This is a genomic window from uncultured Aggregatibacter sp. (genome assembly GCF_938046485.1).
Lineage (GTDB): Bacteria > Pseudomonadota > Gammaproteobacteria > Enterobacterales > Pasteurellaceae > Aggregatibacter.
The window spans coordinates 1-57,671 of record NZ_CALIWN010000009.1; the positions used below are offsets into that span (position 1 = coordinate 1).

The 57,671-nt window shown below is 43.6% G+C and carries 54 protein-coding genes and 1 riboswitch (1 of these 55 running past the window's edge); of the genes, 35 read left to right on the plus strand and 19 right to left on the minus strand.

All coding sequences use genetic code 11. From position 1 onward, the window contains the following. Positions 1-84 precede the first annotated feature (84 nt). From Q0203_RS00560 to pnp, 3 genes are all read right to left on the minus strand, one after another. Positions 85-1,887 carry a DEAD/DEAH box helicase gene (locus Q0203_RS00560; protein WP_297928779.1) on the minus strand — a complete coding sequence of 601 codons (1,803 nt, stop codon included), beginning with the start codon at positions 1,885-1,887 and terminating at the stop codon, positions 85-87. Between the two features lie 108 nt (positions 1,888-1,995). After that, entirely contained in the window at positions 1,996-2,901 is a 906-nt protein-coding gene (gene nlpI, locus Q0203_RS00565) for a lipoprotein NlpI (RefSeq protein ID WP_297928781.1), read from the minus strand. An 89-nt stretch (positions 2,902-2,990) separates the two neighbouring features. Further along, on the minus strand, positions 2,991-5,120 hold the full coding sequence (gene pnp / locus Q0203_RS00570) for a polyribonucleotide nucleotidyltransferase (RefSeq protein WP_297928783.1): 2,130 nt from the start codon (positions 5,118-5,120) through the stop codon (positions 2,991-2,993). Between the two features lie 273 nt (positions 5,121-5,393). Here pnp and nanQ point away from each other — a divergent pair, with 273 nt between their 5' ends. The 4 genes from nanQ to Q0203_RS00590 all read left to right on the plus strand — a co-directional run bounded on the left by nanQ (position 5,394) and on the right by Q0203_RS00590 (position 10,306). Further along, the gene (gene nanQ / locus Q0203_RS00575; protein WP_297928785.1) at positions 5,394-5,864 is read left to right on the plus strand and encodes an N-acetylneuraminate anomerase; all 471 of its coding nucleotides are present in this window, start codon (positions 5,394-5,396) and stop codon (positions 5,862-5,864) included. Positions 5,865-6,070: 206 nt separating this feature from the next. Next, complete coding sequence (locus Q0203_RS00580) at positions 6,071-7,363, plus strand: dicarboxylate/amino acid:cation symporter (RefSeq protein ID WP_290521119.1); 1,293 nt, start codon at positions 6,071-6,073, stop codon at positions 7,361-7,363. A gap of 1 nt (position 7,364) precedes the next feature. After that, the gene (locus Q0203_RS00585) at positions 7,365-10,100 is read left to right on the plus strand and encodes a YdbH family protein (RefSeq protein ID WP_297928787.1); all 2,736 of its coding nucleotides are present in this window, start codon (positions 7,365-7,367) and stop codon (positions 10,098-10,100) included. Further along, a complete protein-coding gene (locus Q0203_RS00590; protein ID WP_297928789.1) occupies positions 10,097-10,306 on the plus strand; it encodes a YnbE family lipoprotein in 210 nt (69 codons plus the stop codon). Before Q0203_RS00585 ends, Q0203_RS00590 begins: the two co-directional genes overlap by 4 nt. A gap of 54 nt (positions 10,307-10,360) precedes the next feature. Here the strand turns inward: Q0203_RS00590 and Q0203_RS00595 are convergent, their stop codons facing one another. The 8 genes from Q0203_RS00595 to Q0203_RS00630 all read right to left on the minus strand — a co-directional run bounded on the left by Q0203_RS00595 (position 10,361) and on the right by Q0203_RS00630 (position 17,042). Continuing rightward, positions 10,361-11,734 carry a sodium:alanine symporter family protein gene (locus tag Q0203_RS00595; protein ID WP_297928790.1) on the minus strand — a complete coding sequence of 458 codons (1,374 nt, stop codon included), beginning with the start codon at positions 11,732-11,734 and terminating at the stop codon, positions 10,361-10,363. 103 nt (positions 11,735-11,837) lie between these two features. Beyond that, a riboswitch (glycine riboswitch) is annotated at positions 11,838-11,953 on the minus strand. A 147-nt stretch (positions 11,954-12,100) separates the two neighbouring features. After that, positions 12,101-12,367, minus strand: coding sequence for a GNAT family N-acetyltransferase (locus Q0203_RS00600; RefSeq protein WP_297928791.1), 267 nt, complete (start codon positions 12,365-12,367; stop codon positions 12,101-12,103). Continuing rightward, positions 12,367-12,579, minus strand: a complete 213-nt coding sequence (gene yacG / locus Q0203_RS00605; RefSeq protein WP_297928792.1) for a DNA gyrase inhibitor YacG — start codon at positions 12,577-12,579, stop codon at positions 12,367-12,369. The genes Q0203_RS00600 and yacG overlap by 1 nt, the downstream gene beginning before the upstream one ends. Beyond that, positions 12,572-13,192: a dephospho-CoA kinase gene (gene coaE, locus Q0203_RS00610; protein WP_297928794.1), complete on the minus strand. Its 621-nt coding sequence runs from the start codon at positions 13,190-13,192 to the stop codon at positions 12,572-12,574. Before coaE ends, yacG begins: the two co-directional genes overlap by 8 nt. Positions 13,193-13,244: 52 nt before the next feature. Continuing rightward, positions 13,245-13,937, minus strand: a complete 693-nt coding sequence (locus Q0203_RS00615) for an A24 family peptidase (RefSeq protein WP_297928796.1) — start codon at positions 13,935-13,937, stop codon at positions 13,245-13,247. Then, the gene (locus Q0203_RS00620; RefSeq protein ID WP_297928798.1) at positions 13,934-15,172 is read right to left on the minus strand and encodes a type II secretion system F family protein; all 1,239 of its coding nucleotides are present in this window, start codon (positions 15,170-15,172) and stop codon (positions 13,934-13,936) included. The genes Q0203_RS00615 and Q0203_RS00620 overlap by 4 nt, the downstream gene beginning before the upstream one ends. Next, a complete protein-coding gene (locus Q0203_RS00625) occupies positions 15,165-16,574 on the minus strand; it encodes a GspE/PulE family protein (RefSeq protein ID WP_297928799.1) in 1,410 nt (469 codons plus the stop codon). The genes Q0203_RS00620 and Q0203_RS00625 overlap by 8 nt, the downstream gene beginning before the upstream one ends. Before the next feature lie 18 nt (positions 16,575-16,592). After that, entirely contained in the window at positions 16,593-17,042 is a 450-nt protein-coding gene (locus Q0203_RS00630) for a prepilin-type N-terminal cleavage/methylation domain-containing protein (protein ID WP_297928800.1), read from the minus strand. A gap of 123 nt (positions 17,043-17,165) precedes the next feature. Between Q0203_RS00630 and ampD the strand changes: the two genes are divergently transcribed. From ampD to putP, 29 genes are all read left to right on the plus strand, one after another. After that, on the plus strand, positions 17,166-17,720 hold the full coding sequence (gene ampD, locus Q0203_RS00635) for a 1,6-anhydro-N-acetylmuramyl-L-alanine amidase AmpD (protein ID WP_297928802.1): 555 nt from the start codon (positions 17,166-17,168) through the stop codon (positions 17,718-17,720). A 141-nt stretch (positions 17,721-17,861) separates the two neighbouring features. Next, positions 17,862-18,062, plus strand: coding sequence for a hypothetical protein (locus Q0203_RS00640; protein ID WP_297928804.1), 201 nt, complete (start codon positions 17,862-17,864; stop codon positions 18,060-18,062). Between the two features lie 259 nt (positions 18,063-18,321). Next, a complete protein-coding gene (locus Q0203_RS00645) occupies positions 18,322-18,867 on the plus strand; it encodes a carboxymuconolactone decarboxylase family protein (protein ID WP_297928806.1) in 546 nt (181 codons plus the stop codon). A 178-nt stretch (positions 18,868-19,045) separates the two neighbouring features. Then, entirely contained in the window at positions 19,046-19,750 is a 705-nt protein-coding gene (gene rsuA, locus Q0203_RS00650; protein ID WP_297928808.1) for a 16S rRNA pseudouridine(516) synthase RsuA, read from the plus strand. Position 19,751: 1 nt separating this feature from the next. Beyond that, entirely contained in the window at positions 19,752-20,948 is a 1,197-nt protein-coding gene (locus Q0203_RS00655; protein ID WP_033002479.1) for a Bcr/CflA family multidrug efflux MFS transporter, read from the plus strand. Positions 20,949-21,140: 192 nt separating this feature from the next. Beyond that, entirely contained in the window at positions 21,141-21,776 is a 636-nt protein-coding gene (ccmA, locus tag Q0203_RS00660) for a cytochrome c biogenesis heme-transporting ATPase CcmA (protein WP_033002511.1), read from the plus strand. Positions 21,777-21,780: 4 nt separating this feature from the next. Next, a complete protein-coding gene (gene ccmB, locus Q0203_RS00665; protein WP_297928811.1) occupies positions 21,781-22,446 on the plus strand; it encodes a heme exporter protein CcmB in 666 nt (221 codons plus the stop codon). 10 nt (positions 22,447-22,456) lie between these two features. Further along, the gene (locus Q0203_RS00670; RefSeq protein ID WP_290521105.1) at positions 22,457-23,194 is read left to right on the plus strand and encodes a heme ABC transporter permease; all 738 of its coding nucleotides are present in this window, start codon (positions 22,457-22,459) and stop codon (positions 23,192-23,194) included. Between the two features lie 18 nt (positions 23,195-23,212). Beyond that, positions 23,213-23,419, plus strand: a complete 207-nt coding sequence (ccmD, locus tag Q0203_RS00675; RefSeq protein WP_209364317.1) for a heme exporter protein CcmD — start codon at positions 23,213-23,215, stop codon at positions 23,417-23,419. After that, complete coding sequence (ccmE, locus tag Q0203_RS00680; protein WP_209364318.1) at positions 23,416-23,934, plus strand: cytochrome c maturation protein CcmE; 519 nt, start codon at positions 23,416-23,418, stop codon at positions 23,932-23,934. Before ccmD ends, ccmE begins: the two co-directional genes overlap by 4 nt. Next, positions 23,934-25,892 (plus strand): heme lyase CcmF/NrfE family subunit, encoded by a 1,959-nt coding sequence (locus Q0203_RS00685; RefSeq protein WP_297928813.1) that lies wholly within the window; start codon positions 23,934-23,936, stop codon positions 25,890-25,892. Before ccmE ends, Q0203_RS00685 begins: the two co-directional genes overlap by 1 nt. A 29-nt stretch (positions 25,893-25,921) precedes the next feature. Continuing rightward, positions 25,922-26,473: a DsbE family thiol:disulfide interchange protein gene (locus Q0203_RS00690; protein ID WP_297928815.1), complete on the plus strand. Its 552-nt coding sequence runs from the start codon at positions 25,922-25,924 to the stop codon at positions 26,471-26,473. Continuing rightward, complete coding sequence (locus Q0203_RS00695) at positions 26,473-26,958, plus strand: cytochrome c-type biogenesis protein (protein ID WP_297928816.1); 486 nt, start codon at positions 26,473-26,475, stop codon at positions 26,956-26,958. The genes Q0203_RS00690 and Q0203_RS00695 overlap by 1 nt, the downstream gene beginning before the upstream one ends. Then, on the plus strand, positions 26,955-27,893 hold the full coding sequence (ccmI, locus tag Q0203_RS00700; RefSeq protein WP_297928818.1) for a c-type cytochrome biogenesis protein CcmI: 939 nt from the start codon (positions 26,955-26,957) through the stop codon (positions 27,891-27,893). The genes Q0203_RS00695 and ccmI overlap by 4 nt, the downstream gene beginning before the upstream one ends. Positions 27,894-27,902: 9 nt before the next feature. After that, the gene (locus Q0203_RS00705; protein ID WP_033002480.1) at positions 27,903-28,184 is read left to right on the plus strand and encodes a hypothetical protein; all 282 of its coding nucleotides are present in this window, start codon (positions 27,903-27,905) and stop codon (positions 28,182-28,184) included. Between the two features lie 395 nt (positions 28,185-28,579). Continuing rightward, the gene (gene nrfA, locus Q0203_RS00710) at positions 28,580-30,103 is read left to right on the plus strand and encodes an ammonia-forming nitrite reductase cytochrome c552 subunit (RefSeq protein ID WP_297928820.1); all 1,524 of its coding nucleotides are present in this window, start codon (positions 28,580-28,582) and stop codon (positions 30,101-30,103) included. Between the two features lie 72 nt (positions 30,104-30,175). Beyond that, positions 30,176-30,841: a cytochrome c nitrite reductase pentaheme subunit gene (gene nrfB / locus Q0203_RS00715; RefSeq protein WP_297928822.1), complete on the plus strand. Its 666-nt coding sequence runs from the start codon at positions 30,176-30,178 to the stop codon at positions 30,839-30,841. Next, positions 30,838-31,515, plus strand: a complete 678-nt coding sequence (gene nrfC, locus Q0203_RS00720) for a cytochrome c nitrite reductase Fe-S protein (RefSeq protein ID WP_295976725.1) — start codon at positions 30,838-30,840, stop codon at positions 31,513-31,515. The genes nrfB and nrfC overlap by 4 nt, the downstream gene beginning before the upstream one ends. Next, positions 31,512-32,477: a cytochrome c nitrite reductase subunit NrfD gene (nrfD, locus tag Q0203_RS00725; protein WP_295976724.1), complete on the plus strand. Its 966-nt coding sequence runs from the start codon at positions 31,512-31,514 to the stop codon at positions 32,475-32,477. The genes nrfC and nrfD overlap by 4 nt, the downstream gene beginning before the upstream one ends. A 366-nt stretch (positions 32,478-32,843) precedes the next feature. Then, positions 32,844-34,754: a heme lyase NrfEFG subunit NrfE gene (nrfE, locus tag Q0203_RS00730; protein WP_297928825.1), complete on the plus strand. Its 1,911-nt coding sequence runs from the start codon at positions 32,844-32,846 to the stop codon at positions 34,752-34,754. Beyond that, a complete protein-coding gene (locus tag Q0203_RS00735; protein ID WP_295976721.1) occupies positions 34,747-35,277 on the plus strand; it encodes a DsbE family thiol:disulfide interchange protein in 531 nt (176 codons plus the stop codon). Before nrfE ends, Q0203_RS00735 begins: the two co-directional genes overlap by 8 nt. Next, the gene (gene nrfF / locus Q0203_RS00740; protein ID WP_297928828.1) at positions 35,274-36,323 is read left to right on the plus strand and encodes a heme lyase NrfEFG subunit NrfF; all 1,050 of its coding nucleotides are present in this window, start codon (positions 35,274-35,276) and stop codon (positions 36,321-36,323) included. Before Q0203_RS00735 ends, nrfF begins: the two co-directional genes overlap by 4 nt. Beyond that, positions 36,320-37,513: an NAD(P)/FAD-dependent oxidoreductase gene (locus Q0203_RS00745; protein ID WP_297928830.1), complete on the plus strand. Its 1,194-nt coding sequence runs from the start codon at positions 36,320-36,322 to the stop codon at positions 37,511-37,513. The genes nrfF and Q0203_RS00745 overlap by 4 nt, the downstream gene beginning before the upstream one ends. A gap of 171 nt (positions 37,514-37,684) precedes the next feature. Further along, on the plus strand, positions 37,685-40,489 hold the full coding sequence (gene sucA / locus Q0203_RS00750; RefSeq protein WP_297928832.1) for a 2-oxoglutarate dehydrogenase E1 component: 2,805 nt from the start codon (positions 37,685-37,687) through the stop codon (positions 40,487-40,489). Positions 40,490-40,605: 116 nt separating this feature from the next. Continuing rightward, on the plus strand, positions 40,606-41,811 hold the full coding sequence (odhB, locus tag Q0203_RS00755) for a 2-oxoglutarate dehydrogenase complex dihydrolipoyllysine-residue succinyltransferase (RefSeq protein WP_111294789.1): 1,206 nt from the start codon (positions 40,606-40,608) through the stop codon (positions 41,809-41,811). Positions 41,812-41,897: 86 nt separating this feature from the next. After that, positions 41,898-43,067 carry an ADP-forming succinate--CoA ligase subunit beta gene (sucC, locus tag Q0203_RS00760; RefSeq protein WP_297928835.1) on the plus strand — a complete coding sequence of 390 codons (1,170 nt, stop codon included), beginning with the start codon at positions 41,898-41,900 and terminating at the stop codon, positions 43,065-43,067. A gap of 11 nt (positions 43,068-43,078) precedes the next feature. Then, on the plus strand, positions 43,079-43,951 hold the full coding sequence (gene sucD / locus Q0203_RS00765) for a succinate--CoA ligase subunit alpha (protein ID WP_297928837.1): 873 nt from the start codon (positions 43,079-43,081) through the stop codon (positions 43,949-43,951). Positions 43,952-44,840: 889 nt separating this feature from the next. Then, positions 44,841-48,293, plus strand: coding sequence for a bifunctional proline dehydrogenase/L-glutamate gamma-semialdehyde dehydrogenase PutA (putA, locus tag Q0203_RS00770; RefSeq protein ID WP_297928840.1), 3,453 nt, complete (start codon positions 44,841-44,843; stop codon positions 48,291-48,293). A 12-nt stretch (positions 48,294-48,305) separates the two neighbouring features. Continuing rightward, positions 48,306-49,796, plus strand: coding sequence for a sodium/proline symporter PutP (gene putP, locus Q0203_RS00775; protein WP_109103596.1), 1,491 nt, complete (start codon positions 48,306-48,308; stop codon positions 49,794-49,796). A 147-nt stretch (positions 49,797-49,943) separates the two neighbouring features. On the opposite strand, the gene Q0203_RS00780 is transcribed toward putP, so the two are convergent. The 8 genes from Q0203_RS00780 to ffh all read right to left on the minus strand — a co-directional run bounded on the left by Q0203_RS00780 (position 49,944) and on the right by ffh (position 55,619). Further along, on the minus strand, positions 49,944-50,738 hold the full coding sequence (locus Q0203_RS00780; protein WP_297928843.1) for a formate/nitrite transporter family protein: 795 nt from the start codon (positions 50,736-50,738) through the stop codon (positions 49,944-49,946). A gap of 242 nt (positions 50,739-50,980) precedes the next feature. Next, positions 50,981-51,202, minus strand: coding sequence for an integrase core domain-containing protein (locus Q0203_RS00785; RefSeq protein WP_005696507.1), 222 nt, complete (start codon positions 51,200-51,202; stop codon positions 50,981-50,983). Continuing rightward, positions 51,199-51,912 (minus strand): DUF2063 domain-containing protein, encoded by a 714-nt coding sequence (locus Q0203_RS00790; protein ID WP_297928846.1) that lies wholly within the window; start codon positions 51,910-51,912, stop codon positions 51,199-51,201. The genes Q0203_RS00785 and Q0203_RS00790 overlap by 4 nt, the downstream gene beginning before the upstream one ends. Next, on the minus strand, positions 51,902-52,822 hold the full coding sequence (locus Q0203_RS00795) for a DUF692 family protein (RefSeq protein ID WP_109427031.1): 921 nt from the start codon (positions 52,820-52,822) through the stop codon (positions 51,902-51,904). Before Q0203_RS00795 ends, Q0203_RS00790 begins: the two co-directional genes overlap by 11 nt. 77 nt (positions 52,823-52,899) lie before the next feature. Further along, a complete protein-coding gene (locus Q0203_RS00800; protein WP_297928848.1) occupies positions 52,900-53,136 on the minus strand; it encodes a hypothetical protein in 237 nt (78 codons plus the stop codon). A gap of 34 nt (positions 53,137-53,170) precedes the next feature. Continuing rightward, a complete protein-coding gene (locus tag Q0203_RS00805; protein ID WP_005699852.1) occupies positions 53,171-53,611 on the minus strand; it encodes a DoxX family protein in 441 nt (146 codons plus the stop codon). Positions 53,612-53,847: 236 nt separating this feature from the next. Continuing rightward, entirely contained in the window at positions 53,848-54,087 is a 240-nt protein-coding gene (locus Q0203_RS00810) for an integrase core domain-containing protein (protein WP_255308532.1), read from the minus strand. A 152-nt stretch (positions 54,088-54,239) separates the two neighbouring features. Further along, the gene (gene ffh / locus Q0203_RS00815; protein ID WP_111295664.1) at positions 54,240-55,619 is read right to left on the minus strand and encodes a signal recognition particle protein; all 1,380 of its coding nucleotides are present in this window, start codon (positions 55,617-55,619) and stop codon (positions 54,240-54,242) included. Positions 55,620-55,771: 152 nt separating this feature from the next. Here ffh and ccsA point away from each other — a divergent pair, with 152 nt between their 5' ends. Together ccsA and Q0203_RS00825 are read left to right on the plus strand one after the other, a co-directional pair. Continuing rightward, entirely contained in the window at positions 55,772-56,566 is a 795-nt protein-coding gene (gene ccsA, locus Q0203_RS00820; protein ID WP_295972887.1) for a cytochrome c biogenesis protein CcsA, read from the plus strand. A 75-nt stretch (positions 56,567-56,641) separates the two neighbouring features. Continuing rightward, positions 56,642-57,671, plus strand: the 5' portion of a protein-coding gene (locus Q0203_RS00825) for an HlyC/CorC family transporter (RefSeq protein WP_033002484.1). The gene runs 233 nt beyond the window's last position; the window shows 1,030 of its 1,263 coding nt (coding positions 1-1,030); its start codon is at positions 56,642-56,644; the stop codon falls past the right edge of the window.

The window sequence follows — 57,671 nt, forward strand, 5'->3', positions numbered from 1 at the left end:
CGTAATCCATAGTAAACGCGCTTTCTTAACATAGACTGTTAATTTATCTAAAAAACGACCGCACTTTAGGTGCGGTCTTCTTTTTTATTTTCTAAACTCACGTTTCTCTTTAAAAGTGCGGTGAGATTTTTCTTTAAATTTACGATCGCCTTTGAAACCTTTTTCTTCAAAACGTCCGCCACGGCGTTTTCCGCCAAAATTATCACCGCCACGGTCGCCTTTGGCTTCGCCGATAAAAGACATACGCATTTGTTTATTTAACACACGCGTTTTCGCAAATTGTTGTAACAATTCTTTCGGCATACCTTGTGGCAATTCAATGGTGGAATAATCATCATACAACTTGATGTGACCGATGTAGCGACTATTAATATCGCCTTCATTCGCAATAGCACCAACAATATGGCGAACTTCCACGCCATCTCCACGCCCCACTTCAATACGATATAAATCCATTGGTTGTGGACTGCCATAGCCTTTACGTTCACCACGACGTTCTGCCGAACGTGGGTTCTCACGACGGTCACCGCGCTCACTACGATCACGACGGGCTTTTTTATCCACCACCGGATCCGGCGGAAGAATCAGTTTTTGTTTGCCTTGTAACAACATCATCATAGCGGCGGCAATATCTTCTTGTGATTGGTCGGCAGTAAACATATCTTCCAACAATTCACGGTAAAGCTCTAAATCATGATGTTCCAACTGTGTGGTAATTTTATCTTTAAATTTTTTACGACGACAAGCTTGTAACACTTCATGGTTCGGCAACTCCACCTCTTCAATATTTTTCTTGATAAGGTGTTCAACATTGCGCAACAAACGGCGTTCACGCGGTTCAACAAACAATAACGCACGACCGGAACGCCCTGCACGGCCGGTACGACCGATACGATGCACATAGGATTCTGCATCAAGCGGAATGTCGTAGTTCACCACAAGGCTAATACGTTCAATATCGATACCACGCGCCGCCACGTCTGTCGCCACAACGATGTCTAAGCTACCACTACGCAAACGATCTAAGGTTTGTTCACGTAATTGTTGTGTCATATCGCCATTCAATGCCGCCGCACGGAAACCGTGTTTTTCTAATAATTCGGTCACGTCTAACGTGCCGGTTTTGGTACGGGTGAAAATAATCGCTGCATCAAAATCTTCCACTTCCAAGAAACGCAACAAGGCATCATTTTTGCGGAAGCCATGAACATACCAACAACTTTGCGCAATATCCGGCGCACTTTGTTGGGTCGCTTTAATTTTGACTTCTTGCGGATCCTTCATAAAGCGTTTGGTGATTCGACGAATTGGCTCCGGCATGGTGGCAGAGAAAAGTGCGGTTTGATGATGTTCCGGTAATTCTGCCATCACGGTTTCCACATCATCAATAAAGCCCATGCGTAACATTTCATCCGCTTCGTCTAACACGATCGCTTTAAGCTCAGCAAGGCTTAAGGTACCACGACGTAGGTGATCCAAAATACGACCTGGTGTGCCCACCACAACTTGCGCCCCTTGTTTTAACGCACGTAATTGGATGTCATAACGTTGACCACCGTACAAAGTCACAATATTGATGCCTTTGGCATATTTCACGAATTGCTCACATGCATCTGCAACTTGAATAGCTAATTCACGGGTCGGCGCCATCACTAATAATTGCGGGTGTTTTTCGGTCGGATCGATTTGCGCCAAAATAGGCAAAGAGAAAGCCGCGGTTTTTCCACTCCCGGTTTGTGCCATGCCCAGTACATCGCGGCCTTCTAATAAGTGCGGTATACAAATTTGTTGAATTGGAGATGGTGTTTCAAAACCAAGATCGGAAACAGCATTAAGGATGAATTCAGGCAAGCCTAAATCCTTGAAAGTCATTTTAGTTTCAGTCATTAAAAATACTCGAATGTATAAAAGGAAAGCTCAATAGACGCTTTCAGGTTAATTACAATGTGTCGTTTTGCGTCTTACAACGCATCGCCGGTTGAGCCATGCTCACCGTTATTCTGCTTGAGCCTGTTGTCCTAATTTCGATAGCTCAAACACCGCAAAACGATACTCCACAAAGTTATACACCTGATTTGCAACAGCCAGTTTGAATAAGGTCTCTGCCTCATCAACCTGTCCCATATTGAGTTTTTGTTTTGCTAGATAAAAGTAGGTTTCAGTCAGAATCTCTGCGTATTGCGTCGCAGTTTTTGTGGCAAACTGCTGCGCTTTAGCCTGTAGTTCCTGAACTGACAATTTGCCCAAATAATACTGGACAATGTAGGTACCCCAATAATCCTGAGAAAGCCCAACGGCACGTTGAGCCAGATTTTTTTGCGCCTCAGCTGGCTTGAATTTTAATTCATTCAAATACAGCCACAAGACGCGGTAAGGATCCGATTTATTACGTTGATAAAATGCCAAGAAATCCTGTTCGGCGAGGTTATACCGTTCCACATAATAGAAGTCTAATGCTCGATTAAGGAAGGTATATTCATAGTCAGGATCGAGGCTGAAAACCGTATTAAAGGCTTCTAATGCGCCGTCATAGTCTTCATCCAGTAATAAATAAAGCCCTAGATAGTTATACACTGCCGCCATTTTTGGTTGCAATGCAAGTGCTTGAGTAAAGTCATAACGCGCTAAAGCCCAAAGCCCCAAACTATCGTAAAGCACGCCCCGTTCAAAATGGAGAGAAGCACGTTCTTCATTACTCATTTTTCCAACGAGCAACACCTGACTAATTCGAACAATCATGACTTCCTGTTCAAAATGCTGGCTTGGATTTTGCTCGGCTAACACGACTTTATTTTTAGACACAAAGGTATTGCTCAAGCCGACACAGCCTGATAATACAAAGACTGAAAATAAAATAGTTAGGAAAATCGCGAAATTAGACAACCCATTACGTTGCGTCATTTCTTTATAAGCCTTAAAGCAGAGTATTGCTTGTTGAAAAACAAATGTTACGGCACATAATGTACCGTAACATTTTGAAAAAATTTAAATTATGCCTGCTCTACAATATCATCGGATACGTGTTGAGCAGTTTCTGCTTTCGGAGCAAGTTCTTTCATGGTTAAACGGATACGACCTTGACGATCGATTTCCACCACTTTAACCATCACTTCTTGTCCTACTTGTAGATAGTCGCTGACTTTTTCCACACGTTCTTCCGCAATTTGAGAAATGTGAACCAAGCCTTCTTTATTACCTACGATAGAAACGAATGCACCGAAATCGGCTAAACGAGTCACTTTACCTTTGTAAATGGCACCCGCTTCTACTTCAGCAGTGATGTCTTCGATACGTGCCATCACATCTTGTACGGCATTCTTATCTACCGCAGCGATTTTCACTGTACCGTCATCATCAATATCAATGGAAGTACCAGTTTCTTCGGTCAATGCACGAATCACCGCACCACCTTTACCGATCACATCTTTGATTTTCTTCGGATCAATTTTCATGGTGTAGATACGTGGTGCGAAATCAGAAATATCTGCACGTGGCGCCGGAATCGCTTGCTCCATTACGCCAAGAATGTGCATACGTGCACTTTTCGCTTGATTTAATGCAATTTGCATGATTTCAGCGGTGATACCTTCAATTTTGATATCCATTTGCAGTGCAGTTACACCTTGACGCGTACCCGCCACTTTAAAGTCCATATCACCTAGGTGGTCTTCATCACCAAGAATATCGGAAAGCACGACAAATTTGTCATCTTCTTTCACCAAGCCCATAGCGATACCTGCGACAGCCGCTTTAATCGGCACACCGGCATCCATTAATGCAAGAGAAGCACCACACACGGAAGCCATGGAAGAAGAACCGTTGGATTCGGTAATTTCAGATACTACACGTACCACATACGGGAATTCCGCTAAGGTTGGCATCACTGCTGCCACGCCACGTTTCGCCAAACGACCATGACCGATTTCACGACGTTTTGGTGAACCGATCATACCGGTTTCACCCACAGAATACGGAGGGAAGTTATAGTGGAACAAGAAGTGATCTTGACGCTCACCGGTTAATTCATCAATGATTTGCGCATCGCGTTCAGTCCCTAACGTAGCGACGGCCAACGCTTGGGTTTCACCACGGGTAAAAATCGCAGAACCGTGAGTACGCGGTAACACACCGGTGCAAATATCTAATGCACGAATGGTATCAACGGTACGTCCGTCAATACGTGGTTCACCGGCAAGAATACGTCCACGCACGATTTGGCTTTCAAGTGCGGTGAAAATATCAATAATTTTCCCTTCGCTGACGTCTTCATCTTCAGCCGTAATTTGTGCAACAACGTCAGCTTTAATCGCATCAATTTGCTCATAACGGGCTTGTTTTTCGGTAATACGATATGCATCGCCTAAACGTGCTTCAGCTAATGCTTTTACTTTATTGATTAAATCAGTGTTTGGTTCAGGTGCAACCCAATCCCAACGTGGTTTACCGGCTTCAGCAACCAATTCTTTAATGGCTTCAATCACCACTTGTTGTTGCTGGTGACCATAAACCACCGCAGCCAACATTTGTTCTTCAGTGAGGATATCTGCTTCAGATTCCACCATTAATACGGCTTTGTCAGTACCTGCAACCACTAAATCCAAACGGCTTTGTTTTTGTTCGTTAATGGTTGGGTTTAATACGAATTGATCGTTGATGAAACCGACACGCGCCGCACCAATCGGGCCATTGAATGGCACACCGGATAAAGACAACGCAGCAGACGCACCGATCATGGCGACTAAATCCGGGCTGATTTGTGGGTTTACAGAAACAACCGTCGCAACTACTTGGATTTCATTAAAGAAACCTTCCGGGAATAACGGACGAATCGGACGGTCGATTAAACGGGCAATTAAGGTTTCACCTTCAGACGGACGCCCCTCGCGTTTGAAGAAACCGCCCGGAATACGACCGGCGGCATAAGTACGCTCTTGATAGTTAACGGTTAATGGAAAGAAATCTTGACCTTCTTTCACATCTTTTTTGGCAACCACAGTAACAAATACCGTCGTATCGTCCATGCTTGCCATGACGGCGGCGGTAGCTTGACGTGCAATAGCGCCGGTTTCTAAGGTTACGGTATGTTGACCGTATTTAAATTGTTTAACAATTGGATTCACAATGTTTTCCTTTTTAAATGAGTAATCACAATGTTTTATTTTCCAATTTGCGACTAGCAAAAATAATCTTAAAACCGACCGCACTTTTCTTGGCGACTTCGCGGAAAATCATTTTTGTTAGCCGCACGCTAATTTAGAAAATAAAACGCAGGCATTATACAGAGCTTTTGCCTTGATGGGTAACTTTATTTACGCAATTCCCATTTATGACTATCTGAAAAATAAGGTTGATGATAAAATCACTCCAGTTTTCAAAGTAAAAAAGGAGGAAACATGTTAATTGGAGATTTAACCCGTACCGATTTTAAACTCGGCTTACCAAAAGTCATTGCCGAAACCTGTGAGTATTTAAAAGGTTTGGATTTAGAAACATTAGAGGTTGGTCGTCATGATATTACTGACCAAATTTATATGAACGTGATGGAACCTGAACTGGCAGAAGCCGCAAGTAAAAAAGCAGAACTTCACCACAAATATTTAGACGTTCAAGTACTTATCCGCGGTGTAGAAAATATTGAAGTCGGCGCAACCTATCCTGACTTAAATAAATACGAAGCCTATCACGAAGATGACGATTACCAACTTACCCAAGAAATCGACAACAAAAGCACGATTACATTAGTGCCAAATATGTTTGCCGTATTCTATCCTTATGAACCCCATAAGCCTTGTTGTAACGTAAACGGTCAATCCGCCAAAATCAAAAAATTGGTAGTAAAAGTACCGGTTGAGTTAATCCAGTAAAGGACGACAATTCATCATTAGAATGCGCTTAATGTTAAGCGCATTTTTTATCGCCGATTTTGACGTTTTTCAATGAAAATCAGCGAAATGCGTAAATCATCGTAACGTAAACAAATAAAGATTGTGTTTAATTTAATTAGCAGATAAATTACCTGCTTTTTTGCGGGCAAAATGCGCCCATCACTTTCACAAAACGAGGATAGACTATGTTAAGCGTTGATACCCCATCTCAGGCGATGCCTCCGCGTAAACCGAAGTTCTATCAAAGCTTATACGTGCAAGTCATTATTGCGATTATTATCGGTATTTTATTAGGGAATTTTTTTCCTGATTTCGGTGCCGGTTTAAAACCGTTAGGTGAAGCATTTATTAAGCTGGTTAAAATGATCATCGCACCGGTGATTTTTCTGACCGTCGTTACCGGTATTGCCGGTATGAACGACATGAAAGCGGTTGGGCGGGTTGCCGGAAAGGCGATGCTGTATTTTGTGACCTTTTCGACGTTGGCGCTTGTGATCGGAATGGTTGTGGCTAATATTATTGAACCCGGAGCAGGATTAAATATTGATCCGGCGTCGTTAACCTCTGAAAAAGTGTCAGAATACGTTGCGAAAGCGCAGGATAGCACGCTAACGGCTTTCTTAATGAACATCATTCCTACCACCGTATTAAGCCCATTAGTAGAAGGTAATATTCTGCAAGTCTTGTTTATTTCCGTGTTGTTTGGGGTGGCATTGGCTTCGGTGGGCGACAAAGCGCAGCCTATTACGGAACTCCTACGACTTGCGACAGCGCCGATGTTTAAGGTGGTGTCAATTTTGATGAAAGTCGCCCCTTTAGGTGCATTAGGCGCGATGGCGTTCACCGTAGGAAAATATGGGTTAAGTTCCATTAGCCATTTGATGCTTTTAATTGTGACGTTTTACATTACATCCTTGTTGTTTATTATTTTTATCTTAGGCGCGGTCGCACGTTATAACGGTTTCTCTATTTTGAAAATGGTGCGCTATATTAAGCAAGAATTGTGGTTAGTCTTAGGAACGTCCTCCTCAGAAGCCGCGTTGCCGACCTTAATGCAAAAAATGGAGGCGGCCGGTTGTAAAAAATCAGTGGTGGGATTAGTGGTGCCGACCGGTTATTCTTTTAATTTGGACGGTACAAATATCTATATGACAATGGCCGCATTATTTATTGCGCAAGCCACCAATACGGATCTTTCCATTAGCGAGCAATTTACCTTGTTGTTTGTTGCGATGTTAAGTTCAAAAGGCGCTGCCGGCGTAACCGGTGCCGGTTTTATTACATTAGCTGCCACACTTTCCGTGGTTCCGGGGCTGCCGGTTGAGGGCATGGCGTTAATTTTGGGAATTGATCGTTTTATGTCCGAATGCCGTGCGTTAACAAATTTGGTGGGTAACGCCTGTGCGACCATTGTTGTGGCGCGCTGGGAAAATGCCTTGGATAAAGAAAAATTAGCGTTAGCGATGAACGGTAAATAGTATGAAGCGATGGTGCGGTTGCTTACTTGGATTGATAGTATTAACGGTGGCGATCATTTGCGCGTTACCGTGGTGGATCACGCCGAAACAAGTCGAAACATGGGTTAACCGCTTCCTCGCACCAGATTATGCCTTGCAACTGCCTGAACGATGGCATTTACACCTCACCGGTTTACAACTGCCCGAACTGGATATTCGAGCAGGGCAATGTACTTTGGCGACATTCAGTGATGTGCGTCTTCATTGGTGGGAGCCTCGTCAACTTGACGTGGCACATGCCGGGTTGGATTATGACTGCCTCAATCAGCTGCCTTCCTCTGATGAGACAAAAACATCGCCAAATTTGACCGCACTTTTTTCCGTTCTCCCGTCTGTAGAGGTAAATGTTCAGCATTTTCGATTGGAGAATAGCCAGGCGCTGGATATACCACCTAGGCTACGTGCGCTGTTGGAGGCTGATATTGCAGCAACCGCAAATTATGACGGTCATCGTTTGCAATTAACTACCAATGCGAAGACTCATGATGATCATGTGATTTTACATCATCAATCGACGCTCGCTCGCCTAAACCATTCGTTCCAATGGCAGGGACAAACCGATTATCAACCGCTTAACGGACAAACCTATCACTTGCATTTTTCTACCCAACTGCAAGAAGATCTGTCTCAATTACCGCAGCAAGGCGAGCTACGCTTGGATTGGCAAAATGCCGATTTTAGTGTGAACAAAGGCGCGCTTCAATTGAGCTGGAACGGTGAGAAAGGACAAATCAACGCACAGGATTTAAGCCGTGATAAACCGTTATTAGATGTGCCTTTTACGTTTACTGCCAATGGTTTAGCCATTAACTGGGGAACATTTTATTGGACGTTTGACGGTTATCAGCCGATCAAAGGCTTCTTCGGTTTAGCCTTGCGTAAACCGCAAGAGGGTTGGTTGCCGCTGGAAACCGATGTGGATGTGATCGTGCAAACCTTTGGTGAATTCGGCAAAGGCGAAATTGTGATATCGGGTAAAAAAGGTGAAATTGGTGGCGGTGCGGATAAAAATCAACTGAACTTTGATCTCAAAACGCGTGGTGACTTGCGTTATAACCACACTGTGGCACAAACCAATTTAGACTATCATATTAGCGGTGTTTTTGAGGCACCTACACTGCTATTCCGCCCCGGTTCCGTGTTCAAAATGGATAACGTACAACCTGATACCAAAATCCATGCACGCCTGCCGTTGGATAACATACAAGTGGGACGCTATGGTTTAGAGGGACGTCTGCAAGCCACTTTACAAGGATTCACCCCACAGTTTAAGCAGTTAAATTTAAAGCTTGATGGACAGGCGCACGAGTTTATTGCCGGAATTAAAACCGTGTTCGATTTGCGCGATGAACACCAAAACCTGCGTGCGGCAGAAATGCGTGCAGCGAACCGTTGGGATTGGACGATTGACGGTGAGGCGCACTGGACCTCTTTGAATACGCCGGTGAACATAAAAGGTGTGGGCTTTTGGGAAGCGGATCATATTGAATTAAATCAACTTTCTGCCCATTCCGGCAATGTGCATACCGGTGGAGTGAAAATGGCGCCTTTGACATTGGAATTGAAAGATCGCCTACGTTGGGATTATGAGGCAGCGCATCTTCGCGGGCTACTCCAGGCCCAAACGGAGTGGATTGAATTTGCGTATGGCGGACGCTTTGTTCGTCCGGTATTTGGTGTGGGGATTGAAGGGAAAAGTATCGATAATTTCAATTTGGCAGGAGATTTAAAAGCTGGTGCGCTTGGTCCGATTGAGGTTACCGCCCGTTATGAAAATCAGGCACTGAATGGCAACATTCGCTGGCAAGGGCAATCGGCGAAAGTGTTCCAATCGTTATTCCCACAACAATGGTCATGGATTATTCGCCAAGGCAGTATTCAAGGGGGCAGTGATTTCGTGATTAACGACGAGGGCGTGGCGTTACAGGGTGAATTTAATCTGCGCAATGTTGGCATCACCTTCCCCGATGGGGAAATTCAAGCTTTAAATATTCGCTTCCCATTAAATTATCAAAAACTTGCCCTACGAACCGCACGCACAAAACCGATTCAGGTCGCGGCAAAAAATATCCGCGTGGGTGCACTTGCCATACGTGAAGCGGCTTTTGATGTGTTTGGGACTTACCCTAACTCCGCCAAGCAACCACTAACCTTACAAAAAGTGAAGGTTGGCGTGTTTGATGGTTTGCTTAGCGTGCCCAGTTTGAGTTTCCCGCAACGCAAAATAGCCGTGCTGCGTTTTGACAACATTGATTTAGCGCAAGTGATGGAATTGGCACAATATAACCAAGTGAGCGTTAGCGGACGGGTTAATGCCTCCTTGCCGTTCTGGTTAGGGCATAATGCTTGTTTAATTTGTAACGGACGTCTTGAACAAGCCGGAAAATTGAAGATTAAGCTTCACGATAATATGGTGAGTAGTTTGAAAAAAGGCGGTTTAACAGAACGTATGTTGGTGGATTTATTAAAAGAAATGGAATTGGAAAAATCTCACGCTAACTTGAATTTGACACCTGACGGAAACATGACATTGCGTGCCACGATTACGGGGCTCAATCCAACCCGACGGCCTCACCATCCGATTACCTTGAATTACACCCATCAAGAGAATATGTTTGAGCTCTGGGATATGGTTGACTACGGCTCGCAATTTGAACAAAATTTACAATATCAACTTTATCGACACTTAGAACAATGAAAAAACATCTGAAAAAATCACCGCACTTTTTTTGTTTGGCTGCCGCATCCCTGATGCTTTTCGGTTGTAATCCGACTATTCAATTAGAAACCCCTAAAGAGGGCATCACCATTAATATGAATGTGGTGGTGGATCATAATATCAGCGTCAAAATGGATGAAAAAACCAAAGCGGCGACAGAGGCGGCTAAACGCAAGTCTAAATAAGACACCGCAAGGTATCATAAAAAACGGGGCTTTTTAGCCCCGCTTTTTTTGTCTTTACGCCATACCGTCAAGATCGGATTTATGGGTATTCAAACGCGCAAAGTAATCTTTGGTTTCTTCAATAATCACGTTTCGCAACCCAATTAAGGCGATTAAATTAGGAATCGCCATTAGGCCGTTCACGATGTCCGCCAAAATCCAAATTAAGTTTAAATGAATAAATGAACCGCAGCCGACCAAAATAATAAAGGCTAAACGATAGAGCTTAATGCCTTTGATGCCAACTAAGTACACGAAACAGCGTTCACCGTAATAACACCAGCCTAGAATCGTGGTAAAGGCGAAGAACAATAAGCCAACGGTAACAATGGTCGCACCGACAGAGGATCCTAACCCTTGTGAGAAAGCGTAGTTTGTCACCGCAGCACCCGCCATGCCTGGTGCTTGCCATGCGCCGGTAAGTACTAATACGATTCCTGTCATGGTGCAGACGATGATGGTATCAAGGAACGTCCCTGTCATGGAAATTAGCCCTTGACGCACCGGCTCTTTAGTTTGCGCGGCGGCGGCAGCGATCGGTGCGCTTCCCAAGCCGGATTCATTGGAGAAAATCCCTCGCGCCACGCCTGACTGAATAGCTTTCATTACCGTGAAACCCAGAGCACCGCCCAATGCGGCCTCAGGGTTAAAGGCACTGTGTAAAATCAGGCCAAGTGCGGTCGGAATTTTATCTAAATTTAATAAAATGATGATGAGGGATGTTGCCACATAAAATACCGCCATAAAGGGTACGATGTAAGAGGATACCAACGCAATGCGCTTCACACCACCAAGAATGATGAGCCCGACAAGCAAGGTAATGATAGCGGCGGTGATTTCGATCGGCACGCTGAAGGTGTCGTTCATGGCTTGAGTAATGGCGTTGACCTGCGGGAAGGTGCCAATGCCGAAAAAAGCCACCAACACACCGAAGATGGCAAATAATTTGGCTAACCAGCCTAAGCCGAGACCGCGTTCGATGTAATACATCGGACCGCCCGCCATAAAGCCGTTTTTGTCACGCACGCGATATTTCACCGCCAGTAAACATTCCGCATATTTGGTTGCCATACCGAGTAATGCGACCAACCACATCCAGAAAATGGCGCCCGGACCACCGGCTTGCACGGCTGTGGCAACCCCCACGATATTCCCCGTGCCGATAGTGGCGGCGAGGGCAGTACACAAGGCGGCGAAAGAGGACACATCTCCTTTTTGCTGAAGACCGGAATCTCGCTTGAATAAATAACGCAATGCGCGCGGTAACTGTGTGATTTGAATGAAACCCAGCCGCAGCGTTAAATATAATCCCGTGCCGGCTAATAAAATAAGGAGGGGTGGCCCCCACACGAAAGTGTTGATTGCAGATAAAACGTCTTCTAATGACATTTGAAATTCCTCGTAAATAACCTGATTACAAGGAGGCGAAAAGAATTTTGCGGATAGATAAAATAGAAAATAACACAATGAAATTGCGTTATACCAACCGAAATCTTCTGCCCCTGTCCTTTTGCCTGAGCGTTTGAAAAGCCTTTTTTATGGCTTCTTTGCGCCTTCGGCGTCCGTGAGTGCTAAATGTTGCACACGGATCTCTCCAAGGGTTCGTCCAGTAACAGTCCCTGCCATCGCGCCTGAAAGATTTTACCTCGTCGGCGTGGGGTCAATTCCCCGCTCTCCAGCTACCTTCATCCGAACACTTTATGTTTGCACATAAAGTGCGGTGAATTTTATCAAGATAATGTCAAAATCTCAATCTTACGGGTTATCCTGCTGCCATTTTTTCGCAATATAACTGCAGCTTGGCACTAATTTCAGTTGATTTTCTTGAATAAAAGCGACCAACGCTTGATATAACTCATCCGCCACACCTTGTCCGCGCAAGGTTTCGGACACATAAGTATGATTGGCATTAATCGTTTTTTCATCGACAAAATAATAGGTTAGCTCCGCAACGCGTTGTTGTTGATCATCTAAAATAAAAAAGGCGCCTTGCGCGTGATTTTCTTCATGTTGAATTTGCATTAGTGTTTCACCCAATCACTGTCTTCATTGAATAAACCGTTTTCGGCAAAATCGGCGGTATCACAAGGAATTGCTTTTTCTTCCGCCGCCCATTCGCCCAAATCAATTAACTGGCAACGTTTGCTGCAAAATGGCCGGTAGAGGCTTTGTTCCGACCATTCAACTTGTTTATGACAAATCGGGCAAGGCACGCTAAAGGTTTCGTTAGTCATTAAATTTCTCCGAAAGTTGTAAATAATGATGGTGCAAGTCTAACACTTTTTGCTTTAACTGCGGCAGGCTTTCGCTTAAATCTGCATCGTTATTGATGACATCATCGGCGTGTTGTAGGCGTTCTGAGCGGCTGACTTGCGATTGCATGATATTTTTGATTAACGCTAATTGATTGTTATCGCGTTGACTTGCCCGTGTCAGTTGGGTTTGTTCGCTCACATCCACTACCAACACCCGTTGGCAAAGTGCGGTCAGTTTATTTTCTATTAATAGAGGCACCATAAAAATGCAATAAGGCGCACGTTGTTGTGCCAGCTGGTTAAGCATTTCGGTGCGAATGGCGGGGTGTAATAATTGATTCAGCCATTGCTTTTCGGTTTCGTGATTAAACACCTTTTCCCGCAAGGCGGCGCGATTGAGTTCGCCGTTTTCTAACAGCATTTCCGTGCCAAAGTGTGCAACGATTTGTTGTAACAAAGGCGAGCCTTTTTCTACTACCTGACGCGCCACGATATCGGCGTCAATAACCGGTACACCAAGTTCGGCGAATAATTTGGCGATGGTGCTTTTGCCGCTACCGATTCCCCCTGTGAGACCTACCACATAAGTCATGTTGATTTCCTGAAAAGCCTATTGAGAATGTGTAGATCATAAGGCCATGGCTTCAATTAAGCAACCGACACAGTACGCCGGACAAGGAAAGAAACGGGCCGAAAGGAATGGTCGTTAAGTGGCGTTTGCTTAGCTTGCTGTAAAGCGCATAAACCAAGCCCGAAAGGCAGGCAAATAATAAAAAGGCGGGTAATTGCTCATAAGAGAAAAACGAGCCTAATCCCAAGGCGAGCCAGCAATCGCCACGCCCGAAAGCTTCTTGTTTGTAATACCCTTTGGCGCCGTAGTAGATAAGAGAAAAAACACCGAAAAAAACGACCGCACTTTGCAGGCTTTGTTCCAGTGTAAGGGGCGTAATTTGCCAATAGGCTGCGCCTAATCCGAGGGCAAACAGGTTTTGGCATAGGGCGGGAGAAATTAAGCGGTAATACCCATCCACCACCGAGATGGCGAATAATAAACTACAAAAACACGCCCAACATATTGCCGTGAAGATATCTTCGTTTAGCCAATAGCAAAGGGCAAATAACAAGGCGAAAAAGAGGCAGTAATAAGGTTGGGAAATCTTGCTTTTCATGGGCGTCAATATGGATTTCTCCGGCGCAAAGTGCGGTGGGTTTTTTGGGTAAATTTCAATATAGACGGCATGAATTTCTTGGCTTAAACGGAAGGCGAAGCGATGCACATAGCCATAAATCAGGCGTCCTATAAACCAACCTGTAAAGACAAATGCAACGCCTATCATTGCACCAACGCGCCCATATTGAAAATCGGCAAATACATTCCGAGCATAATTAAGCCGATAAGCCCACCGATAATGACCATCAACAACGGCTCCAGCATTTGTGACAGCAGATCGATCTGATAGTCCAATTGTTGCTGATGATCGTTGGCGATAAATTGCAACATTTTGGGGAGCTGACCACTTTGTTCGCCCACTTGTAGCATTTGTTGTGCTGCCAACGGAAAAATATGACCGCTCACACTGGCGGAGAAGGCATAACCTTGTTGTAGCCAGTGTAAAATGGATTGCACTTCTTCGATTAACAGCCAATCGCCTTGTACGTTTGGCGATCTTTGCCAACTTGGATTTTGCGGTAAAAACGACTGCAAAGCCTGATTCAGCGGCACGCCCGCCTGTAACATTAAAAATAAACTGCGGCTAAATCCCACCAAACGGGAAAGTTGCACGATGCGATTCAGTACAGGCATGGCATTAATTAATCGAATTTTTTGCCGATTAAACCAAGGGGAGTGTTTCAGGCGGGCGCGGATAAATAGGGTAGTCAATGTCATACAAATCAACAGATGCAGCCAATAATCCTGTAATCCTTGCGACAGTGTGAGTAGCACCTGTGTGAAAGTCGGGAGTTGCGCGCTACTGTTGTCATACATCTCGGCGAATTGCGGCACGATAAAAAGCAGTAAAAGTGCGGTTAAAATCAGCGATATGCCAAGCACTAATACCGGGTAAAGCAGAATTTTTCGAATCTTGCGTTGCAACGCCAATGCCTGCTGTTTGTGTTGCGCGATTTCATGGCATACGGTGGGTAACTTGCCCGTCATTTCACCGACTTTAATTAATTGGCGATCTTGATAGGTCAAATATTGATTTTGTTTTTCTACGCTTTGTTTTTCTAAGGCTTGGGAAAAAGCCAAACCGCTTTCAATATCCTTTAAAAGTTGGCGCAACCACGCGTTTAGCGCAATATTGGTGCAATGTTGTAACAAAATTTGCAGACTATTTTTTAACGGAACCGCCGCTTGTAACAAGGTCGCCAACTGAGAAAGCAACGCGCAGACTTCGGCGTTTTTAGGCTTGCTGTTTAATTGCCAATTTTGTTGCAGTTTAATGTGTTGTAAACCGCGTGACATCAGCTGTTGTTGTGCTATCACGGCGCTTTCCGCCACGATAGTGCCTTTCTGCTTTTGCTGTAAGCGGTTGATTCCACGCCATTTGAATAATTTCAATTTACGCATTCGGTTGACCCAATACTCGTTGCACTTCTGCTAAATCCGTCACTTTCGACGTCACTTTTTCTAAGGCGCTGGCATATAAATTCTGAAAATCTAATTGATAACCTTGGGTTTGTGACACATCAGGCTGAAGGAATTGATAAACACCGATTCGACCTTTATAGCCTTGATGACAATCGCAAAAACGCGTGGCATTTCCACTGCACTTTGGGCATCGTTTACGCACTAAGCGTTGGGCGATCACCAGTAATAAACTGCTGTCGATTTCGTGTTGTTGAATGCCAAGTTGTTGTAAACGTGAGATAGCCGAAGGGGCATCATTGGTATGTAGCGTCGATAATACCAAATGCCCGGTTTGCGCCGCCCGTAAAGCCATGGCGGCACTTTCTTCGTCACGAATTTCACCCAACATAATAATGTCGGGATCTTGACGCAAAAAAGTGCGTAACAACCGACTGAAATCCAAGCCGATTTGAGGATTCACTTGAGTTTGGATAATGCCCGGTAATTGAATTTCAATGGGATCTTCTGCCGTCATAATATGCTTGTCGGGGGTATTGAGCCATTGTAATGCCGTATATAACGAAATACTTTTGCCACTTCCCGTGGGGCCGGTGACTAAAATCAACCCTTGCGGTTGGCTGAGTGCATGGCGAAATGTGTGTTGCTGTTGTTCCGTCATACCCAGTTCGCTAAAGGCCAGTTGCACGGGGCGGTTTTGTTGTAAACGCAAGACGGCTTTTTCGCCAAAATGCGTCGCAAGTGTGGATAAGCGAAAATCCAAAATATCGGAAAATGTCGTTTTAAACTGAAACCGTCCGTCTTGCGGCAGGCGGGTTTCACTGATGTCCAATTTTGCCAGTAATTTCAGACGGGAAATCAGTCGGTTGGCGAGTGTCTGCGTAATGGTGTTTTGTACTTGTAATACGCCGTCAATACGAAAACGGACTTGTAAAACATTCGCTTGCGGTTCTAAATGAATATCGGAGGCCTTTTTTGTTGTGGCGTTTTCAAAAATTTGGTTAAGCAACTGAATCGTCGGTTCATCGGAGAATTGTTCTTGTTGTTCCTGCGGTGTGACAGAATACAAGAGCGGTTGATTTTCATCGAGTTTTTCTTGATGTGGCACTAAATCCTGCAAGGCCTTTTTTAACACGGCAGGTTCAATGAGTACCGGCTCGATATTTTTCCCCGTTAAAAAGGAAAACGCTTCACAAGCGGCAAGGTTGGTTAAGGAATCCAACCCTAGCCATAATTTTTGTGGTTCTTCTTTTAATGGTAGCGCCAAATAACGCAAAAGGACGGTTTGCTGCTGTTGGTTTTGTTGCCATAACTCGGGCGTAATCGTAAATAGCTCGCCTTGTTGGCTACGGATTGTATAGGAAGATTCCACCAAATGCTGCATCAAGCCACCGCCCTGTGATTATGAACAAAAACCTGCCGGGAAGATGTCAGCGTTAGTGCCACAAGAGGCTGTCCATGTAACGCCATTTGAGGTGCCGCCGGATGCCGTTAAGGTATAAGTAACATTGTCTAATGTGCTTTTTCCGGTTACCGTGATGGCGCCGTTTTTAACCGAAGTGGATTGGACATATTTTTGTGTGGCATTCGTTATGTCGGGTTGAATGCCATTTTGCCCACCACTACAACCTTCTGTTTTGCCGGTGTTATAAATGCACAACTCCACTTCAGCACGAAGCGGCGCAGAGGCTTGCAACAGTTCGGAAACTGCCGCTTTTTTGGTGTAATTTTGATAAGATGGAATAGCGATGGTGGCTAAAATAGCCACGATCGCAATGACGATCATTAATTCAATTAATGTAAATCCTTTTTTAACGGATTTCATAGAGAGAAATGCGGACTGACTTTTCATAAAACCTACCTTTGTAAAATAAAACTTGGGATTATTTTGTCTTGGTATTTTGTGATAAAGGAAGAAACACAGCGAAAGTTGACCGCACTTTTGTGGGATCCTGATCGCAGAAATAAGATTCGTATGACAGAAAAAACACTCAAAATTGATAAAGGCTGGTTGACCAATACGCGCAAAGTAATATCCCCCCATTTTGATCTGCGTCCTGATCCGCAAGATATTTCTTTATTGATTATTCATTACATCAGCCTGCCGCCGGAGCAGTTTGGCGGCAGTGATATTGATGATTTTTTTCAAGGCAAATTGGATCCTCATCGTCATCCTTATTTTGCCGAGATCAGCGCACTTCGAGTGTCGGCACATTGCTTGATTAATCGGGCAGGCGAGATAACCCAGTATGTGAATTTTCATGATCGTGCTTGGCACGCGGGCGTTTCCTGTTTTGAGGGACGGGAGAAATGTAATGATTTTGCCATCGGGATTGAATTGGAAGGAAGCAATGAGCAGCCGTTTACCACGCAACAATACGCGTCTTTACAGCGTTTAACACTGGAGATTATGCGGGTTTATCCGTTAATTACCAAAGAACGTATTGTCGGCCATTGTGATGTCTCGCCGGGGCGGAAAATCGATCCCGGTCAGTATTTTGATTGGGCGCGATATTTACAGGCTCTTTAGTCTTACACAAAATTAGTATTGAACAATAAATAGACAGCAAAAAATGGCATTGATGTGGCATTTGTGAATAGAGGTTGGCTTGTTGTTAATTTATTGATAAATAAAGATAAATTTAAAAATTTTTAAAGTGTAACTTCGGTTTTGAAATGTTATTTCGAGTTATTCCTTGGTGAAAACACAATTTTATCCACAGAAATACTGAATAACTCACAGGTGGCTGAATCACTGGCTGAACTTGGTGAAAATATGGGGGAACAGGGGAATTTTTTCGGTAGCATTGACGAAAACAGCAACGTGAATAGCGCCATGAGCGCGTCATCCCATTGGACGCTAAAAATTTAATTCACAGCGACTATGACTAGGCAAAATCTGAGATCAGCAAAATTTAAAAGCAGATTCTTTCCTGTTTTCACCAAGTTATCCACAAGGTTATTCAAGATGCAAAGCGGAATGTCGAACCGAAGTGAAAAAAATCAAGGAATTTTTGACCGCACTTTATAACTTTTGAATCTATGGCATAGCCTTTATTTCTTTTTTAATGCTTGCACTCTCCTGTAGTATGTCAAAGGTGACATTATGTGATTTATGTAAGGAGTTTATTATGTCAGCATTTCCTATCCATACGATTGAAAGCGCACCGGAAGCCGCGAAAGAGGCGTTAAAAGCCGTACAAAATGCCAATGGATTCATTCCGAATTTAATTGGCGTATTAGCCAATGCGCCGACGGCATTAGAAACCTATCGCACAGTGGGTGCGATTAATGGTCGTAATAGTTTAACGGCGGCAGAACGTGAAGTGGTTCAAATCACGGCAGCGGTGGTGAATGGCTGCGGCTTTTGCGTTGCTGGGCACACTAAAATTGCGTTGAAAGTGTTGAAACTTGAAGAGACACTGGTGAACCAAATTCGCGCCACAGCACGCATTGAACAAGACGATAAGCTTGATGCACTGGCGCGTTTTACCTTGGCGGTGATTTTACAAAAAGCAAAACTCACAGACGCGCAACAACAAGCATTTTATGCGGCAGGTTATACGCAAGAAAATGCCATTGATGTCGTGTTAGGGGTAAGTCTGGCAACATTGTGTAACTATGTGAATAACCTTGCGGATACGCCAATTAATCCGGAATTACAAGCCTTTGCGTAATTTTCTCCCTGCTAATGTGAGGGCAATCGGATGATTTGCCGTTAACCTTCCTTCGGTTTATTTTTATTTAAAGACTAAGCACTGTACTGCATTGTGCTTAGTCTTTTTTATTTTGTTTTCTCAGGCACTGAAATGAAATTGAAGCTATAATAGCGGTGAAAATAAACAAGGAATTTTTATGCGTTTAGATAAATTTTTAGCGGAAACAACCGGTTTAACCCGTTCACAGGCAGCAAAAGTATTACGCCAAAGTGCGGTCACCGTTAACGGTAAAATTGAAAAGAGCGGGGCGGCGAAAGTGAGCCCTGATGATGAAGTTTGTTATGATGGTGAGCGTTTAACTTGGGTGGAAAATGGGCAATACATTATGTTGCACAAACCACAAGGTTACATTTGCTCCCATGAAGATGGCGATCATCCGACGATTTATCAATTTTTTGATTATCCGTTATCTACCCGTTTGCACAGTGCCGGGCGGTTGGATGTGGATACCACAGGCTTGGTGTTACTGACGGATGACGGTCAGTGGTCGCACCGAATTACTTCACCCAAATTTCATTGCGAGAAGACGTATTTGGTCACCTTGGCCGATCCTGTTGAAGCAAATTATGTGCGGGCTTGTGCTGATGGCATTTTATTGCGTGGGGAAAAAGCCCTGACGAAGCCGGCTAAACTTGAAATCTTAGATGATTACAACGTGAATTTAACCCTGAGCGAAGGGCGTTATCATCAAGTAAAACGGATGTTTGCTGCATTAGGCAATAAAGTTATCGCATTACATCGTTGGAAGATCGGTGATGTGATGTTAGATGAACATTTGGCAGAAGGCGAATTTCGTCCTCTAACAGAGGAAGAAATCGCATACTTAGGTGGAGAATCCTAGTTTGAGTTCAAATAAAACAGTCAAAACGAATTTTATTTTTGTGGTGGCGTTGGGTATTTTGTCCATGTTGCCGCCATTGGGTGTGGATATGTACCTGCCGGCGTTTTTGAATATTGCGCAGGATTTACAGGTCACAAACGATCAGGTGCAACATACACTAACCGCTTTTGCGTATGGTTTGGCACTGGGGCAATTATTCTGGGGGCCGTTCGGTGACAGTTTCGGACGCAAGCCAATTATTTTGTTAGGCGTAACGGTTTCTGCGATAGCGGCATTGATTTTAACGCAAATCCATTCTATCGGAAATTTCACCGCACTTCGTTTTGTTCAGGGCTTTTTTGGTGCGGCGCCGGTGGTATTGGTGGGCGCATTGTTGCGTGATTTGTTTGACAAGAATGCACTTTCCAAAATGATGTCGACAATTACGCTGGTGTTTATGATTGCGCCGTTGATTGCACCGGTTGTCGGCGGTTATATTGTCTATTTTTTCCATTGGCACGCCATTTTTTATGTGACTGCTTTCATGGGACTATTGAGTATTTTGCTGGTCTTTTTTGTGGTGCCGGAAACGCATCATAAAGAAAATCGGATTCCGTTACGCTTGAATATTATTGCCCGTAATTTTATGGCGTTATGGAAACAAAAACCGGTGTTAGGTTATATGTTCTCAACGTCCTTTGCCTTTGCCGGCTTATTTGCGTTTTTAACGGCAGGATCGATTGTGTATATCGGGATTTACGGCATCAAGCCTGAAAATTTCGGCTATTTCTTTATGTTGAACATTGGCGTGATGACCTTTAGTTCATTCTTAAATGGGCGTTTAGTGGCTAAATGGGGGGCAGAGACCATGTTCCGTTTGGGGCTTGGGATACAAGGTTTGGCGGGCATCTGGTTGTTGCTTGTGGCGTTATTAGATTTAGGTTTTTGGTCAATGGCGCTGGGCGTAGCAGTGTTTGTGGGACAAAATCCATTGATTTCCTCTAATGCGATGGCCTCTATTTTAGAAAAGTTCCCCAATTCGGCAGGATCGGCGAATTCTATGGTCGGGAGCGTACGGTTTGGCATTGGCGCCTGCATGGGATCTTTGGTGTCTTTATTGCCGACCAATTCGGCGGCGCCAATGTTATTCGCCATGGTGCTTTGTTCTGTGATTGCGGTCGTTTGCTACGTTACGTTAACGGTTAAACATCGGGAATAACCCACGAATTAACTCAGTTATATCAAGGGTTTCGCACATTATGAGAGGTATTCGTATTTGTAACAAAGCACGAAATTTGTTCTAAGTCAAAAAGTGGTTAAACTACCTCTAAATGGTTATGTGATTTAACCTGCGATTTTATTTCCTTATGATAGAATGCCCCGCAAAAATAAGTCTGTGAAACAATCTGTTATGGTCAATCAATTAATTCTTGAGAATCTCGCTTGCCAACGGGGAGATAAAGTCCTTTTTCATCGCGTGAATTTACACATTCAGGCAGGTGATTTTGTGCAAATTGAAGGGCACAACGGTATTGGGAAAACCAGTTTGTTACGCATTATTGCCGGGCTTGCCTCTCCTCTAGAAGGTGAAGTGCGGTGGAATTCTGACGCAATTGCTAAACAGCGTGAAGCTTTTCATTCTGATTTGTTGTATTTAGGACATCAGAGTGGCATTAAACCGGAATTGAATGCGTGGGAGAATTTGCGTTTTTATCAACAAATTACCTCTTGTCGCCAAGGTGATGAAATACTGTGGGATGTGTTGCAAACAGTGGGACTACTGGGGCGTGAAGACATTCCTGCGGCACAGCTTTCAGCCGGGCAGCAAAAACGCATTGCATTGGCGCGTTTGTGGTTATCAGAAGCACCGTTATGGATTTTAGATGAGCCATTTAATGCGATCGATAAAAAAGGCGTGGCGGTGTTGACCGCACTTTTTGAACAACACGCGCAAAATGGCGGTATCGTGATCTTAACCAGTCATCAGGAAGTGCCGAGTGCGCATTTGAAAAAAATCAATTTAGAACAGTTTAAGTGTACAGAGTAACGGCATGATCTTTTGGCATATTATTAAACGCGAATTACAAATTGCCATGCGCAAACAGGCGGAGATTCTTAATCCGTTGTGGTTTTTCCTGATTGTAATTACGTTGTTTCCTTTGGTGATCGGACCGGATCCGGAATTATTGTCACGCATCGCACCGGGTGTGGCATGGGTGGCGGCGTTGTTATCCGCGTTGTTGTCCTTTGAACGCCTCTTTCGTGACGATTATATCGACGGTTCTTTAGAGCAGTTAATGCTCACCTCGCAACCTTTGGTTTTAACCGCACTTGCTAAGGTCTTGGCACATTGGTTATTGACAGGTTTGCCGTTAATTTTATTATCGCCTATTGCAGCATTATTGTTGTCATTGGAAAAATCAATTTGGTGGGCGCTAGTTCTGACACTACTATTAGGTACACCGGTATTGAGCTGTCTCGGTGCTATTGGTGTCGCGTTAACAGTCGGTTTGCGTAAAGGCGGTGTGTTACTCAGTTTGTTGGTTGTACCGCTATTTATTCCTGTGCTTATTTTTTCTGCTTCCGTGTTGGATGCCGCAGGATTGAGCCTGCCTTATAACGGACAATTAGCTATTTTAGGTGCCATTTTAGCCGGCGTGATGACATTATCGCCATTCGCTATCGCTGCGGCATTACGCATCAGTTTGGATCAATAGGGGATTATTTATGTGGAAATGGTTACATCCTTATGCAAAACCGGAAACACAATATCATTTATGTGGCAAATTTAGCCCTTTCTTTGCGATTTTAACCGCACTTTTATTAACGGTTGGCATTGTTTGGGGGATTGCATTTGCGCCGGCGGATTATCAACAAGGCAATAGCTTCCGTATTATGTACGTGCATGTACCGATGGCCATTTGGTCTATGGGCGTTTATGGCTCTATGGCGGTGGCGGCATTAGTGGCATTAGTATGGCAGATTAAACAAGCGCAGTTAGCCATGATTGCGATGGCACCGATTGGCGCATTATTTACCCTTTTAGCCTTGATTACCGGTGCAATCTGGGGAAAACCCATGTGGGGAACTTGGTGGGTCTGGGATGCGCGCTTAACTGCCGAATTGATTTTATTTTTCTTATACTTAGGCGTATTAGCGATTTATTCTGCTTTTCAAGATCGTAATGTGGGGGCAAAAGCAGCGAGCGTGTTATGTGTCGTGGGTGTCGTGAATTTGCCAATTATCCATTTCTCGGTGGAATGGTGGAATACCCTGCATCAAGGCGCAAGTATTACGAAATTGGAACGTCCGTCCATTGCGACACCGATGTTGATTCCGCTGATTTTATGTATCTTTGGTTTTTTAACGTTATCTATTTGGCTAACTTTAGTGCGTTATCGTACGGAGCTGTTAAAAGAGGATAGCAAACGTCCTTGGGTTAAGGCATTGGCAGAAAAGAGTTAATTTATTGGGGGGGAGAGTATGTTCTTTCAAAGTTGGAGTGATTTACTTAACATGGGCGGCTACGGATTTTATGTGTGGCTGTCTTATGGATTGAGTGTGTTGCTGATTATGGCATTAGTGATTCAAAGCCTAATGGGGAAAAGTGCGGTGTTAAAATCCGTTAAATATGAACAACAACGTGAAGCACGCTTACAAAAAATGCAGCAAAAAGGAGAAACGTTATGAATCCAAGACGTAAATCCCGCTTGTCTATTCTGATTTTAGTGTTAGCAGGTGTGGCGGTTGCAACAACATTAGTGTTATACGCGTTACGCCAAAATATCGACCTGTTCTATACACCCTCAGAAGTAATTTACGGTAAAAATGATGATGCCGATTTAAAACCGGAAGTAGGGCAGCGTATTCGTGTCGGTGGCATGGTGGTGGCCGGTACGGTAGAACGTGATCCGAAAAGTTTAAAAGTGCGGTTTGATTTAAATGATATTGGCCCATCTATCAGTGTTGAATACGAAGGAATTCTTCCCGATTTGTTCCGTGAAGGGCAGGGCATTGTGGCACAAGGTATCTTAAAAGAACCAACCTTATTGGTTGCCAGCGAAGTATTAGCGAAACATGATGAAAACTATGTGCCGCCAGATTTAGAAAAACAAATGCAAAAAGTCCATAAACCCATGGGGATTTCTGATCTGAAAGGCGAGAGTGAACGTGATCGTCAAGCGAAAGGACAAGAAGGTCGGTAATGATTGCAGAATTAGGAAATTATGCGCTTGCGTTGAGTTTAGCCATCGCGGTGTTGTTAGCGATTTTTCCGTTATGGGGCGCTGAAAAAGGCAATGTGCAGTTTATGGCATTGGCTCGTCCGATGACGTACGGTTTATTTCTCATCTTAAGCGTGTCTTTTGGCGCGCTATTTTATGTGTTCGCCATCAATGATTTCAGCGTGCAATATGTCGTTAACAACTCGAATACGACATTGCCGATTTATTACCGTTTATCCGCGGTATGGGGATCGCATGAAGGTTCCTTGCTGTTGTGGATTTGGTTGTTATCTTTGTGGAGTGCCGCGGTTGCCTTGTTTAGTAAACGTTTACCACAAGAGGCCGTTTCCCGCGTACTGGGCATCATGGGGATTATCAGTATTGGCTTCCTGCTTTTTGTGTTGTTTACCTCCAATCCGTTTACCCGCACATTCCCTGACTTTCCGGTGGACGGCAAAGAGTTAAATCCATTATTACAAGATATCGGTTTAATTTTCCACCCACCATTATTATACATGGGCTATGTTGGGTTTTCCGTGGCATTTGCTTTCTCCATTGCCTCTTTAATGACCGGTAAATTAGATACGGCATGGGCACGGTGGTCTCGTCCTTGGACGATGGCAGCTTGGGTGTTCTTAACTCTTGGTATCGTGCTTGGTTCTTGGTGGGCGTATTACGAATTAGGCTGGGGCGGCTGGTGGTTCTGGGATCCGGTAGAAAATGCCTCTTTCATGCCGTGGTTAGCGGGGACAGCACTCTTGCATTCTTTGGCGGTTACGGAAAAACGCGGATCCTTTAAAGCATGGACGGTATTGCTGGCGATTTTAGCCTTCTCTTTATGTTTGCTTGGCACGTTCTTGGTGCGTTCCGGCATTTTGGTCTCTGTTCACGCCTTTGCCTCTGATCCGACGCGTGGGTTATATGTATTGGCTTATTTAATCGTGGTGATTGGTGGCTCACTAACCTTATATGCTTACAAAGGAAGTCAAATTCGTTCACGTGACAATGCAGAGCGTTACTCCCGTGAAAGCTTGTTGTTGTTAAATAATATTTTATTAATGACCGCACTTTGTGTCGTGTTGTTGGGCACTTTGTTGCCACTTGTACACAAACAGTTAGGCTTAGGGTCAATTTCTATTGGTGCGCCGTTCTTTGATCAAATGTTCCTGATTATTATGACGCCGTTTGCCTTGTTACTCGGCATTGGGCCTTTGGTGAAATGGCGCCGCGACCAATTCTCCGCCATTCGCACGCCGGTGATTGCCAGTGTGATTATCATGCTTATTGCCGGGTTTGCCTTGCCGTATTTATTACAAGATAAGCTTACGGTCAGCGCCGTGCTCGGCACCATGATGACAGTCATTATCGTGCTGTTAAGTCTCTATGAAATGCATCAACGGGCAACGTATCGTGATACTTTCTGGCGTGGTATTACCAAGTTATCTCGCTCACACTGGGGCATGATTTTGGCACACTTGGGTGTCGCCATGACGGTTTGGGGGATTGCGTTTAGCCAAAATTACAGCATTGAACGTGATGTTCGTATGAATGTCGGTGATACGGTACAAATCGCCGGTTACGATTTCACTTTTAAAGGGATCAGCGATGCCAATGGCCCAAACTATGTGGGCGGAAAAGCACAAATTGATATTAGCCGTGATGGAAAACACGAAACCACACTTTATGCGGAAAAACGGCTTTATACGGTCAGTAAAATGCCGATGACCGAAGCGGCGATCGATTGGGGCTTTAGTCGCGATTTATATGCCGCGTTAGGTGAAAAATTAGACAATAATGCTTGGGCGCTACGTTTATATTACAAACCGTTTATTCGCTGGATTTGGCTCGGCGGATTGTTTATGGCGCTAGGTGGTGTATTGTGTATGTTCGACCGTCGCTATCGGTTTAGTCAGATTTTAGCTAAAGACAATGTGCAATAAATCTGAATTGAAATAGTAGAGTATTGTTAATGAATAAGAAATTATATTTACCTTTAATTATTTTTCTTGCTTTGGTGGCGGCGTTTTTGGTGCAACTGCAACGCAATGCACAAGGGGATGATCCGAAAGCTTTAGAGTCAGCGTTAGTCGGGAAAGCGGTGCCGGCAAAAACCTTGCAGGATTTATTTGCCGCAGATAAAAGCTATGACGAATCGCTGTTCAAACAAGGCAAACCGCTTTTGTTAAATGTGTGGGCAACGTGGTGTCCGACCTGTTATGCAGAGCATCAGTACTTGAATCAGCTCGCAAAACAGGGGGTGCCGATTATCGGTCTCGATTATAAAGACAGCAGTGCGAAAGCAATAAAATGGCTCAATGATTTAGGCAATCCGTATCAAGTGGTATTGAAAGATGAAAAAGGATCTTTTGCCTTAGATCTCGGTGTGTACGGCGCACCGGAAACCTTCATTGTCGATGGCAATGGCGTGATTCATTATCGCTATGCCGGTGATGTGAATGAAAAAGTTTGGCAGGAAACGTTACTGCCGATTTATCAAAAATTAGGCGGAGGGAAGGAGTGATGAGAAAAACACTTTTATTTTCTACCGCACTTTTCTTTAGTGTAACGGCATTTGGTGCCATCGATGCACTGAATTTCAGTTCGTCACAGCAAGAAGATGACTATCATTCTTTAACCCAAGAATTGCGTTGTCCACAATGTCAAAATAATAATATTGCCGATTCTAATGCGACTATTGCAGTTGATATGCGTGGTAAAGTTTTTGAGTTGTTACAAGAAGGCAAATCCAGAGAAGAGGTGGTGAAGTACATGGTGGATCGCTACGGTAATTTTGTGACTTATGATCCACCACTTACGCCGGCAACCGTGGTTCTTTGGGGCGCACCGATTATCTTAATTTTGTTTGGCGTATTGTTTGTTTTTCGTCGTAAACAGTCACAAACGCTTTCCGTGGCAACAAAATGCGAGACTGCCACGACAACCGCTTTAAATGAAGAGGAGCAACAGCGCTTAAATGAGCTATTAAACAAGGAGAATAACAAATGACGTTATGGTTAAGCATTCTTGCACTAACGCTGATCGCTGCCTTGGTTTGTTTCTTTCCACTCTTGAAAAAAAGCATACAAAAACCATCAGTACAACGCGATACGTTAAATAAAGCCTTTTATTTTGAACGTTTAAAAGAAATTGAACGTGATGAAAAACAAGGGCTGTTGGAAAATACCGAACAGCTTAAAGTGGAATTGCAACAAGCTTTATTAGAAGATATTCCGCAACACGCCTCTAATAAACTAGAGGAGGGCAAAAATTACGGTAAATTGTGGTTTATTTCCTGTGTCTTAGCCTTGGGTATTATTGCGGTTTCTGCCTATTTCTCAGTGGGAGCTTGGCAGACAGAAATTATGTTAGAGAAATCTGTTGAAAAGTTACCGCACTTTTTTGAACGAATGAAAACGGAAGAAACGAACCCATTAAGTGAAAGTGAAATGCAACAGTTTGCCACGGCATTACGTTTGGATTTACAAAAAGATCCGACGAATGCAAAAAACTGGTGGCTACTTGGACAAATTGGTTTGAATTTGGATAAACCGCAAATGTCCTTAGATAGTTTTGCGCGTGCCAATAAATTAGATCCGAAAAATAATTTATATAAGCTGGCTTATGCACGTATTTTAATGTTCTCTGAAGATCCGACAGATAAATTAAAAGGAAACAATTTACTGCGTGAAGTGATTCGTGAAGATCATACGAACATCGATGCGTTAAGTTTATTGGCGTTCAGTTATTTTGAAACGGAAGATTATAAAATGGCGATTGTGACTTGGGCGATGATGTTAAAATTGTTGCCAAAAGACGATCAGCGTGTTTCCATTATTGAACGCAGCATTCGTTCTGCGCGTGACGCGCTAGATGCGCAAGAGCAGGAAAAACATCAACAAATGATGCCGGCACAAACGCCGACAGAAACACCAAAAAATTGAGGTAATGTGATGAAAAACGTGATTTTAATCGTAGGTGCAAGTGTGCTTTTAGCTGCTTGTTCTTCTTCCTCTTCTCAAGGGAATGCGCCTTTGGATACACAAGCGGTTGCCGATTACCAAGCAAAGGTTTACAGCGGTAATACCGTTCCGGCACAATATAAAGTAAAGGCGGAAAAACCGGCAGAGAATGTTTTAAATGCCAGTGATAATGCGCCAAAACAGGTGATTTATCGCGAGCGCCACCCATCGATTATGGTGATGCCGTCAGTGGGGTATTATCACGGTTGGTAGTTTCAACATAAAACGCGGTTATTTTTCACCGCACTTGCTTTAAAGAAGAGCGAAGTTTCTTGCAGGAGCTTCGCTTTTTTTAGGCGCCAATCTCTCTCTAATTGCTCTCGGTAAAGAGGCACTCACCGTATTTCAATCCATCACTCTTAAGTGGTAAAAGCCACAAAATAATCAGTTGAATTTAAAAAATTGATCAAAAACAAGAAAATGCTAAATATCCATAGAAAAAACATGTGCATTTGGTTATGTTAGCGACGATTTAAAGTCTTTATGTCTTCTATCATATTGTTATTAATGATAAAAATTCTCATTACTAACAAATGATAATAGATATTTTATCACCTTCTATTAACGCTAATAGAAGCCATATTTATAACCTTATTGGAGTGATTATCGTGAACGCATTGAGAAAAAGCTTACTCGTAGCAGCTTCTTTCGCAGCTTTCGGCGTATGTAATTCGGCGATGGCGGAATTGGTGTATAAACCGGTTGAGCAGCCGGTTGAAGCGCCTAACCCAAATCTAAAAATTGAAGCGGTGAATGAAAAATTTGCTGAGAAGTACCCTAAACAATTTGAATCTTGGAAAGCTACTGAAAAAGGTGACAAAATCATCTATGCAGATGAACAAGATCCACGTTTAATCGTGTTATGGGGCGGTTATGCTTTCGCCAAAGAATATAATGCACCTCGTGGTCACGTTTATGCTGTGAAAGATGTGCGTGATATTTTACGTACCGGTGCGCCAAAAACCGCAAATGACGGTCCACAACCTATGGCGTGTTGGACTTGTAAAGGTCCAGATGTGCCACGTTTAATCGCAGAATGGGGTGAAGATGGTTACTTTAGTGGTAAATGGGCAAAAGGTGGTGCTGAAGTTGTGAACTCTATCGGTTGTGCCGACTGTCACGACACAACGTCCAAAGATTTTGCAGAAGGTAAACCGGCATTACGTATTGCGCGTCCACACGTACTTCGTGCGTTGGATCACCTAAATAATGCGCTTCAAGCCAAAGCGAAAGCCGCAGGCAAAGAGCAAGCCGATTTAAGTTTCAATACAGCAGCACGTACTGAAAAACGCGCTGAAATTTGTGCTAACTGTCACGTTGAATACTATTTCGCAGGCGATCTAAAACAAGTGACCTTCCCATGGGATAACGGTCAAACTGTGGATGATATCGAAAAATACTACGATGACATCGGTTTCAGTGACTGGACTCACTCTCTTTCTAAAGCACCAATGTTAAAAGCACAACACCCTGACTTTGAAATTTGGTCTTTAGGTATGCACGGTAAAAACGGCGTAACTTGTATCGACTGTCACATGCCTAAAGTACAAGGTAAAGACGGTAAAGTTTACACCGATCACCAAATCCAAAATCCATTTGATGCCTTTGATACCACTTGTGCGAACTGCCACGATCAAAGCAAAGAAAAACTTAAAGACATCGTTGCTTCACGTAAAAAAGAAGTGAAAGACATCATGGGTCGTTTAGAAGATCAAGTTGTTCGTGCTCACTTTGAAGCGAAAGCCGCATGGGATGCCGGCGCAACAAAAGAAGAAATGGAACCGGTTTTAATGGATATCCGTCACGCTCAATGGCGTTGGGACTACTCTGCAGCAAGCCATGGTGGCCACATGCACGCACCTGATGTAATGCTTCGCGTATTAGGTTCTGGTTTAGACAAAGCAGCTGATGCTCGTGCTAAACTTGCAGCAATCTTAGCTAAACATGGCGTGAAAACTCCGGTTGAAGTACCAGATATTTCTACAGCTGACAAAGCATGGAAAGTAATGGGTATTGATATCGAGAAAGAACGTAAAGCGAAAAAAGAATTCTTAGAAACTGTTGTACCTCAATGGGTAAAAGAAGCGAAATCCAATGGCAAATTAGCTGAAGATACCGCAACAAAACAATAAAAAAAGAACCGCACTTTGTAACTAAAGTGCCGAAGTGCGGTCATTTTTAACCCTATATTTGAGGTAATCAGAATGAATTTAACGTCTCTATTCCGCAAACCGGCAAAAGCCCTTGCATTGCTTGCAGTATTGGTCGCCGCACCAATGCTTGCACAAGCAGAAGGTCAGCCGTCTGCAGCGGACAAGTTTACTTACGAACCGCAATTGGATAATCAACGCGATCCAAACCAATATTGTGCTAAATGCCATAAATTCGACAAAGTCGATAAAAATCAAACCTTGGATCAATCCGGTGGTGAATTACACTTCGGTAAGTTTCATGGTGCGCACTTAAATCAGAAAAATCCGAATAACGGTAAACCGATTAATTGTGTGAACTGTCATGGCAATATTTCTGAAGATCACCGTCGTGGTGCAAAAGACGTGATGCGTTTTGACGGCGATATTTTCGGTGAGAAAAAACCGATGTATAGCGCACAAGAACAAAACCAAGTCTGTTTCTCTTGTCACCAACCGGACAAACTTCGTGAAAAACTTTGGGCGCATGATGTTCATGCAATGAAATTGCCTTGTGCAAGTTGCCACACATTACACCCGAAAGATGATGCGATGAAAGGTATTCAACCGAAAAATCGTGTGAAACTTTGTGTAGATTGCCACGGCGAACAACAAAAACGCAAAGCGGCAAAAGAAGCACAATCACAAACGCAATCAACCGAACAAAAGGATAAACAATGACAACTTGCTCACGCCGAAACTTTGTTTCCGGCATGGGGGCGTTGATCCTTATGACGGGAACATCAGTGACCTCTTTAGCGAAAGAGGAAAAGGCGGATAAACCGAAACGCTACGCGATGGTGCACGATGAAACCGCGTGCATTGGCTGTACTGCGTGTATGGATGCTTGTCGTGAAACTAACCACGTGCCTGAAGGCGTTTCACGTTTGGAAATCCTACGTAGCGAACCTTATGGGGAATTCCCGAATCAAGAGTACGAGTTTTTCCGTCAATCTTGCCAACATTGTACGAATGCACCTTGTGTGGCAGTTTGTCCAACCGGGGCATCATTCATCGATCCTGAAACCGGTATCGTGGATGTGAATAAAGATCTTTGCGTCGGTTGCCAATATTGCATTGCCGTCTGTCCATATCGCGTACGTTTCATTCATCCGGTACACCGTACTGCAGATAAATGTAACTTCTGTCGTGATACCAATTTGGCACAGGGTAAACAACCGGCTTGTGTTGAAGCCTGTCCAACCAAAGCATTAACCTTTGGGGATATGAATGATCCGACAAGCTCAGTGGCACGCAAGGTGAAACAAAGTCCTGTTTACCGCACGAAAGTGGAATTAGGTACACAACCGAATCTTTACCATATTCCATTCCAACACGGAGAACCAAGAAGATGACATTAGATTATCCTGTTCCGTTTCACACACCTAATTTGGTGTGGGATTCAACAATCGCTATCTACTTGTTCTTACTTGGTATTTCTTCCGGTGCGGTACAATTAGCGATTGCGTATAAACGTAGTAACAAACTTGAAAATCCAAACAAAAACTGGATTATTCGTGCTGCTGCCGTATTGGGGAGTGTGCCGACATTAATCGGTTTAACCTTGTTGATTTTCCACTTGGCGCGTCCTTGGACATTCTGGAAATTGATGTTTAACTATCAATTTAATTCCGTGATGTCTATGGGGGTTATGTTATTCCAAGTGTATATGCTGTTCTTGGTTTGTTGGTGTGTCGTTATCTTCAAAGAAGATATTATGGCATTGATCCAACGTTTTATGCCAAAACTCCGTTTTATCGGTAACATTATCAATGTATTAGAACGCATAACCTCCCCTGTTGAAGTCATTCTCTTCATCTTAGCTGCGGTGCTAGGGGCTTATACCGGCTTCTTACTTTCCGCGTTGATTAGCTATCCGATGTTGAATAACCCTGTTCTACCAGCGTTATTCTTGGCTTCAGGTACCTCTTCAGGTATCGCTGCAACCTTCTTATTTATCCTGATTGCAGGTAAATTAAAAGGTGATAGCCATGAATCACACTTCATTCACAAATTTGAAGTGCCAATTATGGTGACTGAACTTGGTTTATTAATCTGTTTCTTCGTTGGACTCTACTTCGGTGGCGGGCAAAAAGTGGTGGCGTTACATAATGCGTTATCCGGCTTCTGGGGCGCAGTCTTCTGGATTGGGGTATTCTTTATCGGTATCTTAATTCCGTTGATTGCCAATATGTTTGTTAGCGATCGTTTAAAATTCAACAAGAATTTTATCATCCTTGTGTCGATTTTCGACTTGATTGGGGTGTTATGCTTGCGTTACTTTATTCTGTACGCAGGACAGCTTACAACCGCATGATAAGGTTTTTGTTTGTATCAAAAGGCGTAGTAAAATACGCCTTTTTGTTTGGCGTTATTTTCTTTGGCAAATAAAAATAAAAATAAAAATAAAAAAGAAAGACGGCTCAAAGAAGGAAATCTGATTTGTTTTTTCTACGAGTAAAGTGCGGTTAAAATTTTAAACGTTTTTATCTCACTTTCCCCTCTTTAGCAAAGAGGGGAGGGGGAGATTTGGCAGAAGTGATTTCAACCTTATAGGTCGTTCAATATCGTCAAAATCTTCTCCCAACCTCTTCTTTGTTAAAGAAGCGGTATAAAATGCAGGCGAAACCTGAAGTGAGCATCCACAAAACCAACATGACAATCTAAAACACGAGATTATTTTATGATCCCTGAACTAGGCTTTCTTTCTCTTCTTCTTGCTACGATGAGTGCGTTGCTGCTTGCCGTTGTTCCACAACTTGGGCTTTGGCTGCGTAAGCCGGCACTGACCCAATTAGCTTGGGGATTAAGCTATTGCTTCGGCTTATTTACTTTAGTCGCCATTGCCATTTTAGCGTATTCCTTTGCAGTGGATGATTTTACCTTGGAATATGTCGCAGCCCATTCGAATTCTCAATTGCCAACGTTCTTCAAAATTGCGGCGACCTGGGGTGGGCATGAAGGTTCGATGTTGTTCTGGTTATTTTCACTTTCAGTTTGGGTTGTGCTGTTTGCATTATTTAATCGAAAAAATGACCGCACTTTTGTGGCACAGAGCTTGGTGATTTTAGGCTTAATTTGTTTTAGTTTTGCGGTTTTTATCGTCTTTTTCTCCAATCCATATGGACGTATATTTCCGGCACCGTTGGAAGGACGTGATCTGAACCCGATGTTGCAGGATGTAGGATTGATTTTCCATCCTCCGTTGTTATATCTCGGTTATGTTGGCTTTGCGGTGAATTTTGCCCTAAGTGTTACCGCCTTGTTGCATCAACATTTAGAAAGCCAAATTGCCCGCGTGATGCGGGTTTGGGTATTGGTCTCTTGGTTGTTTTTAACCCTAGGTATTGTGCTTGGGGCGTGGTGGGCGTATTACGAGCTAGGTTGGGGCGGCTGGTGGTTCTGGGACCCGGTAGAAAACGCGTCATTAATGCCTTGGTTATTAGGCTTAGCGCTGTTACATAGTTTAATTGTCAGTGAAAAACGGGGCATCTTTAATTATTGGACAACGCTTTTCTCGCTGTTAGCGTTCGCTTTCAGTGTACTCGGCACCTTTATCGTGCGCTCAGGTGCATTGACGTCTGTACATGCTTTCGCCGTCGATAGCCAGCGAGGTACGGCATTGCTTGTGATTTTCTTCCTGTTGACTGTTGGGGCGCTCGGTTTGTTTGCTTTCAAAGCGAATATGCAGCAACAATCTGTGAAATTAACGTTGCTTTCTAAAGAAAGTGCGGTGCTTTTTTTGAATGTTTTATTGAGTATCGCGACCGTCAGCACGTTTCTCGGCACTTTCTATCCCATGTTATTCCAAGCCATGAATTGGGGCTCTATTTCTGTTGGTGCGCCTTACTTCAACAGTATTTTCCTTCCGCTGATTGCGTTGGTGTTAATTGCCATGGTGATTTCGCTCGGCTTGCATTGGGCAAAAGCGGATAAACGTATTTTATTAAACCGTGCCGTGTTATTGTTGCCGTCTTTGTTGCTTTCCTATTTGGCCATTCACCACTTTATGCAAAATGACGGTGCGTTACAGTTTAAATGGACAGCCTATTTCCTACTCACCTTAGCGATTTGGTTGTTATTGGCAACATTATGGCAAAACTGGCGTAAGCTAGGTCTTTCTCACTATGCGATGATTTTTGCACATAGCGGTGTGGCTATTGCAACCATGGGCGCTGTCATGAGCAGTTATTTTGGTAGTGAAATTGGTGTACGTTTATCGCCACAACAAAGCCAACAGCTTGGTGCATTTAATTTTCACTATGAACGATTTTCCAATGAAATTGGCCCGAATTTTACGGCTGAAGTGGCAACGTTTAGCGTGACAGAAAAGGGCAAGCCGTATGCCGAATTGCAGCCGGAACGCCGTTATTATGATGTGCGTACCATGACCATGAGTGAAGTAGGGCTTTCCGGCGGTTTTTGGGGCGATTTATATATTGTTATGGGCGATCCGCTTGGCAAGGGTGAGTTTACGTTCCGACTCCATTACAAACCGTTGATTCGTTGGTTGTGGTTCGGTGGTATATTGATGGCATTGGGTGCATTGTGTTCTGTGCTGACAACGAAGCGAAGAGGAAAGCGTGATGAATAGAAAAGTGATTTTCTTCCTGCCATTAGTATTGTTACTTGGCGTATGTGTTTTGTTGTTGGCGGGATTGAATCAAGATCCGAAAAAAATCGCCTCTGCGTTAATTGATAAACCTGTGCCGGAGTTTTATCAGGCAAATTTATTGGATAATCGTCAAACGCTTAGTCCAAAAGATTTTCCGAAACGCCCATTTTTGATCAATATTTGGGGAAGCTGGTGTGGTTATTGTCAGCAAGAGCACCCATTATTGCTTGAGTTAGCAAAAGAGATTCCTATCGTGGGGGTGGACTATCGCGACAAACCGCAAAATGGCATTGCGATGTTGCAACATATGGGCAATCCTTACACCTTAGTGATTGATGACAGCCGTGGCGAATTGGCGTTAAAACTTGGCGTGGACGGTGCACCGGAAACCTATCTAGTGGATGCTAACGGCATTATTCGTTATCGTCATTCCGGCTTATTAGATCGGGAAACTTGGCAAAAAACTTTCGTGCCTCAACTTAACCAGCTATTACAACCATGAAACGATTTTTCGCGTTAATTTTTTTATTGTTCAGTGTGAATGCCATTGCTGAAATGGTGGATACCTTTGAATTTCATAATCAGGCGGATCGTACCCGTGCCGTAGAATTGGCGAAATCTTTGCGTTGTCCGCAATGTCAAAACCAAAACTTAGTCGAGTCTAATTCACCGATTGCCTACGACTTGCGTATTGAAGTGTATAACATGGTGAATGAAGGCAAAACGAACCAGCAAATTATTGATTCCATGACATCGCGTTTTGGTAACTTCGTCAATTATAAGCCGCCGTTCCAATGGAATACCGCATTGCTTTGGTTATTGCCGATAGGCTTGTTGCTGGCGGCGTTTGGGTTGATTTGGTATTCCAGTCGCAGTTCATCACCGCTTGAAACTGAAAAACAGGCGGAAAATCGACCGCACTTTCAATCCTTAAAAGAGAAAAGTGCGGTCAAATTTGAGCTTAAATCGACGCTCCTGGTTTTCGCTTTATTGCTTGCCATTCCTTTCGCGTATTATTTTTCTTTGGAACGCTTTTCTCGCGTACAGCAAGGTGAGCAGGAACAAATTGCACAACATAATCAGCAACTCGAAACGCCGGAAGAAAATAAAACCGAGGCGATTATCGGCAAAATTCAGGATAAATTGCGCCAAGATCCGAATAGCGCGGAAAACTGGATTAAGCTGGGTGACGCCTATATGCAGAATAACGATTTTGATGGCGCTCTTGTTTGTTATGGCAATGCTGAAAAAATTGATGGTCCTAAGCCGACCACGCAAGGCTTGATGGCGATGGCATTATATCTTCAAGCAAATCAACAGATTACGCCACAGGTACAGCAACTCTTGAATGAAGCCTTGGCTCAAGAGCCGAAGGAAATCTCCGCATTATCTTTGTTGGCGGCAGAAGCCTTCAAAACACGCGATTATTCCACCGCACTTGATTATTGGCAGCAAATTTTGGATTCAGGCAACTCCGCGGTGGATCGTCGCGCCACGATTCAGAAAATGAAAATGGTCGATTTCATGCAGAAGGGAGAGTTGCAGTGAGCCACCATGCCATTGAAACACTGATTATCGGCGCGGGTGCGGCAGGCTTATTTTGTGCAGCGCAATTAGCAAAGTGCGGTGGCAAAGTCAGAATTTTAGATAACGGAAAAAAAGCAGGGCGAAAAATTTTAATGTCCGGCGGGGGTTTTTGTAATTTCACCAATATGGAGCTTTCTTCAGATCGTTATCTCAGCCAAAATCCGCATTTTGTGAAATCTGCCTTAAAACGTTTTACCCAATGGGATTTTATCGGTTTAGTGGCGGAGTATGGCATTCCTTATCACGAAAAAGAGCTTGGTCAGCTGTTTTGCGATAACGGTGCGGAAGATATCGTTAATATGCTACTCGCAGAATGTAAAAAATACGGCGTGGAGATTGCCTTACGACAAAGCATTTCTGCTGTGGCAAAAACGGAAAACGGATTTTCTGTCGTGGCAAACGGCGAAACCTTGCATTGCACTCATTTAGTTGTCGCTACCGGTGGTTTGTCTATGCCGGGCTTGGGTGCAACGCCTTTCGGTTATCAAATTGCCGAGCAATTTGGCATTCAGGTGATTGCGCCTCGGGCAAGTTTAGTGCCTTTTACTTGGCGTGAGTGCGATAAGTTTTATGCCGCGTTATCCGGCATTTCCTTGGATGTCGCTGCGACTAATCAGCACAAAACCTTTACCCATCAAATGCTGTTTACGCATCGCGGTTTATCCGGACCGGCGATTTTGCAAATTTCTAACTATTGGCAACCGGGTGAAAGCATTCATCTTGATTTATTGCCGGGACAAGATATTCGTCATCATTTAATTGAACTTCGCCAATCTTCACCGAAATTACAGTTAAAAACCGTATTAAGCCGTTTATTACCCAAAAAATTGGTGGAATTATGGCTTGCTCAAGGTTTTATACAAGACGAAGCCATTGCCCAGTTAAGCAAAGTGGGGTTAGAAAATTTGGTGAATTTAATTCACCACTGGCAGTTTGTGCCGAATGGTACGGAAGGGTATCGCACTGCAGAAGTGACTATGGGCGGTGTGGATACTCATGACATTTCCTCCAAAACCATGGAAAGCAATCACGTGCAAGGCTTGTATTTTATCGGCGAAGTATTAGATGTTGCCGGCTGGCTCGGCGGTTACAATTTCCAATGGGCATGGAGTTCTGCCTATGCCTGTGCGCAGGCGATTGCGAATAAATAAGCCCGTGTGTATTTTTATTGCTTTTATTTTTTCGTTAATTTTTTGTAAAATTTCAATCCAGATCACAGAATGTATTTTATTTATCAGGCATAATGTATCCCTTAGGACAAGATTGTTCTTTGTTTATTATCATGTTGTTTGTTAGCGTATTTAAATCTTAAGGTGGTATGTATGCAGCATTCTTTAAATGAATGGCTCTCCTCCAGTGCACTAGGTGGGGCAAATCAGTCTTATATTGAGGATCTTTATGAAAGCTATCTTGAAGATCCGAACAGTGTGGATGCCAGTTGGCAGGAAATTTTTAAAACTCTGCCAAAATCCACCGCACTTGAGCAAGCGCATTCAACGGTGCGCGATTATTTCCGCCGTTTAGCGCGAGAGAATCATGGACAGAGCGTGAGCGTGATTGATCCGGAAGCGAGCGCGAAATTAGTCAAAGTTTTACAATTCATTAACGCATACCGTTCTCGTGGTTACATTGAAGCCACTCTTGACCCCCTCAATTATTACCGTTGGAAAACTTCCTCGGTGCCTGAATTAGACTATCACCGACATGGATTAACAGACGCTGATTTGGACGAAAGTTTCAATATCGACTATGCCGTTTATGGCAAGGAAAGCATGAAGCTCCGTGATTTAGCCCGTGATTTGAAAGCAACCTATTGTGGCAATATTGGGCTGGAGTTTATGCACATTCATGATATGGAACAGCGTAATTGGTTGCAAAGTAAACAAGAAAAATGGATTCAACAGCCACTTTTCAGTAAAGACGAAAAAATCAATTTGTTGAAAGAATTAACGGCAGCGGATGGCTTAGAGCGTTACTTAGGCGCGAAATTCCCGGGCGCGAAACGTTTCTCGTTGGAAGGAAGCGATGCGTTTATTCCGATGATGAAAGAGATCATTCGTCATGCCAGCCGCAACGGTATAGACGATGTGGTCTTGGGTATGGCGCATCGTGGTCGTTTAAATATGTTGGTTAACGTGTTTGGTAAACGCCCAACCGATTTATTTGATGAATTTGCCGGTAAACATGCGGAAGATAATCGCACCGGTGATGTGAAATATCACCAAGGTTTCTCCTCCGATTTTGCGGTAGATGATAAGAAAGTGCATTTGACACTTGCCTTTAACCCATCTCACTTAGAAATTGTGAGCCCGGTTGTGATTGGCTCCGTCCGCGCAAGACAAACCCGTAAACAAGATACCGAACATAACAAAGTGTTGGCAGTCACCGTGCATGGTGACTCCGCGGTTACCGGTCAAGGTATCGTGCAAGAAACCTTGAATATGTCTAATGCACGGGGTTATAAAGTGGGCGGCACGATTCGTATTGTGATCAATAACCAAATTGGTTTCACCACCTCTAACCCGAACGATACCCGTTCTACCGAGTTTTGTACCGACATCGCCAAAATGATTCAGGCGCCGATTATTCACGTGAACGGCGATGATCCGGAAGCGGTTGCTTTTGCTGCCCGTATGGCGGTGGAATATCGTGCGGTCTTTAAACGGGATATTTTCATTGATTTGATTTCTTATCGCCGTCATGGTCATAACGAAGCAGACGAACCGTTGGCGACTCAGCCAATGATGTACGGTATTATCAAAAAACATCCAACCCCACCGAAAGTGTATGCCAATCGTTTAATTCAAGAAGGCGTCATTACGGAAGAAGATGCCACTGAAATTGCCAATTTATACCGTGATGCCTTGGATAATGGTGAATGTGTCGTGCCGGAATGGCGTGCGATGGATATGGCAAAAGTGGACTGGTTGCAGTATCTCAACTATGACTGGACGGCGCCGTATGAAAGCAAATTTCCGGAAGAGCGGTTTAAAACCTTAGCAAAACGTGTCTCTCATTATCCGGATTATGTGCAACCGCATCCTCGCGTTGAAAAAATCTATACCGACCGCCAAGAAATGGGGCGAGGCGAAAAATTATTAGACTGGGGGATGGCAGAAACCATGGCGTACGCCACCTTATTGGATGAAGGCATTCATGTGCGTTTATCCGGTGAAGATGCCGGTCGTGGCACGTTCTTCCATCGTCATGCCGTCGTACATAACCAAAAAGACGGTACCGGCTATGTGCCATTAACCCAATTACACGCCAATCAAGGTCGCTTTGAAGTATGGGATTCCGTTTTAACCGAAGAAGGGGTGCTTGCCTTTGAATATGGTTATGCCACCACGGATCCGAAAACCTTAACCATTTGGGAAGCGCAGTTTGGTGATTTCGCCAACGGGGCGCAAATCGTGATTGACCAATTCATCAGTTCCGGCGAACAAAAATGGGGCAGAATGTGTGGCTTAGTGATGTTGCTACCACACGGTTATGAAGGACAAGGCCCGGAACACTCATCCGCCCGTTTGGAGCGTTATTTGCAGCTTTGTGCACAACAAAACATGCAAGTGTGTGTGCCTTCAACGCCGGCGCAGGTGTATCACATGTTACGTCGCCAAGCGATTCGTAAAATGCGTCGTCCGTTAATTGGTATTTCACCGAAATCCTTGTTACGTCATCCGTTAGCGGTGTCCAGTATGGATGAATTGCTTAACGGCACATTCCAAACGGTCATTGGTGAAATAGACAACCTTGATCCGAAAAATGTGAAACGTGTGGTGATGTGTGCCGGTAAAGTGTATTACGATTTATTGGAGCAACGCCGTAAAAATGAACAGGATAATGTGGCTATCATTCGTATTGAGCAACTTTATCCGTTCCCGCATGACGATGTGAAAGCCGCTTTAGCGCCTTATTCACATGTAACGGATTTTGTATGGTGTCAAGAAGAGCCACAAAACCAAGGCGCTTGGTATTGCAGTAAACATAACTTTGAAGCCGTGCTTCCGGACAATGCCAAATTGTCTTATGCCGGCCGTCCGGCGTCTGCTTCACCGGCGGTAGGTTATTTGTCATTGCATGCCAAACAGCAAAAACAATTGGTGGAAGATGCATTGACCCTTTAATCCGTTAAAGTGCGGTGTATTTTTCGCTTGTTTTAAAAACACCTTGAAAAACAACCGCACTTTATGCTTAACAACATTGATACTTAGCTAAATGAATACAAAAAAGGAATGAAATTATGACTATTGAAATTCTTGTCCCGGATTTGCCTGAGTCAGTTGCTGATGCAACAGTCGCCACTTGGCATAAAAAAGCAGGCGATGCGGTGAAACGCGATGAAGTGATTGTGGAAATTGAAACGGACAAAGTGGTGCTTGAAGTGCCGGCGCAAGCAGACGGCGTGATCAGTGAAATCGTGCAGGATGAAGGCGCCACAGTCGTGAGCAAGCAGTTGTTGGGTAAATTGGAAGCTTCCGCAACAGCCGCTGCAGCAGCCATGGAAAAAACGGCAGAACCGACACCGGCGGATCGTCGTACCGAAGTGCCGGATGAACCTCATACCACGGATGCGTTAAGTCCGGGCGTTCGTCGTTTATTGGCGGAACACGATATTCAAGCTTCTGAGGTGAAAGGCACCGGTGTGGGCGGTCGTATTACCCGCGAAGACGTTGAAGCGGTTATCGCAAAACGTGCAGCTGCGCCTAAACCGGCAGAAACAACAGTCAGTACCATGGCATATTCCGCACGCAGTGAGAAACGCGTGCCGATGACCCGTTTACGTAAACGTATTGCAGAGCGTTTGTTGGAAGCGAAAAATAATACGGCGATGTTAACCACATTCAATGAAGTGGATATGAAACCGATCATGAATTTGCGTAAACAATACGGTGAAAAATTTGAAAAACAACACGGCGTACGTTTAGGTTTTATGTCTTTCTACATCAAAGCCGTGGTGGAAGCCTTGAAACGTTATCCGGAAGTGAATGCCTCCATTGACGGTGACGATGTGGTTTATCACAATTATTTTGACGTGAGTATTGCGGTTTCCACGCCACGTGGTTTGGTGACCCCGGTGTTGCGTGATTGCGACAACCTTTCTATGGCAGACATTGAAAAATCGATTAAAGCCTTAGCGGAAAAAGGACGTGATGGTAAGTTAACCGTGGAAGATTTAACCGGCGGTAACTTTACGATTACCAATGGTGGTGTGTTTGGTTCTTTGATGTCCACTCCAATTATTAACCCACCGCAAAGCGCGATTTTGGGTATGCACGCCATTAAAGAGCGTCCGGTTGCTGTGGATGGTCAAGTGGTGATTCGTCCAATGATGTATTTGGCATTAAGTTATGACCACCGTTTAATTGACGGTCGTGAGTCTGTCGGTTTCTTGGTCACCGTGAAAGAATTGTTGGAAGACCCAACAAGATTATTGCTAGAAATCTAAAGAAAGAAGAACCGCATGTGCGTAAGACAGGCGGTTCTTTGTTTCAACAGACGATAAAAATTAGGGCATTTAACAGAGGATTTTCTATGAATCTACATGAATATCAAAGTAAGCAAGTTTTTGCCGAATACAAATTGCCGGTGGGTAAAGGCATTGCCTGTAAAACCGCAGACGAAGCGGCAGAGGCGATTAAACAGTTAGACGGCGATGCTTGGGTGGCGAAATGTCAAGTGCATGCCGGTGGACGTGGTAAAGCGGGTGGTGTGAAACTTGTACGCAACGAAGCGGAAGTCAGAGAGTTTGCGAATAAATGGTTAGGGCAACGTTTGGTCACTTTCCAAACGGATGCCAATGGTCAGCCGGTAAACACGATTTATGTAGAAGAAGGTTCACAAATTGAACGTGAATTGTATCTAGGCGCGGTGCTCGATCGTGCTTCTCAACGTGTGGTGTTCATGGTGTCCACTGAGGGTGGAATGAATATCGAAGAAGTCGCGGCAAAAACACCGCACTTATTACACAAAATGGCGATTGATCCGCTTACCGGTGGTATGCCATACCAAGGGCGTGAGTTAGCGTTTAAATTGGGTTTAAAAGGCGATCAAGTGAAACAATTTGCCCATGTTTTTACCCAAATGGCAAAAATGTTCGTAGAAAGAGATTTGTCCTTATTAGAAGTGAACCCGCTGGTGGTCACAAAAGAGGGCAATCTTCTTTGTTTAGATGCCAAAATCGTGGTGGATGGCAATGCGTTATATCGTCAACCGGCTTTAGCGGCAATGCAAGATCCAAGCCAAGAAGACCCACGCGAAGCCTTAGCGGAAAGTTTCCAACTTAACTACGTGGCATTAGACGGCAATATCGGTTGCATGGTGAACGGCGCAGGGCTTGCCATGGGGACTATGGATATTGTGAAGTTGCATGGTGGTCAACCGGCGAACTTCCTGGATGTGGGCGGCGGTGCAACCAAAGAACGCGTTGCGGAAGCCTTTAAAATCATCCTTTCTGATAAAAATGTAAAAGCGGTACTCGTCAATATTTTCGGTGGCATTGTACGCTGCGATCTGATTGCAGAAGGGATTGTAGCGGCAGTGAATGAAGTGGGTGTCAACGTGCCTGTGGTGGTGCGTTTAGAAGGTAACAATGCCCCGTTGGGCCGTGAAATTTTAGCGAAGAGCGGTTTGAATATTATTGCTGCCCAAACGTTGACTGATGCGGCGGTAGAATCAGTGAAAGCGGCAAAGGCTAACGCATAAGGAGCAATAGCATGTCAATTTTAATTAATAAAGATACAAAAGTGATTTGCCAAGGTTTCACCGGCGGTCAAGGTACATTCCACTCCGAACAAGCATTAGCTTATGGCACTAAACTGGTGGGGGGCGTTTCACCGAACAAAGGCGGCACGACCCATTTAGGATTACCGGTGTTTGACACCGTACGCGATGCAGTCGAGGCAACCGGTGCCACAGCAACGGTGATTTATGTGCCGGCGCCGGGCTGTAAAGATGCGATTTTAGAGGCCATTGATGCCGGGATTAAATTGATTATTTGTATCACCGAAGGCATCCCAACCTTGGATATGCTGGTGGTGAAACAACGCTTGAACCAAACCGGTGTGCGCATGATTGGGCCAAACTGTCCGGGCGTGATTACACCGGAAGAATGCAAAATCGGCATCATGCCGGGCAACATTCATAAAAAAGGGAAAATCGGCATTGTTTCCCGCTCAGGCACGTTGACGTATGAAGCCGTGAAACAAACTACTGACGAAGGTTTTGGTCAATCCACTTGTGTGGGTATCGGCGGCGATCCAATTCCGGGTTCCAATTTTGTGGATATTTTGAAATTATTCCAAGCCGATCCGCAAACGGAAGCGATTGTCATGATCGGCGAAATTGGCGGTTCCGCAGAGGAAGAAGCGGCGGCGTTCATTAAAGAACATGTGACTAAACCGGTAGTGAGTTACATTGCCGGCGTGACAGCACCGAAAGGCAAACGCATGGGGCATGCCGGTGCCATTATCAGTGGCGGAAAAGGCACTGCCGATGAAAAATTTGCGGCGCTTGAAGCCGCCGGCGTGAAAACCGTGAGAAGTTTGGCAGAAATTGGTTCAGCGTTAAGAGAAATGTTGAATAAATAATTGCCTTGAACGAAAAAAGTGTGGTTGGTTTTAAAAACGTTTTTAAAATCGACCGTACTTTTTCTTTTTATATAGCCAGCCAAAGTCTGGCTATAAAAACCATACGCTATGCGTATGGAGTCCTTCCTCGTAGCGTGCAACTTGTTGCACGAATAATTAACCTCGATGCGTAATTCACGATTTCATGCGTAGCACGAATAATTAACCTCGATACGTAATTTACGATTTTGTGCGTAGCGTGCAACTTGTTGCACGACCAAATTACGCACGGAACGTTATTTAATTCTTTCGGGTATTCATGATTTCGTGCAACAAGTTGCACGCTACGATTCTAAACCCTACTTAAATATTAGGCTCTGTGTTGCACAGAGCTTAAATTATTTAATTTGGGCATAAGACGAACTGTCTTTGCAAATTATACCTTCCATCACCGGCAAGCCTATAAGAACAGCCTTGGTCAGGGTGAATAATCGTTAAATCCGTTTCGTTTAATTGAACCAATACTGTTTTACCACAGGGGAAAATCCTTTCACTATGTAACTTGCGTAGAATGATGGGGTAACCATCCAGCTTCTGATTTACTCAATAAAGTTCGGGGATACGCCGTCAAATTGTGTAATGATCTGCTGTTTCCTACGGAGTGTAATAGCATGTTAAGCGAGTCAACCCGATAATTTTTAGTAACAAGTGACAATCATGTGTATGAAATGTACTGGCATGTTGTTTTTTCGTCTTTTTCAGTATGTAAATTACCCACATAGTACAGATTACAAACAATAAATCCTCATTTTTTATGTGACTTCAGTCACAGATCACCAAAAAAGTCATTTACTAATAAATACGCCACCTATATTTTGTTAACAATTATATAACAAAAGGAGGTTTTCTCATGCAATTCACACTATCAAAACAATATAGCCCTATTCGCCAAGCGATCACTGCAAACTATCGTTTAGATGAGAAAAGTGCGGTCGATTCTTTAGTGAAAACATTAGATTTTTCTCCAGAACAAGAACAACGCATCACAGACAATGCGATTAAATTAATTAAAAAATTACGCCAACTGAAACAAAAACAGTATGGCGCAGATGCCTTAATGCAAGAGTTTTCATTAAGCAGTGAAGAAGGGGTCGCGTTAATGTGCTTAGCTGAAGCCTTGTTACGTATTCCTGATGCACAAACCCGCGATGACTTAATTTATGAGAAATTGCAAGAAGGGAACTGGAAATCTCACATTGGCAATTCCAATTCGTTCTTCATCAATGCAGCCAGTTACGGTCTACTGTTTGGTAAAAAAATCAGCGAAACGCTTGATGAAAACAGTTTATCAAATGCACTCACCCGTAGTTTCTCCCGTTTGTCTGCGCCCATTATGCGTATGGCAATTATCAAATCCATGCAGATTTTAGGTAAACAGTTCGTTACCGGCGTGACGATGCAAGAGGCGTTGCAAAACATCAAACCACGCTACGAAAAAGGCTTTACGTTCTCTTTTGATATGTTGGGCGAAGCAGCCATGACAGAAGCCGATGCACAACGCTATTTCAATGACTATTTACACGCCATTGAAGAAGTGGGCAAAGATGCGGCCGGCAGAACCATTTATAACGGCAACAGTGTTTCCGTCAAACTCTCCGCGATTCACCCGAAATATAGCCGTTCCAAATATGATCGTACCATCAATGAGCTTTACCCTCGCTTAAAAGAACTCTTCTTATTAGCGAAAAAATACAACATCAGTATCAATATTGATGCGGAAGAGGCCAACCGTTTAGAGCTATCCCTCGATCTTGTGGAAAAATTATTAGATGAACCGGAATTACAAGGCTACAAAGGCATTGGTTTCGTAGTACAGGCTTACTCCAAACGTTGTCCATTTGTGTTGGATTACTTGATTAATTTAGCTCGAGAAAAACAAGGCTATTTGATGATTCGTCTTGTTAAAGGCGCTTATTGGGACAGCGAAATCAAATGGGCGCAAGCAGATGGTTTAGACGGTTTCCCGCTTTATACACGCAAAAATCACACCGATATTTCTTATATTGCCTGTGCGAAAAAATTATTTGCTGCACAAGATGTTATTTATCCGCAATTTGCCACCCATAACGTGCAAACCATGTGCACGATTCACGAATTAGGCCAAGGTAAAAACTTTGAATTCCAATGCCTACACGGCATGGGAGAATCCCTTTATGACAATATTGTGGGGAAAGACAATCTGAATCGACAAGTGCGTGTCTATGCACCGGTGGGGACACACGCTACCTTGTTAGCCTATTTAGTCCGCCGTCTCTTAGAAAACGGTGCAAACTCCTCTTTCGTTCACCAGCTGGTTGATGAAAACATTCCGGTCGAACAACTTGTGACACCACCATGGAAGCTTTATGCCAAATCTCATGGCGAGCCGAATAAGTCGGTTCTCAAACCGTTAGAATTATTTAAAAACCGTAAAAACTCCGCCGGTTTCGATCTGAGCAATGAATTGGAATTAGCAAGATTAGAACAAGCGCTGAATGCGGCAACCATCGAAAACGCTACCTCTTTGGTTGCCTTTGAACATGCTGAAAATGCGCCTGCGCATCAAGTCACCAATCCGGCCAACCTCAATGAAACGATTGCAGAAGTCGCCTTTTTAGCTGTGAATCAGGCGGAAAAAGCGTTTGCCGCTGCCGACAATACCCAATGGAAAGCCAAAAGTGCGGTGGAAAAAGCTAACGTTTTACGTAATGCTGCTGACTTATATGAAGAACATTTCGGCTTATTGATGAAACTCGCCGTGGTTGAAGCGGGTAAAACCTTGCCAAACGCCATTGCCGAATTGCGTGAAGCCGTGGATTTCTTACGTTATTACGCCGTTCAATTAGAGCAGCTCGCAACACAAAATCACCTTGCCGAGCCCCGTGGAAAAGTACTTTGTATTTCGCCATGGAACTTCCCATTAGCCATCTTTACCGGCCAAATTGCCGCCTCTTTAGCGGCTGGCAATGCAGTGATTGCAAAACCGGCAGAACAAACTTCATTAATTGCGTATGCCGCCGTGAAACTCTTACACCAAGCTGGTATCCCGAAAGAAACCTTACAACTGGTGTTAGGGGCGGGGGATTTAGGGGCTGCGTTAGTCCAACAAGCTTTTGATGGCGTCGTATTTACCGGCTCAACAGAAGTAGCCAAACTCATTGAGCAACGCCTGTCATTGGCAGATAACGATCCTGTATTGATTGCGGAAACCGGCGGTCAAAACGTCCTTGTTGTTGACTCTTCAGCCTTGCCGGAACAAGTCGTTGCTGATGTTCTCAGTTCAGCCTTTGACTCTGCCGGTCAACGTTGTTCTGCATTACGCATCTTATTGTTACAAGAAGATGTGGCAGATCATTATTACAAAATGATCACGGAAGCCATTAAAGAATTAAGTTTAGGCGATCCACGTTTATTGGAAACCGATATCGGTCCTGTGATTGATGAAGAAGCTAAACAAAATCTAGAAAACCACAAGGCAGCCATGCGCAAAGTCGCCCGCGCTTATGCGGAAATCGACACGCCGACTCAAGGGCATTTTGTGGCACCGAGTGTGTATTTGTTGGATAACCTCGATCAAGTACAGCGTGAAGTCTTCGGTCCGATTCTACACATCGTACGTTATAAAAAAGATAACTTACTCAATGTCCTCAAAGCGGTAAATGAAAAAGGTTATGCGCTGACCGGTGGTTGCCATACCCGTATCCGCAAACACATGGATATTGTGGAACGCCACTTAAACTGCGGCAACTTCTATATCAACCGTAATATTGTCGGTGCGGTGGTTGGTGTTCAACCGTTCGGTGGACACGGATTATCCGGCACAGGGCCGAAAGCCGGCGGTGAATTCTATTTGCAACGCTTAACCCGTACACCTCGCTATTACAGCCAATTTGGTGATGAAAATACGCTAGGCACAACCAAACCGGTATTAGAAAGTATCACCGGTGAACACAACTCCCTAGCTTATCTGCCTTGTGAAGTAGCCATTCTCAACGGCGACTTAGCGGCAGCAGAAAAAGCGGCAGAAAAATTGCTTGCCAAAGGTTTTAGCATTTTGGTGGAACCGCAGCATCCATTAGCCGCCAAAGCCAAACCGGGCATTCGTGTTGATACGAAGTTAGGTCATTGTCAAAAAGGCATTTATTTGACCGCACTTGATAAAGCCAAACGTCAATGGTTGGCTGAAAACAGTAAAGCTATTTTCAAATGTTACGACTGGCAAGATACCCAAGATTTACTGCCATTGTATGATGAGTTTTCCCGCAGTTATAACACCACTGCGGCAGGTGGAAACACCTCATTAATGTCCTCTCAAGAAGAATAAAAGGAGTGTTTTATGCAAATCTACATCACCTTTGGCCTCTATTTGGCAATTATTTTAGGCATTGGGTTATACGCCTATCGTTCCACCAAAAACTTTGATGATTACATTTTGGGTGGTCGAAAAATGGGAAGTTTCGTGACCGCCATGTCTGCCGGTGCTTCCGATATGTCCGGTTGGCTATTAATGGGGTTACCCGGCGCGATTTTCTTATCAGGCCTTTCCGAGGCATGGATTGCTGTCGGCTTAACCGTTGGCGCCTATCTGAACTATCGCGTTGTGGCAGGACGCTTGCGGATTTTCACTGAGAAATATAGCAATGCGCTGACCTTACCGGAATTTTTTGCACAACGTTTTCCGCGTCAGAAAAAAGCATTAAAGATTATTTCTTCAGGTATTATTCTCTTCTTCTTCACCATTTACTGCGCTTCCGGCGTGGTAGCGGGAGCGAAGTTATTCCAAAGCTTATTGGGCTTGGAATATTCCACCGCACTTTGGTTAGGGGCATTAGCGACCATTACCTATACCTTTATCGGTGGCTATTTAGCGGTTTCATGGAGCGACACCATCCAAGCCTCATTAATGATTTTCGCCTTGATTTTGGCACCGGTCATGGTATTGCTCAACATCAGCTGGGATGAAATCACAATGTCTTTGGAAGCGAAATCTGCTGTCACCGGCATTCCTTACAGCAACTGGCTGCACAATGTTTCCGGTATCGGTGTTATCTCTGCATTGGCTTGGGGCTTGGGTTATTTCGGACAGCCACACATTCTTGCCCGTTTCATGGCAGCAGACTCTGTGGCCTCTCTCGAAAAAGCCCGTCGAATCGGAATTTCTTGGATGTTCCTCTGCCTTGGCGGCGCCGTTGCAGTGGGCTATTTCGGGTTGGCCTATTTCACCACCCAAAATATTGAACTATACAATGCAGAAGCCGTTTTCATTGAGTTAAGTAAAGCCATGTTTAACCCTTGGATTGTCGGCATCGTCTTATCCGCAATCTTAGCCGCGGTGATGAGTACCCTGTCCGCTCAATTATTAATGTGCTCCGCCGCAATTACAGAGGATTTCTATAAAGGCTTCTTCCGTAAAGGCGCTTCCAGCCTTGAATTGGTCTGGGTCGGTCGTTTAATGGTATTGTTAATCTCTGTGGTTGCCATCGCTATCGCACAAGATCCAAACTCCAAAGTAATGGGCTTGGTTTCTTATGCATGGGCTGGTTTTGGTGCCGCTTTCGGTCCGGTGGTGATTCTTTCCCTGTTCAACCGCAATATTAGCTCCAAAGCGGCATTATGGGGAATGTTATCCGGCGCTATCACCGTGGTGGTCTGGAGTCCATTAATGAAATACTTGGGCTGGGAAGATTTATCTCACCTCTATGAAATCGTCCCAGGTTTCTTGGTCTGTTCTTTCATCACCATTACCTCTTCCGTGTTCGCACCGGTACATCCGAAAGTGATGGAACAATTTGATGCTGCTTTAGCTGAATTTGAAGCACGACGCTAAAAAAGTGCGGTGATTTTTAAATGTAAAATAGGGCGGAATTTCCGCCCTATTTTCATACATTTCTTATTTAATTATGTAAATAAAAAATGATCTGCACCCCAAACGTTGGACTTAACATCCAACCATTGAGGTGCAGATTTTTTATGGCTAAATGCAATAATCTTCTTTTAACAGATGACGATAGGCATAAAGGTAAGAGGCGCCGACAAATGCTGCACCGCCGGTGACATTGCCTAGAAAGACCGGAATCATGTTAAAGAAAAATTGGTGCCAAGTGACATTGGCGCCGGCAAAAATGCCTGCCGGAATAATAAACATATTGGCGACAAAGTGTTGTAATCCAACAAGAACGAAAATCATCACCGGGAACCACATGGCAAGGATTCGGCCGGAGGTTTGTTTCGCGCCGAAATAGAACCAAATGCCCATACAGACCATCCAGTTACAGGCGATGGCGGAAAGAAAGGCTCGACCAAAATCCATTTGCACTTTGGCTTCGGCAATGGCGATAGTTTTTGCGGCAGCTGCACCTTCTGAAAGCCCGACATAATGTCCTAAGAAATAGGCCATAAATAACGCACCGGCTAAATTTCCTAAGCTGACGACAATCCAGTTACGAAAGAGTTTCTTAAAGCTCACTCTTCTGGTTAAACGGCCTAATGCCATCATCATCATGTTGCCGGTGGCCAATTCACCGCCGCCAATTAAAATACAAATTAAACAAATTGGGAATACTGCCGCGCCTAGCAGGGTGGCTAATCCACTCCATTCTGGTGGAATGCCGCTCACCACTTTCAAATATGCCATATAACCAAAACTGACATAGCCACCGCCTAAAAAGCTTAAAATCGCCAGCGTTTTTAAGCGTCCTTCTGATTTCGCATAACTTTTTTCAATGACATCTTGTAAGATTTCATGGGGGTAAAGATCACGGTGTTGCATAGTTTTTCCTCTAATGAAATAAGATGGTAAAAATCTAGCAAAGCAAAGGGAGGAAACGAAAGAATTGTTAAGTATATATACGGCGTTTTAGTTATAACGAAATTGAATAAGTATTGGGCGTGTCATTGTGCGGTGAATTTTAAAAATGTTCGGTATTATGTAGCAGTTGCACAAAGGTTTAACCGATTAAAAACCTTAAAATTCCTATTGAAATTTTAACTCAATAGGGATGTAGTGATCAGCTAATTCAACAGTCCCCGATAGGTTGTTTCTGTTAAAACAGGCGGCAAACCTTGATTGTAACGATGTGGGCTAACAAAATTGTAATACATCACATAAGCTCTCACATCGTCCATCGCTTGCCCCAAGGTTAGATAGTCGCCCTCTTGCATCCATTCATATTTAAAGCTGCGGAACCAACGCTCCATTGGGGCATTATCCCAACAGTTACCTCGGCGACTCATACTTTGGGATAAAGCACTTCAGCATTAATCCAATTCACCCAAGTGTTTTCCAATAATGGAATTAAGGGGGTGCTATCTTCAACTACGGTATTCAAGGCAGATAATACATCTTCTAAAGACGAAGGTTGTTCTTGTATATAACTTAATAGCCAAAAGTCAAGTTCAGATAAGCGTTGTTGCAGAATATTAAAATCGCTATCCCGCCATATAACAGCTTGCATAGGTTTTTTATCAAATTGTTTAAAATCGCTTGATAAAAAATCGACTTCATAGCTTTTTAAATAAGCTGCATCAGATAACTGCATTACGCTATACTTATTCCACTCAAATTTTTCAGGTACTTTTGCTAAAGAAACTTCTGCAAGTAATTGGGTATTTTCAAAATCCATCAATGCCAGTATATTGGCATCAAAACTCTCTTTTTCTTGACAAAATAAGAGAAATTCTCCAGCAATATCTTGAAAATAAGGCGAATGTGATTTTCCTGTTAATACAAACGCTTCTTTTGTCTGAGACCAACTCTCAGCAGAAACGTGTTTAGGCGCTTCAACAAAACAACGGTCAATAAAACCAAAGATGTTATTTCGAACTAAACGAGCATAAACAGCAAGGCGATTCGGAGCATAACCATTTAGAGGTTGAGCATTAGCCAATCGAACTGCTGTGGCAAGTGCTTTTTGTGTTTCAATAAGCGAAGGTTTAGGCTGCATAGGATATTACCTCTTTTTGAGCATATTTTTGCTGTAGTTGTGCAATATGTTCAACTTCAGCATAAAGTTCTGCAAATGGAGGGAAATTGAAATCACGCTCTAATAATGTTGGCGGAATGGCAGGTAGTCGTTGATAGGCATATTCTAATAAATCCCACACAGTACCTTTTACTGCCTCACCGTGCGTATCAATTAATAACTCTGGTAAATAGCGATATGCCCCTTTTATTTTATTAAATGATTCCCCTTCTAAATCCTCTACAACTTGTGCCGCAGAATGTTCTTCGTCGTGTCCGGCAATATGAATGTAATTGACACGTTTCACATCTACTTGATCTAAGAAAACATAAGGATCAAGTAAACCGTGATTGACGCCATTTACATAAATATTATTTACATCTAAATGAATACCACAATCCGCTTCTTGTGCAATAGCATTTAAAAATTCTACTTCATTCATTGTGCTGGTGGGAGAGTGTAAATAATAAGAGGTGTTTTCTAATGAAATTTGTAATCCTAAAAAATCTTGCACATAGCGGATTCTCTGTGCTACGTGTTTTACAGCTTCTTCAGTAAATGGCATAGGTAATAAATCATATAAATGCCCTTCACATTCACAATAACTCAAATGTTCAGAAAAAAATGTCGAATTATATTGAGTCATTAATGCTTTAGTATTTTTTAATAACTCGCGATCAAGTGGTGCTTGTCCGCCTAATGAAAGTGATAGTCCGTGTACCGCAAGTGGATATCTTTCTGCTGCCTGATCAAATTTATAACGAGCAGCTCCCCCCATTTTTACCCAATTTTCTGGAGCAACTTCCATAAACTGAATCGCATTATTTGATGATAAATTCAAAAAATCATCTGCTAAATCTCGGCGATACCCTAATCCTGCACCTTGTAACATAATTATTTACTCCTTTTAATACAACACTGGTGTAAATTTACACCAGTGTTATGTATGGCATCTAGATTTAAATACGATTATTTAGAACCGCATTTACCTTCACCACATTTACCTTCTGCGGCTTTTGGTTTGCTCGCACCGCATTTACCTTCTCCGCATTTACCTTCTGCAGCTTTTGTTTTCACACATTTATCACCCACACAAGGTGTTGCAGCTTTATCTGTACTGCTTGATTTTGGCTCAGCGTGTGCAACAGTAGCTGCTGTCATCGTTAATGCTCCTGCTAATGCGGCTAAAGTGGATAATTTTTTCATTTAAATCTCCTAGAGTTTGATATTGAATATATAGTTAGAGGAATTTCAACCAGCTTTTAGTTGGATAAACCTTCTTAATAAGCGTGTCTAAAGAGAGTTTCCCCGCTCCCTGCGTAATTAAGATTAATAAAGTTACCACATAAATTAAGGGTAATTTATAACCATTATCACAAACGTTATAACCTGAATCGGCGTGAATGCTATACCACGCGACAGAGATTAAAATCGTTAAACTTAATGCACTAAAACGTGTTAGCACCCCAAATATCAGCAAGAATGGGAAAATTAATTCAGATCCCATTGCAACGTGCCAATTAATATCGGCTGGAATAAGATTAAATGGAAAAGGAAAACGATCTTGTATTTCCGTAAACCAATTTTGACCATTCCATTTTTCTAACCCTGCCTCTAAAAACTCCCACGCAAGAAAAAAGCGTAAAATCAATAAACTCACGCCGCTGCTAATACCTTGCATCTTACAATCTTTCATTTTTTTCCTCTGATTGATTAGCTATTTTATGAAATTATTTAGTTCATTATGGTAGGAAATGCTTCCTTGTTATTCTATTAGTCGGAGATAAGCCTTTTTTCTTACACTTTTTTTTCAAAAAATTGAAAATATTATTTTTTGTAAAAATGCAGATAACATTAAGGGCAAAGATTCTAATAATCTTCGCCCTTTTATCTTTTACTAATTAATGTAGCAATCAGCTAATTCAACAGTCCCCGATAGGTTGTTTCTGTTAAAACAGGCGGCAAACCTTGATTGTAACGATGTGGGCTAACAAAATTGTAATACATCACATAAGCTCTCACATCGTCCATCGCTTGCCCCAAGGTTAGATAGTCGCCCTCTTGCATCCATTCATATTTAAAGCTGCGGAACCAACGCTCCATTGGGGCATTATCCCAACAGTTACCTCGGCGACTCATACTTTGGGTTACCTGAATGAAGGTTGGGAGGAATAGCTACACCTTGAGTTTGAAAAAATGGAAAATTTATGCGGTAAATTAGTCAATTTTCGGACTTTGTGCAGCTGCTACATAATACCGAAAATGTTTTTAATATTCACCGCACTTTTTATGTGGGGAGAGGGGGACATTTAGCGTCTAAACATTCCGCCTAATCCGCCGAGCCCGCCTCCCATTAAGCCTTGCATGCCGCGCATCATTTTTGCCATGCCGCCTTTACGCATTTTCTTCATCATGCGTTGCATTTCGTCAAATTGTTTGAGCAACTTGTTTACGTCTTGCACTTGCGTGCCGGAACCAAGAGCAATGCGACGACGGCGAGAACCTTTGATGATGTCCGGATTGGCGCGTTCTTTTAAGGTCATGGAATTGATGATGGCTTCCAGTTTGTTGAACATTTTGTCGTCCACCTGATTTTTTACATGATCCGGCAGGTTTTTCGCACCCGGTAATTTTTCCAACATGGACATCATACCACCCATTTTTTTCATTTCGCGTAATTGTTCGCGGAAATCTTCTAAGGTGAAATCGTCGCCTTTTTTGAATTTTTGCGCCATTTTTTCCGCTTTTTCACGGTCAACGGAACGTTCTAAATCTTCAATCAAAGAAAGTACATCACCCATGCCAAGAATACGTGATGCCACGCGATCCGGATGGAACGGCTCTAACGCATCGGTTTTTTCCCCCACCCCGAGGAATTTAATCGGCTTGCCGGTAATTTGACGAATAGATAATGCGGCACCACCACGCGCATCGCCATCCACTTTGGTGAGAATGACACCGGTAAGCGGCAAAGCCTCATTAAAGGCTTTTGCTGTATTTGCCGCATCTTGACCGGTCATGGCATCCACGGTGAAGAGCGTTTCGATTGGATTTAATGCCGCATGAACCTGCTTGATTTCATCCATCATTTCACTATCAACGTGCAAACGACCGGCGGTATCCACAATCAGCACATCGTAGAATTTTAATTTCGCGTCTGCCAACGCGGCTTTCGCAATATCTACCGGCTTTTGTTTCACATCTGACGGGAAGAAATCGACATTAACCCCTTGTGCGAGGGTTTCTAATTGTTTGATCGCCGCCGGACGATAGACGTCGGCAGAAACAACAAGTACTTTTTTCTTATGACGTTCACGCAGAAATTTGGCCAGTTTACCCACACTGGTGGTTTTACCCGCCCCTTGTAAACCCGCCATTAAAATCACAGCAGGTGGTTGGGTGGCTAGATTTAAACTTTCGTTGGCTTCACCCATTGCCGCTTCTAATTCGGCTTGGACGATTTTGACGAATTCTTGTCCCGGCGTGAGGCTTTTATTGACTTCTACCCCAATGGCACGTTCTTTTACATTGTTAATAAAATCGCGCACGACCGGCAATGCCACATCGGCTTCTAACAATGCCATGCGCACTTCGCGCAAGGTTTCTTTAATGTTATCTTCGGTTAAACGACCTCGACCGCTGATATTGCGTAAGGTTTTGGAAAGACGATCGGATAAATTCTCAAACATAATATTTCCTGTGGTTAAATCGGAAAGGTATCATCGGTAAAATGCCGTTCATTATACTGAAATTCCGCGCATTTTCACGTCAAATAAAGTCGTGGCGATTTTAGCTTGATCTCGTTAGAATAAAACGCCAACAAAACAAAGGAAGCATCATTATGTGGTTTGCGGTTTTATCAATTCTTTTTTACCTCATTAGTGTATTACGCATTGCCCCGATTTTATTAACCTCGCAAGTGGCGGGCGCGGATGTGAAACGTCAAAAAACACCGTTTTTTTTGACCGCACTTTTGGCGGTGGTTTTTCACCTGATTAGCACTTTCCCACTATTGGGAGACTTGGCGGAAGGGCAGAATTTCAGCATTATGGAAGTGGCTTCGTTGATGAGCGTGATGATCGCTATACTCGCCACGATCGCCATGTTGCGCGTCAATACCATGTGGTTTGTGTTACCGATTGTTTATTGTTTTTCCATTATTAACTTGATTTATGCGACTTTTCTACCAAGCCACATCATTCAATTGTTGAATCAAAATACATCAATGCTTTTTCATATCGGCTTGTCGATTTTTGCTTATGCCGTCTGCTGTATCGCGACCCTGTATGCGATTCAGTTGGTCTGGATTGATCGTCGTTTGAAAAGCAAGAAAATGACTTTTTCACCGATGGTACCGCCGCTTATGACAGTAGAACGACATTTTTTCCGTTTATTGGTCAGTGGTGAAGTATTGATGACATTCACCCTTATCTCCGGTACCTTTCATTTGGTTAATGCGATGACGCCGGATAATATTCATAAAGGTTTATTTTCGTTATTCGGCTGGGTTGTATTCGGCATTGCGATTTTAGGCTATAAGCACTACCGCTGGCGTGGAAAAAAGATGATTATTTACACAATTTCAGGTATGATTTTACTTACGGTTGCTTATTTTGGTAGTCGTCTGATTGTGTAATATCAGTAAATGAGAGAAAAGTGCGGTGAGTTTTTCCCGCCTTTTTTATTTTTAAATTAATGCAAGGATTTCGCTTTGGACAGTATTCCCCTTAGTACGTTATTTATCATTTTAATTGCCTGTTTAGTCCTTTCTGCCTATTTTTCCGGCTCTGAAACAGGTTTGCTTTCTTTAAATAAATATCGCTTGCGTTTTTTAGCAGAGCAGGGCAATAAAGGCGCCAAAAAAGCGGAGATGTTGCTTGCTAAACCGGACAAACTACTGAGTTTTATTCTTATCTTTAATAACCTTGTGAATATTAGTGCTTCGGCGATTGCGACCGTGATTGGGATGCGATTATATGGCGATGCCGGTGTGGCGATTGCCACCGGTGCATTAACGTTCGTGATGTTGATTTTCTCTGAAATCTTCCCCAAAACGGTGGCAGCGATGCACCCAGAAAAAGTGGGATTGACCTCGAGCCATCTATTAACCCCATTACTCAAGGTTTTTGCTCCTTTAGTTTGGGTGATGAATGTGTTCACCAAATTTTTAATGCGTTTAGTGGGCTTAAAACCGGATCTGAAGAAACAAGTCATTAGCCGCGAAGAATTACGCAGCATCGTTTCCGAAGCGGGAGAAGCAACACCGGATGAGCAACATCCGCAAATGTTGCTGTCTATTTTGGATATGGAAACCGTTACCGTGGATGACATCATGGTGCCGCGCAATGAAATCGGCGGCATTGATATTGATGATGACTGGAAATCTATCATGCGCCAGCTCAATCATGCGGCACATAACCGTGTGGTGTTGTATAAAGGCAGTATGGACGAAAACGTGCTCGGTATTTTGCGTGTTCGCGAAGCGTTCCGTTTGTTGCTGGAAAAAAATGAATTTACCAAAGAAACCTTGATTCGTGCTGCCGATGAAGTGTATTTCATTCCTGAAGGCACGGCTTTAAAGACGCAATTAGCTAATTTCCGTAATAAAAAAGAGCGTATCGGTTTAGTGGTGGACGAATACGGCGATATTAAAGGTTTGGTTACCTTGGAAGACATTTTGGAAGAAATCGTGGGCGATTTTACCACCTCTAACACGCCGACCATTGATGAAGAAGTGATGA

Bases quoted from the DNA above. Each gene is read 5' to 3' on its own strand.
- yacG (WP_297928792.1), bottom strand. From the start codon at position 12,579: ATGACTAACGAAACCTTTAGCGTGCCTTGCCCGATTTGTCATAAACAA.
- nlpI (WP_297928781.1), bottom strand. From the start codon at position 2,901: ATGACGCAACGTAATGGGTTGTCTAATTTCGCGATTTTCCTAACTATT.
- nrfE (WP_297928825.1), top strand. From the start codon at position 32,844: ATGATCCCTGAACTAGGCTTTCTTTCTCTTCTTCTTGCTACGATGAGT.
- Q0203_RS00780 (WP_297928843.1), bottom strand. From the start codon at position 50,738: ATGCAACACCGTGATCTTTACCCCCATGAAATCTTACAAGATGTCATT.
- Q0203_RS00805 (WP_005699852.1), bottom strand. From the start codon at position 53,611: ATGCAAGGTATTAGCAGCGGCGTGAGTTTATTGATTTTACGCTTTTTT.
- Q0203_RS00590 (WP_297928789.1), top strand. From the start codon at position 10,097: ATGAAAAAACATCTGAAAAAATCACCGCACTTTTTTTGTTTGGCTGCC.
- coaE (WP_297928794.1), bottom strand. From the start codon at position 13,192: ATGACTTATGTGGTAGGTCTCACAGGGGGAATCGGTAGCGGCAAAAGC.
- Q0203_RS00625 (WP_297928799.1), bottom strand. From the start codon at position 16,574: ATGCAGCATTTGGTGGAATCTTCCTATACAATCCGTAGCCAACAAGGC.
- Q0203_RS00615 (WP_297928796.1), bottom strand. From the start codon at position 13,937: ATGATAGGCGTTGCATTTGTCTTTACAGGTTGGTTTATAGGACGCCTG.
- Q0203_RS00645 (WP_297928806.1), top strand. From the start codon at position 18,322: ATGTCAGCATTTCCTATCCATACGATTGAAAGCGCACCGGAAGCCGCG.
- putA (WP_297928840.1), top strand. From the start codon at position 44,841: ATGCAATTCACACTATCAAAACAATATAGCCCTATTCGCCAAGCGATC.
- rsuA (WP_297928808.1), top strand. From the start codon at position 19,046: ATGCGTTTAGATAAATTTTTAGCGGAAACAACCGGTTTAACCCGTTCA.
- Q0203_RS00795 (WP_109427031.1), bottom strand. From the start codon at position 52,822: ATGTTACAAGGTGCAGGATTAGGGTATCGCCGAGATTTAGCAGATGAT.
- sucD (WP_297928837.1), top strand. From the start codon at position 43,079: ATGTCAATTTTAATTAATAAAGATACAAAAGTGATTTGCCAAGGTTTC.
- nrfD (WP_295976724.1), top strand. From the start codon at position 31,512: ATGACATTAGATTATCCTGTTCCGTTTCACACACCTAATTTGGTGTGG.
- odhB (WP_111294789.1), top strand. From the start codon at position 40,606: ATGACTATTGAAATTCTTGTCCCGGATTTGCCTGAGTCAGTTGCTGAT.
- nrfC (WP_295976725.1), top strand. From the start codon at position 30,838: ATGACAACTTGCTCACGCCGAAACTTTGTTTCCGGCATGGGGGCGTTG.
- nanQ (WP_297928785.1), top strand. From the start codon at position 5,394: ATGTTAATTGGAGATTTAACCCGTACCGATTTTAAACTCGGCTTACCA.
- Q0203_RS00690 (WP_297928815.1), top strand. From the start codon at position 25,922: ATGAATAAGAAATTATATTTACCTTTAATTATTTTTCTTGCTTTGGTG.
- Q0203_RS00630 (WP_297928800.1), bottom strand. From the start codon at position 17,042: ATGAAAAGTCAGTCCGCATTTCTCTCTATGAAATCCGTTAAAAAAGGA.
- Q0203_RS00785 (WP_005696507.1), bottom strand. From the start codon at position 51,202: ATGAGTCGCCGAGGTAACTGTTGGGATAATGCCCCAATGGAGCGTTGG.
- ccmA (WP_033002511.1), top strand. From the start codon at position 21,141: ATGGTCAATCAATTAATTCTTGAGAATCTCGCTTGCCAACGGGGAGAT.
- nrfB (WP_297928822.1), top strand. From the start codon at position 30,176: ATGAATTTAACGTCTCTATTCCGCAAACCGGCAAAAGCCCTTGCATTG.
- putP (WP_109103596.1), top strand. From the start codon at position 48,306: ATGCAAATCTACATCACCTTTGGCCTCTATTTGGCAATTATTTTAGGC.
- sucA (WP_297928832.1), top strand. From the start codon at position 37,685: ATGCAGCATTCTTTAAATGAATGGCTCTCCTCCAGTGCACTAGGTGGG.
- Q0203_RS00600 (WP_297928791.1), bottom strand. From the start codon at position 12,367: ATGCAAATTCAACATGAAGAAAATCACGCGCAAGGCGCCTTTTTTATT.
- Q0203_RS00705 (WP_033002480.1), top strand. From the start codon at position 27,903: ATGAAAAACGTGATTTTAATCGTAGGTGCAAGTGTGCTTTTAGCTGCT.
- Q0203_RS00685 (WP_297928813.1), top strand. From the start codon at position 23,934: ATGATTGCAGAATTAGGAAATTATGCGCTTGCGTTGAGTTTAGCCATC.
- ccmB (WP_297928811.1), top strand. From the start codon at position 21,781: ATGATCTTTTGGCATATTATTAAACGCGAATTACAAATTGCCATGCGC.
- ampD (WP_297928802.1), top strand. From the start codon at position 17,166: ATGACAGAAAAAACACTCAAAATTGATAAAGGCTGGTTGACCAATACG.
- Q0203_RS00695 (WP_297928816.1), top strand. From the start codon at position 26,473: ATGAGAAAAACACTTTTATTTTCTACCGCACTTTTCTTTAGTGTAACG.
- ffh (WP_111295664.1), bottom strand. From the start codon at position 55,619: ATGTTTGAGAATTTATCCGATCGTCTTTCCAAAACCTTACGCAATATC.
- ccmD (WP_209364317.1), top strand. From the start codon at position 23,213: ATGTTCTTTCAAAGTTGGAGTGATTTACTTAACATGGGCGGCTACGGA.
- ccsA (WP_295972887.1), top strand. From the start codon at position 55,772: ATGTGGTTTGCGGTTTTATCAATTCTTTTTTACCTCATTAGTGTATTA.
- Q0203_RS00560 (WP_297928779.1), bottom strand. From the start codon at position 1,887: ATGACTGAAACTAAAATGACTTTCAAGGATTTAGGCTTGCCTGAATTC.
- Q0203_RS00620 (WP_297928798.1), bottom strand. From the start codon at position 15,172: ATGCGTAAATTGAAATTATTCAAATGGCGTGGAATCAACCGCTTACAG.
- nrfF (WP_297928828.1), top strand. From the start codon at position 35,274: ATGAAACGATTTTTCGCGTTAATTTTTTTATTGTTCAGTGTGAATGCC.
- Q0203_RS00790 (WP_297928846.1), bottom strand. From the start codon at position 51,912: ATGCAGCCTAAACCTTCGCTTATTGAAACACAAAAAGCACTTGCCACA.
- Q0203_RS00585 (WP_297928787.1), top strand. From the start codon at position 7,365: ATGAAGCGATGGTGCGGTTGCTTACTTGGATTGATAGTATTAACGGTG.
- ccmI (WP_297928818.1), top strand. From the start codon at position 26,955: ATGACGTTATGGTTAAGCATTCTTGCACTAACGCTGATCGCTGCCTTG.
- Q0203_RS00595 (WP_297928790.1), bottom strand. From the start codon at position 11,734: ATGTCATTAGAAGACGTTTTATCTGCAATCAACACTTTCGTGTGGGGG.
- Q0203_RS00735 (WP_295976721.1), top strand. From the start codon at position 34,747: ATGAATAGAAAAGTGATTTTCTTCCTGCCATTAGTATTGTTACTTGGC.
- sucC (WP_297928835.1), top strand. From the start codon at position 41,898: ATGAATCTACATGAATATCAAAGTAAGCAAGTTTTTGCCGAATACAAA.
- Q0203_RS00580 (WP_290521119.1), top strand. From the start codon at position 6,071: ATGTTAAGCGTTGATACCCCATCTCAGGCGATGCCTCCGCGTAAACCG.
- Q0203_RS00800 (WP_297928848.1), bottom strand. From the start codon at position 53,136: ATGAAAAAATTATCCACTTTAGCCGCATTAGCAGGAGCATTAACGATG.
- ccmE (WP_209364318.1), top strand. From the start codon at position 23,416: ATGAATCCAAGACGTAAATCCCGCTTGTCTATTCTGATTTTAGTGTTA.
- Q0203_RS00670 (WP_290521105.1), top strand. From the start codon at position 22,457: ATGTGGAAATGGTTACATCCTTATGCAAAACCGGAAACACAATATCAT.